The organism is Flagellimonas sp. HMM57, from assembly GCF_021390175.1.
Classification (GTDB): Bacteria; Bacteroidota; Bacteroidia; order Flavobacteriales; family Flavobacteriaceae; genus Flagellimonas.
This window is the reverse complement of sequence record NZ_CP090004.1, coordinates 1,557,134-1,614,804: the sequence shown is the minus strand read 5'-3', so window position 1 is coordinate 1,614,804 and position 57,671 is coordinate 1,557,134. Positions and strand designations below refer to the sequence as shown.

General features: G+C 39.1%; 58 protein-coding genes (1 of these 58 cut by a window edge). 34 read left to right on the top strand and 24 right to left on the bottom strand.

Annotated elements, in window-relative coordinates; translation table 11 throughout:
• The 7 genes from dut to LV716_RS07185 all read left to right on the top strand — a co-directional run.
• Positions 1–379: the 3' portion of a dUTP diphosphatase gene (dut, locus tag LV716_RS07215; RefSeq protein WP_163417076.1), read on the top strand. 56 nt of this gene lie to the left of the window's left edge; only the last 379 of its 435 coding nucleotides appear in the window; its start codon lies beyond the left edge, outside the window; it ends in the stop codon at positions 377–379.
• Positions 380–470: 91 nt separating this feature from the next.
• Positions 471–1,487, top strand: coding sequence for a sugar phosphate nucleotidyltransferase (locus LV716_RS07210; RefSeq protein ID WP_163417075.1), 1,017 nt, complete (start codon positions 471–473; stop codon positions 1,485–1,487).
• Positions 1,488–1,526: 39 nt separating this feature from the next.
• Entirely contained in the window at positions 1,527–1,946 is a 420-nt protein-coding gene (locus LV716_RS07205; protein WP_163417074.1) for a hypothetical protein, read from the top strand.
• Between the two features lie 14 nt (positions 1,947–1,960).
• On the top strand, positions 1,961–2,899 hold the full coding sequence (locus tag LV716_RS07200; protein WP_163417073.1) for a lipopolysaccharide assembly protein LapB: 939 nt from the start codon (positions 1,961–1,963) through the stop codon (positions 2,897–2,899).
• A complete protein-coding gene (locus tag LV716_RS07195; RefSeq protein ID WP_163417072.1) occupies positions 2,899–3,684 on the top strand; it encodes a DUF4292 domain-containing protein in 786 nt (261 codons plus the stop codon). Before LV716_RS07200 ends, LV716_RS07195 begins: the two co-directional genes overlap by 1 nt.
• Before the next feature lies 1 nt (position 3,685).
• Positions 3,686–4,909 carry a murein hydrolase activator EnvC gene (locus LV716_RS07190; RefSeq protein ID WP_163417071.1) on the top strand — a complete coding sequence of 408 codons (1,224 nt, stop codon included), beginning with the start codon at positions 3,686–3,688 and terminating at the stop codon, positions 4,907–4,909.
• A 3-nt stretch (positions 4,910–4,912) separates the two neighbouring features.
• Entirely contained in the window at positions 4,913–5,749 is an 837-nt protein-coding gene (locus LV716_RS07185; protein WP_163417070.1) for an aldo/keto reductase, read from the top strand.
• A 6-nt stretch (positions 5,750–5,755) separates the two neighbouring features.
• Here LV716_RS07185 and LV716_RS07180 read toward each other — a convergent pair whose 3' ends face one another.
• Positions 5,756–6,268, bottom strand: a complete 513-nt coding sequence (locus LV716_RS07180; protein ID WP_163417069.1) for an acyl-CoA thioesterase — start codon at positions 6,266–6,268, stop codon at positions 5,756–5,758.
• A gap of 57 nt (positions 6,269–6,325) precedes the next feature.
• Positions 6,326–7,270 (bottom strand): SPOR domain-containing protein, encoded by a 945-nt coding sequence (locus LV716_RS07175; RefSeq protein ID WP_163417068.1) that lies wholly within the window; start codon positions 7,268–7,270, stop codon positions 6,326–6,328.
• Positions 7,271–7,375: 105 nt separating this feature from the next.
• Between LV716_RS07175 and dprA the strand changes: the two genes are divergently transcribed.
• Complete coding sequence (gene dprA, locus LV716_RS07170; protein ID WP_163417067.1) at positions 7,376–8,476, top strand: DNA-processing protein DprA; 1,101 nt, start codon at positions 7,376–7,378, stop codon at positions 8,474–8,476.
• On the opposite strand, the gene trpS is transcribed toward dprA, so the two are convergent.
• A complete protein-coding gene (trpS, locus tag LV716_RS07165) occupies positions 8,473–9,441 on the bottom strand; it encodes a tryptophan--tRNA ligase (RefSeq protein ID WP_163417066.1) in 969 nt (322 codons plus the stop codon). The genes dprA and trpS overlap by 4 nt on opposite strands.
• 73 nt (positions 9,442–9,514) lie before the next feature.
• Here trpS and LV716_RS07160 point away from each other — a divergent pair, with 73 nt between their 5' ends.
• Positions 9,515–10,249 (top strand): 1-acyl-sn-glycerol-3-phosphate acyltransferase, encoded by a 735-nt coding sequence (locus LV716_RS07160; protein ID WP_163417065.1) that lies wholly within the window; start codon positions 9,515–9,517, stop codon positions 10,247–10,249.
• 76 nt (positions 10,250–10,325) lie between these two features.
• Here the strand turns inward: LV716_RS07160 and LV716_RS07155 are convergent, their stop codons facing one another.
• From LV716_RS07155 to recA, 5 genes are all read right to left on the bottom strand, one after another.
• Positions 10,326–11,492: a histidine kinase gene (locus tag LV716_RS07155; protein WP_163417064.1), complete on the bottom strand. Its 1,167-nt coding sequence runs from the start codon at positions 11,490–11,492 to the stop codon at positions 10,326–10,328.
• A 163-nt stretch (positions 11,493–11,655) separates the two neighbouring features.
• A complete protein-coding gene (locus LV716_RS07150) occupies positions 11,656–13,221 on the bottom strand; it encodes an outer membrane beta-barrel protein (protein ID WP_163417063.1) in 1,566 nt (521 codons plus the stop codon).
• An 11-nt stretch (positions 13,222–13,232) separates the two neighbouring features.
• Positions 13,233–13,763, bottom strand: a complete 531-nt coding sequence (locus tag LV716_RS07145) for an RNA polymerase sigma factor (RefSeq protein WP_163417062.1) — start codon at positions 13,761–13,763, stop codon at positions 13,233–13,235.
• Between the two features lie 28 nt (positions 13,764–13,791).
• Complete coding sequence (locus tag LV716_RS07140) at positions 13,792–14,229, bottom strand: hypothetical protein (protein WP_233759253.1); 438 nt, start codon at positions 14,227–14,229, stop codon at positions 13,792–13,794.
• A 96-nt stretch (positions 14,230–14,325) separates the two neighbouring features.
• On the bottom strand, positions 14,326–15,333 hold the full coding sequence (gene recA, locus LV716_RS07135; protein ID WP_163417061.1) for a recombinase RecA: 1,008 nt from the start codon (positions 15,331–15,333) through the stop codon (positions 14,326–14,328).
• 291 nt (positions 15,334–15,624) lie between these two features.
• On the opposite strand from recA, the gene LV716_RS07130 reads away from it, so the two are divergent.
• From LV716_RS07130 to LV716_RS07095, 8 genes are all read left to right on the top strand, one after another.
• The gene (locus tag LV716_RS07130) at positions 15,625–16,656 is read left to right on the top strand and encodes a rhodanese-related sulfurtransferase (protein ID WP_163417060.1); all 1,032 of its coding nucleotides are present in this window, start codon (positions 15,625–15,627) and stop codon (positions 16,654–16,656) included.
• Positions 16,657–16,756: 100 nt separating this feature from the next.
• Positions 16,757–17,914, top strand: a complete 1,158-nt coding sequence (locus LV716_RS07125; protein ID WP_163417059.1) for a regulatory iron-sulfur-containing complex subunit RicT — start codon at positions 16,757–16,759, stop codon at positions 17,912–17,914.
• Positions 17,904–18,392, top strand: coding sequence for a gliding motility lipoprotein GldH (locus LV716_RS07120; RefSeq protein WP_163417058.1), 489 nt, complete (start codon positions 17,904–17,906; stop codon positions 18,390–18,392). The genes LV716_RS07125 and LV716_RS07120 overlap by 11 nt, the downstream gene beginning before the upstream one ends.
• Before the next feature lie 2 nt (positions 18,393–18,394).
• Positions 18,395–20,719, top strand: coding sequence for a penicillin-binding protein 1A (locus LV716_RS07115; RefSeq protein WP_163417057.1), 2,325 nt, complete (start codon positions 18,395–18,397; stop codon positions 20,717–20,719).
• Between the two features lie 99 nt (positions 20,720–20,818).
• The gene (locus tag LV716_RS07110) at positions 20,819–21,517 is read left to right on the top strand and encodes a CoA transferase subunit A (protein WP_163417056.1); all 699 of its coding nucleotides are present in this window, start codon (positions 20,819–20,821) and stop codon (positions 21,515–21,517) included.
• Positions 21,518–21,597: 80 nt separating this feature from the next.
• Entirely contained in the window at positions 21,598–21,858 is a 261-nt protein-coding gene (locus tag LV716_RS07105) for a hypothetical protein (RefSeq protein WP_233759252.1), read from the top strand.
• 2 nt (positions 21,859–21,860) lie between these two features.
• Complete coding sequence (locus tag LV716_RS07100; protein ID WP_163417054.1) at positions 21,861–22,514, top strand: 3-oxoacid CoA-transferase subunit B; 654 nt, start codon at positions 21,861–21,863, stop codon at positions 22,512–22,514.
• A gap of 315 nt (positions 22,515–22,829) precedes the next feature.
• Positions 22,830–23,345 carry a GNAT family N-acetyltransferase gene (locus tag LV716_RS07095; RefSeq protein WP_163417053.1) on the top strand — a complete coding sequence of 172 codons (516 nt, stop codon included), beginning with the start codon at positions 22,830–22,832 and terminating at the stop codon, positions 23,343–23,345.
• On the opposite strand, the gene LV716_RS07090 is transcribed toward LV716_RS07095, so the two are convergent.
• Positions 23,334–23,645, bottom strand: a complete 312-nt coding sequence (locus LV716_RS07090; RefSeq protein WP_163417052.1) for a hypothetical protein — start codon at positions 23,643–23,645, stop codon at positions 23,334–23,336. The genes LV716_RS07095 and LV716_RS07090 overlap by 12 nt on opposite strands.
• 122 nt (positions 23,646–23,767) lie before the next feature.
• On the opposite strand from LV716_RS07090, the gene LV716_RS07085 reads away from it, so the two are divergent.
• Positions 23,768–24,508: a helix-turn-helix transcriptional regulator gene (locus LV716_RS07085; protein ID WP_317167633.1), complete on the top strand. Its 741-nt coding sequence runs from the start codon at positions 23,768–23,770 to the stop codon at positions 24,506–24,508.
• A gap of 3 nt (positions 24,509–24,511) precedes the next feature.
• Here LV716_RS07085 and LV716_RS07080 read toward each other — a convergent pair whose 3' ends face one another.
• The 9 genes from LV716_RS07080 to LV716_RS07040 all read right to left on the bottom strand — a co-directional run bounded on the left by LV716_RS07080 (position 24,512) and on the right by LV716_RS07040 (position 34,272).
• On the bottom strand, positions 24,512–25,660 hold the full coding sequence (locus LV716_RS07080) for a methionine aminotransferase (RefSeq protein ID WP_163417050.1): 1,149 nt from the start codon (positions 25,658–25,660) through the stop codon (positions 24,512–24,514).
• A gap of 1 nt (position 25,661) precedes the next feature.
• Complete coding sequence (locus LV716_RS07075; RefSeq protein ID WP_163417049.1) at positions 25,662–26,132, bottom strand: very short patch repair endonuclease; 471 nt, start codon at positions 26,130–26,132, stop codon at positions 25,662–25,664.
• A gap of 61 nt (positions 26,133–26,193) precedes the next feature.
• On the bottom strand, positions 26,194–27,954 hold the full coding sequence (locus LV716_RS07070; protein ID WP_163417048.1) for an ATP-binding protein: 1,761 nt from the start codon (positions 27,952–27,954) through the stop codon (positions 26,194–26,196).
• The gene (locus tag LV716_RS07065; RefSeq protein WP_205600107.1) at positions 27,951–29,069 is read right to left on the bottom strand and encodes an FIST signal transduction protein; all 1,119 of its coding nucleotides are present in this window, start codon (positions 29,067–29,069) and stop codon (positions 27,951–27,953) included. Before LV716_RS07065 ends, LV716_RS07070 begins: the two co-directional genes overlap by 4 nt.
• 200 nt (positions 29,070–29,269) lie before the next feature.
• A complete protein-coding gene (locus LV716_RS07060; RefSeq protein WP_163417046.1) occupies positions 29,270–30,016 on the bottom strand; it encodes a succinate dehydrogenase/fumarate reductase iron-sulfur subunit in 747 nt (248 codons plus the stop codon).
• An 8-nt stretch (positions 30,017–30,024) separates the two neighbouring features.
• Positions 30,025–32,028, bottom strand: coding sequence for a fumarate reductase/succinate dehydrogenase flavoprotein subunit (locus tag LV716_RS07055; protein WP_163417045.1), 2,004 nt, complete (start codon positions 32,026–32,028; stop codon positions 30,025–30,027).
• Positions 32,029–32,030: 2 nt separating this feature from the next.
• Positions 32,031–32,699 (bottom strand): succinate dehydrogenase cytochrome b subunit, encoded by a 669-nt coding sequence (locus LV716_RS07050; RefSeq protein WP_163417044.1) that lies wholly within the window; start codon positions 32,697–32,699, stop codon positions 32,031–32,033.
• Positions 32,700–32,953: 254 nt separating this feature from the next.
• A complete protein-coding gene (locus tag LV716_RS07045) occupies positions 32,954–33,568 on the bottom strand; it encodes a hypothetical protein (RefSeq protein WP_163417043.1) in 615 nt (204 codons plus the stop codon).
• Positions 33,569–33,648: 80 nt separating this feature from the next.
• Positions 33,649–34,272, bottom strand: coding sequence for a collagen-like protein (locus LV716_RS07040; protein ID WP_163417042.1), 624 nt, complete (start codon positions 34,270–34,272; stop codon positions 33,649–33,651).
• A gap of 250 nt (positions 34,273–34,522) precedes the next feature.
• Here LV716_RS07040 and LV716_RS07035 point away from each other — a divergent pair, with 250 nt between their 5' ends.
• The 4 genes from LV716_RS07035 to LV716_RS07020 all read left to right on the top strand — a co-directional run bounded on the left by LV716_RS07035 (position 34,523) and on the right by LV716_RS07020 (position 38,754).
• On the top strand, positions 34,523–35,263 hold the full coding sequence (locus LV716_RS07035; protein WP_163417041.1) for a LytTR family DNA-binding domain-containing protein: 741 nt from the start codon (positions 34,523–34,525) through the stop codon (positions 35,261–35,263).
• Between the two features lie 7 nt (positions 35,264–35,270).
• Entirely contained in the window at positions 35,271–36,812 is a 1,542-nt protein-coding gene (locus LV716_RS07030; RefSeq protein ID WP_163417040.1) for a sensor histidine kinase, read from the top strand.
• Positions 36,813–36,920: 108 nt separating this feature from the next.
• Entirely contained in the window at positions 36,921–37,811 is an 891-nt protein-coding gene (locus LV716_RS07025) for a RimK family alpha-L-glutamate ligase (protein WP_163417039.1), read from the top strand.
• Positions 37,789–38,754 carry a succinylglutamate desuccinylase/aspartoacylase family protein gene (locus LV716_RS07020; protein WP_163417038.1) on the top strand — a complete coding sequence of 322 codons (966 nt, stop codon included), beginning with the start codon at positions 37,789–37,791 and terminating at the stop codon, positions 38,752–38,754. The genes LV716_RS07025 and LV716_RS07020 overlap by 23 nt, the downstream gene beginning before the upstream one ends.
• Here LV716_RS07020 and LV716_RS07015 read toward each other — a convergent pair.
• The 3 genes from LV716_RS07015 to LV716_RS07005 all read right to left on the bottom strand — a co-directional run bounded on the left by LV716_RS07015 (position 38,722) and on the right by LV716_RS07005 (position 42,704).
• The gene (locus tag LV716_RS07015) at positions 38,722–39,180 is read right to left on the bottom strand and encodes a hypothetical protein (protein ID WP_163417037.1); all 459 of its coding nucleotides are present in this window, start codon (positions 39,178–39,180) and stop codon (positions 38,722–38,724) included. The genes LV716_RS07020 and LV716_RS07015 overlap by 33 nt on opposite strands.
• A gap of 172 nt (positions 39,181–39,352) precedes the next feature.
• Positions 39,353–39,742 (bottom strand): DUF2721 domain-containing protein, encoded by a 390-nt coding sequence (locus LV716_RS07010; RefSeq protein WP_163417036.1) that lies wholly within the window; start codon positions 39,740–39,742, stop codon positions 39,353–39,355.
• Between the two features lie 118 nt (positions 39,743–39,860).
• Positions 39,861–42,704, bottom strand: coding sequence for a sialidase family protein (locus LV716_RS07005; protein WP_163417035.1), 2,844 nt, complete (start codon positions 42,702–42,704; stop codon positions 39,861–39,863).
• Positions 42,705–42,792: 88 nt separating this feature from the next.
• Here LV716_RS07005 and LV716_RS07000 point away from each other — a divergent pair, with 88 nt between their 5' ends.
• From LV716_RS07000 to LV716_RS06990, 3 genes are all read left to right on the top strand, one after another.
• A complete protein-coding gene (locus LV716_RS07000) occupies positions 42,793–44,085 on the top strand; it encodes an aminopeptidase P family protein (protein WP_163417891.1) in 1,293 nt (430 codons plus the stop codon).
• Between the two features lie 48 nt (positions 44,086–44,133).
• Positions 44,134–44,310: a hypothetical protein gene (locus LV716_RS06995; RefSeq protein WP_163417034.1), complete on the top strand. Its 177-nt coding sequence runs from the start codon at positions 44,134–44,136 to the stop codon at positions 44,308–44,310.
• Positions 44,311–44,547: 237 nt separating this feature from the next.
• Entirely contained in the window at positions 44,548–45,510 is a 963-nt protein-coding gene (locus tag LV716_RS06990) for an L-threonylcarbamoyladenylate synthase (protein WP_163417033.1), read from the top strand.
• Positions 45,511–45,520: 10 nt separating this feature from the next.
• On the opposite strand, the gene brnQ is transcribed toward LV716_RS06990, so the two are convergent.
• The gene (gene brnQ, locus LV716_RS06985) at positions 45,521–46,792 is read right to left on the bottom strand and encodes a branched-chain amino acid transport system II carrier protein (protein WP_163417032.1); all 1,272 of its coding nucleotides are present in this window, start codon (positions 46,790–46,792) and stop codon (positions 45,521–45,523) included.
• A 654-nt stretch (positions 46,793–47,446) separates the two neighbouring features.
• On the bottom strand, positions 47,447–48,493 hold the full coding sequence (thiL, locus tag LV716_RS06975; RefSeq protein ID WP_163417031.1) for a thiamine-phosphate kinase: 1,047 nt from the start codon (positions 48,491–48,493) through the stop codon (positions 47,447–47,449).
• Positions 48,494–48,728: 235 nt separating this feature from the next.
• Between thiL and LV716_RS06970 the strand changes: the two genes are divergently transcribed.
• The 9 genes from LV716_RS06970 (at position 48,729) to LV716_RS06930 (ending at position 56,207) form a co-directional block, all read left to right on the top strand.
• Positions 48,729–49,058, top strand: a complete 330-nt coding sequence (locus LV716_RS06970) for an iron-sulfur cluster assembly accessory protein (RefSeq protein ID WP_163417030.1) — start codon at positions 48,729–48,731, stop codon at positions 49,056–49,058.
• A gap of 58 nt (positions 49,059–49,116) precedes the next feature.
• Positions 49,117–50,562 carry a Fe-S cluster assembly protein SufB gene (gene sufB, locus LV716_RS06965; RefSeq protein WP_163417029.1) on the top strand — a complete coding sequence of 482 codons (1,446 nt, stop codon included), beginning with the start codon at positions 49,117–49,119 and terminating at the stop codon, positions 50,560–50,562.
• 87 nt (positions 50,563–50,649) lie between these two features.
• A complete protein-coding gene (gene sufC, locus LV716_RS06960) occupies positions 50,650–51,402 on the top strand; it encodes a Fe-S cluster assembly ATPase SufC (RefSeq protein WP_163417028.1) in 753 nt (250 codons plus the stop codon).
• Between the two features lie 71 nt (positions 51,403–51,473).
• Positions 51,474–52,790, top strand: a complete 1,317-nt coding sequence (sufD, locus tag LV716_RS06955; RefSeq protein WP_163417027.1) for a Fe-S cluster assembly protein SufD — start codon at positions 51,474–51,476, stop codon at positions 52,788–52,790.
• 126 nt (positions 52,791–52,916) lie between these two features.
• Positions 52,917–53,501 (top strand): outer membrane beta-barrel protein, encoded by a 585-nt coding sequence (locus LV716_RS06950; protein ID WP_163417026.1) that lies wholly within the window; start codon positions 52,917–52,919, stop codon positions 53,499–53,501.
• A 91-nt stretch (positions 53,502–53,592) separates the two neighbouring features.
• Positions 53,593–54,807 (top strand): aminotransferase class V-fold PLP-dependent enzyme, encoded by a 1,215-nt coding sequence (locus LV716_RS06945; protein ID WP_163417025.1) that lies wholly within the window; start codon positions 53,593–53,595, stop codon positions 54,805–54,807.
• A 72-nt stretch (positions 54,808–54,879) separates the two neighbouring features.
• Positions 54,880–55,302 carry a SufE family protein gene (locus tag LV716_RS06940; RefSeq protein ID WP_163417024.1) on the top strand — a complete coding sequence of 141 codons (423 nt, stop codon included), beginning with the start codon at positions 54,880–54,882 and terminating at the stop codon, positions 55,300–55,302.
• Positions 55,303–55,309: 7 nt separating this feature from the next.
• The gene (locus LV716_RS06935) at positions 55,310–55,642 is read left to right on the top strand and encodes an iron-sulfur cluster assembly protein (protein ID WP_163417023.1); all 333 of its coding nucleotides are present in this window, start codon (positions 55,310–55,312) and stop codon (positions 55,640–55,642) included.
• A 58-nt stretch (positions 55,643–55,700) separates the two neighbouring features.
• A complete protein-coding gene (locus LV716_RS06930; RefSeq protein ID WP_163417022.1) occupies positions 55,701–56,207 on the top strand; it encodes a DUF2480 family protein in 507 nt (168 codons plus the stop codon).
• Between the two features lie 217 nt (positions 56,208–56,424).
• Here the strand turns inward: LV716_RS06930 and LV716_RS06925 are convergent, their stop codons facing one another.
• Entirely contained in the window at positions 56,425–57,648 is a 1,224-nt protein-coding gene (locus LV716_RS06925) for a BspA family leucine-rich repeat surface protein (RefSeq protein WP_163417021.1), read from the bottom strand.
• Positions 57,649–57,671: the final 23 nt, after the last annotated feature.

Here is a 57,671-nt window from a genome sequence, read left to right as displayed (position 1 = left end):
TGCATCTGCAGGTATGGATTTAAGGGCCAATTTACAAGAGCCCATTACACTAAAGTCATTGGAAAGAGCGATTATACCGACTGGAATTTTTATTGAATTACCCGTTGGGTATGAAGCACAAGTGAGACCTCGAAGCGGATTGGCGGCTAAAAAAGGAATTTCTGTCCTGAATGCGCCAGGTACTATTGATGCGGATTACCGTGGTGAGATTGGTGTCATTTTGGTCAATCTTTCTCATGAAGATTTTACGATTGAGGACGGAGAGCGCATTGCCCAAATGGTCATTGCCAAACATGAGCGTGCGGAATGGATAGCAGTTGAATCGCTTTCCGATACAGAACGTGGTGCTGGAGGATTTGGAAGCACAGGAAAAAAATGAAACTACGTGGATAAAGGAAGCACGTTGTTATTACAATAAAGCAAAAAGATAAAAGTTTAATTAAAAGACACCAGCTTTAACAAGCAACTATATGAAAATTATTGTACCCATGGCCGGTCGCGGCTCAAGATTACGCCCACACACATTAACCGTACCCAAACCCTTAATCCCGGTTGCTGGCAAACCTATTGTCCACAGATTGGTAACCGACATTGCCAAAGTCTTGGGGGAACAGATTGAAGAAGTAGCCTTTATCCTTGGGGACCCAGCTTTTTTTGGCGATGATGTAGTCGATAGTTTAATGCAATTGGCAAAAAACCTTGGCGCCAAAGGCTCTATCTATCGACAAGATGAACCCCTAGGTACGGGCCATGCCATTATGAGTGCCAAAGAATCGCTTAGCGGTCCAGCCGTAATTGCCTATGCCGATACCCTAATCCGTGCCGATTTTGATTTGGACAAATCTGCGGACAGTGTTATATGGGTAAAGCAGGTGGATAGACCGGAAGCATTTGGTGTGGTAAAACTTAGTAAACAAAACGAAATCGTGGAGCTGGTCGAAAAACCCCAAGAATTTGTCTCGGACCTGGCGGTCATTGGAATCTACTATTTTAAAGATGTGGCTGTGCTCAAAAATGAATTACAGTACGTTTTGGACAACGATATCATTAATGGAGGTGAGTATCAGATAAATGATGGTATTAAGCGAATGATGGAAAAAGGGATGAAGTTTGTTCCTGGAAAAGTAGACGAATGGATGGACTGTGGAAACAAAAATGTAACCGTGGAGACCAATCAGCGCATGCTCGGTTTTTTGGAAAAGGATGGTGAAGAGTTGATTTCCAAATCGGTCCAAAAAGAAAATGCGAACATTATCGAACCTTGTTTTATTGGTGAAAATGTAGTACTAAAAAATACCACTGTTGGACCTTATGTTTCCATTGGAGACAACACAACAGTTGAAAACTCAACCGTTAAAAATAGTTTAATCCAAACCAATACCAGTATCAAAAATGCTAACTTGGATAATGCCATGATCGGCAACCAAGTGGTTTTTGATGGTAATTTTGAAACGATAAGTATAGGAGATTACTCGGTTATGGAATAATTGTTGTTATCAAATCACGAGAGTTAAATTCGTGGTGTTATGGTTCAACTGAAGAGCATATTGAGTCTTGTCATTTGTTTTAATTTTTTGTTTTCAAAAGCGCAGTCAATTGAAAAAAATGAGTTAAAATTTATTCAGAAAAATTGGGTTGTATCTAATCTTGAATCTAATGAGAGCAAGTTAGTTTACAGAGATAAGAATCATTTTTTTGTTAACAGCAATTTACAGATCAATAGACCAAGAAGGAGATGTGGAAATGAATATTTCAGCAAAAAGAAAGAGGCTCTACCAAAGGTTATTTATAACATCGAATGGGAATTAATAAACATAGGTGAATTGCAGATTGTAAGAATCAAAAATCAAAGGGTTGATGAGTTTAAAGAAACAGTGCTTTTGAAAGAAGCGTTTTTTGAACTTGAAGAGCTCACAAAGCACAAAATGGTTTTAATCAGATTGTAGAAATCAAAATGAAGATGAACGAATTCTTAAGAAACATATCTTTTTTTGTCTTCGGATTACTATTCTCTACTACTTTTTACTCCCAAGAAGAAGAGAAAATCAATGTCGAGCAAAGTTCCGAAGTCTTTCTTGAAGAATATACCGATGAGTTTCAAGAAGCGTTTTTTGAAGCTTTAAAACAAAAGGGTATACAAAACTATGATAGGGCTATCGACTTGTTTCTGGAATGCAAACGCATAGAGCCAACAAATAGCGTAATCGATTATGAGTTGGCGAAGACCTATTTTTTGGATAAACAATACATTCAGGCGCAGCAATATTCAATTGAGGCATTGGTTGCCCAACCAACGGATTACTGGCACTTAGAAGTTCTTTTAAACATTTTGGAAAAACAGGGAAGCAATATTGATATTGTTCAATCAAATATTCCGTATACAAACAAAAAACTGCAGGAAAACCTTGCTGTTCTTTATTTTAAGAGAAAAAAGTACAACGCAGCTTTGAAAGTGTTGGAAAGCTTTGAAAATTCCCAGTTTGCAACAGATTTAGCACGTAGAATAAACGATTCTATACAAAAGAATACTATAACACGGACAACGACATTTTCTTATGAGGTAAAACCATCTGTGGAAGATGACCCTGTTGCCCAATACAAATCAACTATTGAAGCGTTATTGGAAAAAAGAGCTTATAAACAGATGGAAGAGGTGTCTCAAGAGGCATTGGACTCCTATCCGTTACAACCCTATTTTTATTATGCTTACGGAACTGCGCTAAATGGTGTTTCCAAGTCTTCAAAAGCTACGGAAGTTTTAGAGAGTGCTTTGGATTATTTGTTTGATGATACCGCTTTGGCCAATAAAATTTACAAAGAACTATCCAAAGCTTATATGGCAATTGGCAATACATCAAAGGCCAACGAATATGCCAATAAAATTAAACCTGGACTCTGATGGAATTAACTTTAGATAGGATAAAAGCACAATCGGCAGCATTACTTTTTTTAGTACTGATTTTTGGTGCCTGTAAATCCAAAAAAGCGGTTACTGGGGGCAATATTGATGAAGGAATCTCAACAAAACGGATTATAGCAAAACATTACACAAATCAACTTGATTTTAAAACATTGAGCGGGCGTGTAAAAATCGATTATTCCAATGGTGATGAAAGCCAAGGTGTAACGGTGAGCTTGCGCATGGAAAAGGATAAAGTCATCTGGATAAGCGCTCCCTTGGGCATGGTGAAAGCACATATTACCCCAGAACGGGTATCATTTTACAACAAGTTGCAAAATGAATATTTTGATGGTGATTTTAGTTATCTGAGTGGCCTCTTAGGAACTGACCTCGATTTTGATAAAGTTCAAAACTTATTGTTGGGCAATGCCATTTTGGACTTAAGGGAAGAAAAGTATACATCTACGGTAAACACAAAAAGTTATCAGTTGAAACCTAAAAAAGCCCGGGAACTTTTTAAAATTCTATTTGAACTAGAGCCCAAAAACTTTAAAATAGCGACACAGGAAATTTCCCAACCAGAGAAAGAAAGGCAGCTTTCCGCAAATTATACCTATCAAGATATTTCTGGAAGGGTCTTGCCCGACGAAATCAAAATTGAAGCTAGGGAAGAAGATGAAAACACGAATATAGATTTAAGCTTTAAGAGCTTGGAATTGAACAGGACATTGAATTTTCCATACAAAGTTCCAAAAGGATTTGATAAAATAGTATTAAAGTAATATGCTGGATAAGATTCCATATCGTACTCTATCACTGTTGATTACTTTTTTTATTTCAACAAATTGCTTTACACAGACCAGTGAACAAAAGGCGCTGGAAGCCAAGCGGGAGAGACTGCAAAATGAAATTAAGGAAATTAATAGATTGCTCTTCGCAGAAAAAAAAGAGAAGGGTACGGTATTGGATCAAATGGAGGCTTTAGACAAAAAAATAAATGTAAGCCAAGAACTTATAAGAGTCACCAACCAACAATCCAACTTGCTCAATAGGCAGATCAATGTAAACATAAGGAACATAAGTAAGCTAAGAGAAGACCTTAAAATTCTAAAGACCGATTACGCAGAGCTTATTCAAAAATCCTATCAGAATAAGTCGCAGAACAATCGCTTAATGTTTTTATTGTCTTCAGAAAACTTCTATCAAGCATTTAAAAGGCTTCAGTATATGGAACAATATGCTAAGCATAGAAAGAAGCAAGGGGAGGACATCATTAAAAAAACAGACGAGTTAGCTGTTTTAAACAGGGATCTGGTCGAACAGCGAAAGACCAAGGAACAACTTCTGGCAGAAAACAAAAGAGTTAAAAACAAACTTTCTGCAGAGATAGCCACGCAAAAGAATTTATTGCGAAGCATACAACAAAACGAGACCAAGTACACTGCTGCAATTGCCAAAAAACAAAAGGAAGCCCGCAAAATAGATAGAGAGATAGAAAGGCTCATAAAAAGTGCCATTGTAAAGACGAATAAGAAAGCTGGTAAGTCCAGTAGCACCAAGTTTGTACTTACCCCCGAAGCCAAATTGGTGGCTACCAACTTTTCTTCTAACAAGGGCAAACTGATTTGGCCAGTAGAAAAAGGGGTTAAAAGCCAGGGATATGGAGTTTATAGTGACAAACTGTACCCTGGTATAAAACACAGGAACAATGGGGTCACCATTGCAACGGATAAAGGCAGCAAGGCTAGAGCGATTTTTGAAGGTGAAGTAATAGCTATTCTATCTGTACCAGGGGGTAGTAGAGGAGTGCAGATAAAGCATGGAAATTATATAAGCACATATTATAACTTATCCAATGTGTATGTTAAAAAGGGCGATAAAGTCTCGGTAAAAGAGGCATTAGGAGATATTTATACCAATCGGTTTGATGGCACAACGAAGCTGAAATTTTATTTGTATCAGGATTCTAATCGACTTAATCCGGAAGATTGGATCTATCAATTATAACATATGGGAACAATAACAGATTTACAGGGGACATTTAAGCTTCATAATGGGGTACAGATGCCATATTTTGGCTTGGGGGTATACCTGTCCAAGGATGGTAACGAGGTCATTTCTGCGGTCAGAGAAGCGCTAAACCATGGCTATCGACATATTGATACAGCAGCAATCTATAAAAATGAACAAGGTGTAGGTACAGGACTACGGGAGAGTGAAGTAGATAGAAAAGATGTATTTGTAGTAAGTAAGGTCTGGAACGATGATCAGGGATATGATTCAACGCTCAAGGCTTTTGACGCAAGTTTGGAACGATTGGGCATGGACTATTTAGATCTTTATTTGATTCATTGGCCAAAAGGGGAATTATCCAAGGATACATGGAGAGCTATGGAACGCCTTTATCAAGAACAAAGGATTCGTTCCATAGGCGTAAGTAACTTTTTGCAACACCATTTGGAAGACTTGTTGACCGAGGCGGAAGTAGTACCCATGGTGAACCAAATGGAGTTTCATCCGTATTTAGTGCAACAAGATTTAATGGATTTCTGTATTCAAAACAAAATTCAATATGAGGCTTGGTCGCCTATGATGCAAGGGAAAATTTTTGATATGGACGAGTTCAAACAGTTGGGCGAAAAGTACAACAAGACAGCAGCACAGATCGTTTTACGATGGGATTTGCAGAAAGGCGTGGTTACCATTCCAAAATCCTCTAAAAAAGAGCGTATTATTGCAAACGCTGATGTCTTTGACTTTGAACTTTCGCCTGAAGATGTTCAATTGTTGGATAATCTGGATAAGGGACATCGATTTGGTCCCAACCCTGATAATTTTGATTTTTAGAAATGATTATCCCATAAACAATGCCTTCAGTTCTGTAGCATCTGTAGGTTTCATTTTCCCAGCCAAAACTAAGCTCAACTGCTTTCTTCTTAGAGCAGCCGCAAAACGTTCTTTTTCAAGTTCGGTTTCTGGTTCTAATGGTGGTACTTCGGTTGGTATTCCAGTCTCATCAACGGCAACGAATGTATAAATAGCTTCATTGGCCTTGGTACGCTCCCCTGTAAAACGGTCTTCCATCCAAACATCAATAAATATCTCCATGGATGTCCTAAAAGCTCTGGAGACCGATGCCTCAACGGTAACCACACTGCCCAATGGTACAGAACGATTGAATGCTACATGGTTAACAGATGCGGTTACGGTAATTCTTCGGCTATGGCGTCTTGCAGAAATACTGGCCGCTCTATCCATACGTGCTAACAGTTCGCCTCCAAAAAGGTTGTTCAATGGATTGGTTTCGCTGGGCAAAACCATGTCTGTCATTGTTGTTCTTGATTCTTTAGGAGTCTTTGCGCGCATGTATTCAAATTTTGCGCAAAGATATTGAAGTGTACGATGCTTTTAAAGAAACAAATCCTATTTCTCTGATAACAACCAAGCATCCGAAGAAACAGTTCGCTTGATTTTTCTTAGATAATTGAGAGCCTCATCGGGATTTTCAAAACTATCGTAGGCTACTTGGTGCAGCCCATACTTGTTTGTTCCTAGATAAAATGCATTGTATCCCTTTTGTTTGAGTAGGGCCACCTTTTTTTCAGCATTTTTTTCAATTCGAAAAGCACCTGCAATAATATGGTGTTTGCCAAGCTGTTTTTTGTTGACCTTGATGCTCAAAGCGGGGAGTTCCAATGGAGCACTGTCAAAAAAAGTTGCTTCTTGTATAAGCCTGGAAACCTGTTTTTGGGCATCTTGCTGAACAGCAACCTTTTTTTGTTGAACATCACCATATGTACGATATGAAGTTACGCCCACGGAAACGGCCAATAAAAAAATTGCAGCATACTTTAACCATGGCCGAAAAGAGGATTGCTCTCGTTTCTCTGGCGTTATGATAAAAGGAATCTTTTCTTCCAGTTCTTCAACTTCTTCCTTTAGAACCTCACGTTGTATGGGTGTTACCGTAAAAGCAGACAATCCAAATGAAGAACTGAGATAGTTGATTTTGTTTTCCGGTTGAAACTGTACTTTTTGTTCTTTGTTCAACCAAAGCTCTCCTATACCAAAAAGCTCTATGCGTTCTGCGCGCTCCAACTTTTTGTTCCATGCTTCAGATTCAAACATGACCTCTTGCAGGGCTGCTTCATACCCAAGATTTTTTGCCTTGGCAATATGGGATACTAAAAGACCATCGTTTTTTGATAATTGTGCATTAAAGGAAACCACTTTGGTAGGTGGAATCAATGTATTGGTTGCTGTGTCTAGCTCAGTAGATTTGCCATGCGCCAAAAAAGCCCCAAAATTGGGAACAACAACACAATTATAATCGTATAAGAGCTCTTGTATGTAGGTTTCGATACGCATTGGCACAAATATTATAAAAAAAGAAAGAGCACAAAATAGGCCACATCACTTTTTATTAACATTTGAAATTCTGTATTTTGTGAACAACTTAACCTATTCTTTTAAATGACTGATGATGAAATAATTGCCGTTCTGCGTCTGCAGACAGTTCCAAACATTGGCAATGTAACAGCAAAAAAATTGATTGCCCATTGTGGTAGCCCAACTGCGATTTTTGAAGATAAAATGCAGCATCTCTTAAAAATTGAGAGTGTTGGGCAAGCGACCATCAAAGGACTGTTTGATACAGTTCATCTTGAAGAAGCAGAGGCAGAGTACGATTATATCAAAAAAGAACATGTTGGTATATGCTATTTTATGGATAAGAACTATCCTGAATATCTTAAGCACTGCTTTGATGGCCCTATAGTTCTGTTCAAGAGGGGGAATATCGATCTAGAGCATCGAAAAATTATAAGTGTGGTCGGTACCCGAAACGTTACCAGCTACGGGACTGCATTTTGTGAGGAATTTATAGAAGAAATAGCACCTCTAAACCCTGTTATTGTAAGTGGATTTGCATATGGTGTGGATATAACGGTTCAAAAGGCGGCAATGGAAAAGGGATTGCAGACCATAGGATGTTTGGCACATGGGTTAAATCAAATCTATCCGAAAAAGCATAAAAATTATGTCTCTGGAATTGAGAAAAATGGAGGTTTCATTACCGAATTCTGGAGTACGAGCAATCCAGACCGAGAGAATTTTTTAAAGCGCAATAGGATTATAGCTGGAATGAGCGAAGCCACTATTGTCGTAGAATCTGCTGAAAAAGGAGGTAGCTTGGTGACCGCCGACTTGGCGAATGGGTATAATCGCGAAGTATTTGGAGTGCCTGGAAGATACAAGGATAAATTTAGTAAAGGCTGCAACGACTTGATCAAAAAGCAAAAAGCGCATATGCTTACTTCAGCGGCCGAGTTGATTTATCTATTAGGGTGGAAACTAGAGAAACAGCAACCTGTACTGCAAAAGCAGCTGTTTGTTGAGTTGGACGAAACAGAACAGAAAGTTTGTTCATATTTGCAGACCCATGGAAAACAACTTTTGGATACGATTGCCCTAGAGTGTGGTATACCGGTCCATAAAACATCTTCTATACTTTTCAATATGGAGATGAAAAGTGTTATACGGGCATTGCCGGGGAAATTATTTGAGGTGGTTTAATACCCCAACTTTTCTCTTACCCGATTCAAAACGCCATCTGCAATTTTTTTGGCTTTTTCGGCTCCTATTGACAAAGCTTCATCGACTTCGTTGAGGTGGTTCATGTAGTACTCAAACTTTTCACGAGGTTCTTCAAATTTGCTCAGGATTACTTCATATAAAGCTTGCTTTGCATGTCCATAGCCATAATTCCCTGCCAAATAATTTGCACTCATTTCTTCTACTTGTTCTGGGGTAGCTAAAATTTTATAAAGGGCAAAAACGTTATCATTGGTCGGGTCTTTTGGGTCTTCCATGGGAGTGCTGTCCGTAACAATGCCCATAAGTTGTTTGCGCAATTTTTTATCTGGCTGGAACAAATTGATAATATTCCCCTTGCTCTTGCTCATTTTTTCGCCATCCGTACCTGGTATGTACATGGTCTCTTCCTGTACTTTAGCTTTGGGCAGGACAAAAGTTTCTCCAAGTTGATGGTGAAATCTAGAAGCTACATCCCTTGTCATTTCCAAATGCTGTAATTGGTCTTTTCCAACAGGAACAATATCGGCATCGTACAACAAAATATCTGCTGCCATTAGCATTGGATATGTGAACAACCCAGAATTTACATCTTCAAGCCTATCCGCTTTATCCTTAAAGGAATGTGCCAACGTAAGTCGCTGGTACGGATAAAAACAGCTTAGATACCAAGAGAGTTCGGTCACTTGTGGGACATCACTTTGACGATAAAAAACGGTTTTTTCAATATCAAGACCAAAAGCAAGCCAAGTTGCAGCGGTAGCATAGGTGTTATTTCGTAGTTCTTCCCCGTTTTTTATTTGGGTAAGGGAATGCATATCCGCGATAAAAAGGAAAGACTCATTATTAGGATCTTGTGCCATTTGGATAGCTGGGATAATGGCTCCCAATATATTTCCTAAATGAGGAGTCCCCGTACTTTGAATGCCAGTAAGAATTCTTGCCATGGTGCTAATTTGTAAAAAAGGCAAAGGTAAAAGAATTCGAAAAATACAAGTGCAAATTCCTACTTTTGAAACCATGCTACTATTACTTCGGAATTTAGGGTACATTTTATACCGAATTTGGTTTTATATACTTGTAGCGCTTCCTATTCTTATTTTCTTTCCATTTCTATTGGCAACTACCCTTTCTGAAAGGACCTATCCACAATTTTTCTGGCTGGCACGCAATATTTGGGCCAGGACCATTCTCTATGGAATGGGATGTATTCCAAAGATTAAAAGAGAACAAAAATTGATAAAGGGCAAAAGCTACATGTTGGTAGCCAACCATACCAGCATGTTGGACATTATGTTGATGTTGGTGGTCAGTAAAAATCCGTTCGTATTTGTAGGTAAAAAAGAACTGGTTAAGATTCCGCTTTTTGGGTTTTTTTATAAACGGGTCTGTATTTTGGTGGATAGGGAAAGCATTAAAAGTAGGACCGGTGTGTACAGGCGAGCCCAAAGAAGATTAGATCATGGCTTGAGTATTTGTATTTTTCCTGAGGGAGGAGTGCCCGATGAGCGTGTTGTTTTAGATCAATTCAAAGATGGTGCTTTTAAGATGGCGATTGCCCATAAAATACCAGTTGTTCCCATTGCATTTTATGATAATAAGAAGCGATTTTCTTTTACATTTTTAAGTGGTGGCCCGGGAAGAGTGCGTGCCAAAGTGCATCAATTTTTTGAGACGGGGATTCTGGCCGAGGAGGATAAATCAACATTGAGGGAAGAAGTAAGGTGCGTAATTTTAAATGCACTGGAAGTATAAAATGGATAACTCGTCTGCTAACAGCTTTGCCCCAAGATTTAGTAATTCACACTTCATTTTTTGGGATTTAAGTAGGCTAAGACAAATCTGGTAGCTTTAGTGTTATTTCACCAAAATGCTTATTTCGTTCCGTATTTAAGCTGACCTCTTTTTCTATAGTGTAGTTTTTGACCGAATTCAAAAGCTTGATATGATCTTCCCATTGCACAACACGTTTACGGTATTCCGGTTCGTAAGCAATTACATCTTCAACCTCATAGTATTCATAATCAACTTTTAAAACTACCGTTTTATCCAAGATTTCAAAATTTATGTTCAATTTTTCGTTTTTATGCTGACTGAATATGGCATACTCGATTATATTTTCGAATAGTGTCTGGATAACTGAAGCAGGAATTACAGTATCAACTCTCTCTGATTTATCCTTGATGGAAATCGTGTATTCAAACTTATTGTTGTAGCGTAACTTTTGTAATTTTAAATACAGATTGAGCATTTTTATCTCTTCCTTCAAGCTTGCGGTATCACTATCGAGTCCCTTTAAATAAAATCGAATGAGCTTGCTAAAAACAGACATGTATTCCAACGCCGATTTTTTCTGCTCTGAGGTGATAAAATATTGAATGGCGTTGAGCGCATTAAAGACAAAATGAGGGTTTAGTTGTGAATTTAAAACCTTGAGCTTAAGCCCGACCATTTCTGCTTTCACCTTCAAAAGATTTTCTTGTTTTTCTAAAAGTGATTTATTGTCCCTTACATTTTTGATTTTTATAGCGCATATGGAAGCAACTGCCGATAGCATTCTTAAATGCTGATGGTTGAAGAAACCTTTTTCGGGATGCTCACAGTCTAAAACACCAAAAATTTGGCTCTCGTAAGCAATTGGGACACATATTTCTGAAAGTCTTGCTTCGTCATCTACAATATAGCGATCATCTTTTGAAGTATCGCTTATGATTTCTGCCACCCCGTTGAGCGCTACCATACCTGTTATGCCATTGCCAACTGCTATTTTAACAGGATTGTATAGTGTTTTTTCTTTAGGACTTTTTGGACCATATGCCGCTTTTTGAATTAAGAACTTGTTTTCCTGATCCTTTAAGTAGATTACACAATCCACAAAACCCAATTTCGATATACAGTTTTTTGCCAAGTCCCACAGAATATCTTCCTCATTTTCCTTTCCCATCATGGATTTTGAAAAATAAATCAAGATATCTTCAAACCGATTGTCTTTTAACATGGAGCATAAAGTATTGGCTTAAATTAAAGGATTTTTTATATAATGACGATAAATGTTAAAAAAGACCTTCAAATACCTTAAACAAAAAAACACCCTGCTATCAAACAGGGCGCTTAATTGATTGCCTAAAGGGGCAACCTTCCTAACCAACTTCTTAGTACACTTAAAACCTAAAACTTACGCCACTATATACACCAACAGAAAAAGGGTTGAATGTACCAGCGGTTTCCGAGAACGTATTTAATTGATATTTGAATACGGGCTCTATATTCAGCTGGACTTTAGGTGAGAATTCATAATTAAGACCTATCCCTATATTGGTGCTAAAGTTCAAAGAATTCGCATTATTGGCCTCTCCTACTTCGGTAACCAGATTTTCAGCCTCCAAAACGATGGAATTATCGCCCTCGATAAGAAACAGCGAACTGATTCCACCAATAAGGTTAAGTCCAAACTTTTTATCGACCAAGGCATAACTTAGTTCTAGTGGAACCTCTATATAACCTAATTGCTGCACTAGGTTACCATCCACTCCCGGAGTTTCATTTGCAGAGATTTCTAAAAAAGGGACGTCTCCAAAAGTATCGGCATCAGAAGCATCTGGGATGGTAGTTTTACTTTGCAAGACCAGATTTCTGGAAGTCTGGTTATACGATATATTGTCGATTAGATCGTTCGTGGAGCCATCCAAAGAAGAAGATGCAGAAATACCGTTGGTGTCATACCCAAAATTAACTTTGTGGACGCCAGAACGCACTTTTAATCGTTTTCCAACATCGTAGGCTACAGTTACGCCATAGCTCAGATTAACACTCCCAGATTTTGAATTTGAAGCAAAGTTCGAATGTATGGGAGAGCCCTCTCCCGTAGAACCAAAATACACAGGGGCGACAGAAGGGCCTACGGACCATCTACCATTATTGCTATTTTCTACAACTGTCTCTTCTTCCTGTTGTGCAATAGCATCAAAAATAGATTGTTTTTTATTTTCTGCAATGCCTTCATTTTCCTTCTCGTTTTGAAGTATCCCCTCTTTTTTCAAGACTTCTTTAGTTGTATTGGGCGGGGAGACGGTGTTCTTATCCTGATCTTTAACAACAGCTATCGCATCCGTTTGATTTTTAGTTGGAAAACCTAAAACATCCGCTGCATTATTTTCGTTTACAGGTTTCTTCTTTTCAATACTATCATCTGAAGCAACACCTTGTGCATCCTGTTTGGTTTTTTCAACATCTATCCCATGCGATAAGTTGTTTTTTGGATTGTTTTTGTTTTCAGGGAGGCCTTCATCTTCAAATACATCTGTTGCAGCATACTCCTGAGCGTTTTTTATGCTTTGGTTTTTGTTTAGAGAACCGTCCGTGTCTTCGTAATTTTCTGTTGAGGTATCTTTTGGGTTGTTTGTGGCATCCTCATTTGAAGAGTTGGTCAATTCCTGTACATTGGAATGCTTTGAAACACTATCATTTTGATGTACTTCTTCTTTGTTTTCAATATCGGTAATTAGTATTTGGGAATCGTTTCCTGTATTATCGAATGGATTTATCACATAAAACAGTATCGCCAACAATGCGGCAACACCGCCCATTCGCCACCAAAATGGTACTATCCTTTTTTTGTCCTTTTTGTCCAAAGAAGCTTCAATGGATTCCCAAACCCTTTCGTCTGGAACTTCATGAAACCCTGTAAATGTCTCTTTGAACAGTTGCTCTAAATTCTTTTTCCCCATTATGAGATCATTTAAGCAATGTTTATATTTTCTTTTTCAATTTTTTCCCTCAAAATCATTTTAGCCCTAGCTAAATTTGATTTTGAAGTCCCAGTGGATGTCCCTAGCATCTCACTTATTTCTTTATGGCTGTAACCATCCAAAACATAGAGGTTAAAAGTTAACCTGTATTTATTTGGCAGCTGTTGAATATGTCCCAGCAAAGCAGAAAGACTAATATCTGCTTGTTCGGTATCAACCTCTATTTCTTCACTAATATTTTCAGAAACAACATTTAAGTGTTGTTCTTTTCTGTACTTCTGAAGCACCGTGTTCACGGTAATCCGTTTTATCCACCCTTCAAAGGAACCATTGTGGTTGAACTGATCTATTTTGTTGAAAATGGTCATAAAACTGTCGTGCAGATTATCTTCTGCTTCAGTCTTATTCTTGGAATATTTTAAGCACATCCCAAAAAGAACCCCGGAATATTTCCTATATAGTTCAGCCTGTGCCTTTCTTTTCCCTTTCTTACAATTATGTATCAGTTCTTCAAGATCCAAATGTTGGTTAATTTTGGATTATTGACAATCAGTTCGTTGATTCTGCATCCACTGGAATAATATACTCCAGATAGACTGCCTCGTCATTATCATTGGTGCCTGCGTAAAACCTAAACGTGTACTCTCCTGTAAAGATTACATTAAATCTAAAAATGGCTTCCACTTCCTCAACAGCTTGCGCACAAGCTGTTTCATCGGTCAAAACTGTGCCGATCATAGCAATGTTACGTTCGGTCTGAGCCGTTTTTACAACATCATAACCTTCAAAAAATGTACAGGAATCCGGCCTTAAATACGTAACTTCAATATCGTATGTTCGGTTTAGTTCAAAAGACTCCGGAACATTGGCTTCCAACACTGTCAGAGTCGTAAAATGAAAGTTTGGTGTGTCATCATCCAAATCGCACGAAATGAAGAAAGTAAAAACCCCTAGCAGAAGAAATAATACAATTCCCTTTTTCATCATTAAAAATTCTTTTTTAATCTTTAGATGAATAGTGGCGCCAAGGGTTGCGTAGGATTTTCACAACCTATGGTTAAAAGGGTAAAAGTATATTACAGTTTAAGCGTTTACCGCGGCAATGGCTTCTTTAATTTTACCCTCAAGTTCTTCTGCAAGTTCTGGATTATCTGCCAACAGCGACTTAACGGCATCCCTACCTTGTCCAAGCTTGGTATCCCCATAGCTAAACCAAGAACCACTTTTCTTTACAATTTCGTAGGCTACCCCTAAATCAAGAATCTCTCCTATTTTGGAAATTCCTTCCCCATACATAATATCAAACTCAGCAGTTTTAAAAGGAGGAGCAACTTTGTTTTTTACAACTTTAACCCTTGTTTTGTTCCCCAACACATTTCCTTCCGTATTTTTTATTTGTGTTGATCGCCTAATATCCAATCGAACAGAAGCGTAAAACTTAAGTGCATTACCACCTGTAGTGGTCTCGGGATTCCCAAACATGACCCCAATTTTTTCGCGCAATTGGTTAATAAAGACCACGGTGCAATTTGTTTTGCTTATGGTGGAGGTAAGTTTTCGTAACGCTTGTGACATTAAACGTGCATGCAACCCCATTTTGGAATCTCCCATTTCCCCTTCAATTTCACTTTTTGGGGTAAGGGCTGCCACAGAATCAACAATAACAATATCAATGGCACCAGAACGGATTAGATTATCGGCAATTTCCAAAGCTTGTTCACCATGATCAGGTTGGGAGATAATAAGATTGTCGATATCTACACCTAATTTTTTGGCATAGAAACGATCAAAAGCATGTTCAGCATCAATAAACGCTGCAATACCGCCATTTTTTTGTGCTTCGGCAATAGCATGTAGCGTCAATGTAGTTTTACCAGAAGATTCAGGTCCATAAATTTCTATGACCCTACCTCTGGGATAACCACTTACGCCCAAAGCAATATCAAGTCCTAACGATCCAGAAGGGATTACTTCAATATCTTCAACGACACTATCTCCCATTTTCATGACAGCACCTTTACCGTAGGTTTTGTCCAGTTTATCCAATGTAAGTTTTAGTGCTTTTAGTTTTGCTTCTTTTTCGTTGCTCATCGTTCTTTTATTAGGATGGCTAAATTACCATTTCTTTCTTCATGCTACAAAAAGGCAAGCAACCTTTTTGAATGGACAGTATCTTATTAACACTAACTCATGCGAGCAAAGAACAGGTTTGTTTTTTTCCATTTCAATAAACCCGTACCACATGCAAAAGGGAAATTTGCGCTATGAAAAGAGCTTGGGTAGTGTAAAAGGGTTCCTTAAAACTAGGAGCCCTATTCTTTTTTACTGAATTGGAATTTTTACCTTTGCCACCATCTTTTAACTTAAAACTATTGGTATAGCATGCAACTGTACAATACACTAAGTGCAAAAGAAAGGGAAAAACTTATCGAAGATGCCGGCAAAGACCGGTTGACCATCTCTTTCTATAAATATGCACAGATACGAAATCTAGAAATCTTTAGGAACCATTTATTCATTCATTGGGACGAACTGGAAGTTCTAGGTAGAATTTATGTGGCCCACGAAGGTATAAACGCGCAACTTTCGGTCCCTGCGGATAACTTTGAATTGTTTAAAAAACATCTGGACAGTATTGTTTTTCTAGAAAAAGTCCGATTAAATATTGCTATTGAGCAGGATAACAAATCGTTCTTGAAACTCAAGGTAAAGATTCGTGAAAAAATAGTTGCGGATGGATTGAACGATGCTTCTTTTGATGTTACAAACAAGGGAATACATGTGGGAGCGGAACAGTTCAACGAACTTATTGAAGACCCGGATACCGTTCTGGTGGACATGCGCAATCACTATGAAAGCGAAATAGGACATTTTAAAAATGCCGTAACACCAGATGTGGATACCTTTAGGGATTCGCTGGACATCATTGAAAAAGACCTTGCAGAACATAAGGATGATAAAAAATTGGTGATGTACTGTACAGGGGGTATACGGTGCGAAAAAGCCAGTGCCTACTACAAGCACAAAGGCTTCAAAAATGTATACCAATTGGAAGGAGGGATTATTGAATACACTAGACAAGTCAAGGCTCAAAGTTTAGAGAATAAGTTTTTGGGCAAAAATTTTGTTTTCGACCATAGAAGAGGGGAACGTATTTCGAGCGATGTTATTTCTAATTGCCATCAATGTGGGGAACCCTGTGATGAACATGTAAACTGTGCAAATGAAGCTTGCCACCTACTGTTTATACAATGTGAAAAATGTGCAGAAGCCATGGGTGATTGCTGCTCCTCGGAATGTAAAGAAGTACACCAACTACCTTTTGAGGAGCAAAAACGTTTGCGCAAAGGCAAAAAAGCAAGCAACAAAATTTTTAAGAAAGGACGGTCAGAAGTCCTGCGCTACAAAAAGTAGTATTTCGCTTCTGAAACAAATTATACTATCTTTACGTTTAGTTATTTATAAACCCTTTTTAAAGAAATAGTAGTCATTTCTTTAAATCAAGATATAAAATATGGGATGTAGCAGTTGTTCAACCGGCAAGGATGGACAACCGCGTGGTTGCAAGAACAATGGTACTTGTGGCACTGATGGTTGTAATAAGCTAACGGTTTTTGATTGGCTTTCCAATATGTCGCTACCTAACGGTCAAAAGCCTTTTGATTGTGTTGAGGTACGGTTCAAGAACAGTAGAAAAGAATTTTTTAGGAATACAGATAACCTACCGTTGGTCATAGGCGATGTAGTGGCAACTCAGGCGAAGTCTGGTCATGACATAGGGATAGTTACGCTTACCGGGGAGTTGGTAAAAGTGCAAATGAAAAAAAAGAAGGTTGCACATGATGAGACAATTCCCAAAATCTACAGAAAAGCTTCACAACGCGATATAGACATTTGGCAAAAATGCCGAAACAAAGAACCTGAAATTCAAAAACGTTCGAGAGAAATCGCTATTTCTTTAAAGCTTCAAATGAAGCTTAGCGATGTTGAATTTCAGGGAGATGGATCAAAAGCAACTTTTTATTATACTGCGGAGGACCGTGTAGATTTTAGACAGCTCATTAAAGATATGGCCAAGGCTTTTAGCATTCGTATAGAAATGCGACAAATAGGCTATCGCCAAGAAGCACAACGCTTGGGCGGAATAGGTTCTTGTGGTAGAGAACTCTGTTGTTCCACGTGGCTAACCGATTTTAGGTCGGTAAGTACAGCGTCGGCCAGGTACCAACAATTGGCATTGAATCCACAAAAATTGGCAGGACAATGCGGAAAGCTAAAATGTTGCCTCAACTATGAGCTGGACATGTACTTGGAAGCACTTAAAGACTTTCCAACACAAGACAGCCGTCTTCTTACAAAAAAAGGTATTGCCTTTTGTCAAAAAACGGATATTTTCAAGCAAACACTTTGGTTTTCATACAAGGATGACCCCGCTACATGGCATGCGTTAGATAAAGACCATGTACTTGAGATTTTGGAAATGAACAAAAGGAATGAAAAGATAGCCAGCTTGGAAGAATACGCACAAGACAATGTTAGTGAAGAAAAATTGGCTTTTGAAAATGTAGTGGGCCAAGATAGCCTTACCCGATTCGATAGACCCAAGAAAAAGAAACGAAATAATAAAAAGAGAAGAAAAAATAAACCAAAAGCATCCTCCAATGCACAATAAATTCTTCATTGTATTGGTTTTAGTCTTGAGCTTGGCATCCTGTAACAATGCGCTCATTTTCTCTGATTATAAGGCTGTGGAGAATGGGGCATGGAATATGGATAACCCGATAAGCTTCGAATTTTCAAAATTGGATTCCTTACAATCGCATAACATGTTCATAAGCATTAGGAACGATAACACATTTCAGTTTAATAATCTTTTCTTGATTACAGAAATGGAATATCCTAGTGGGAATGTAGTTAAAGACACTTTGGAATATAAAATGGCCAAACCTACTGGGGAGTGGTTGGGCAAGGGTATTGGAAGTGTTAAGGAAAACAAGCTTTGGTATCAGGAAAAAATCGTTTTTCCAGATTCGGGCGTATATAGGGTACGTATTTCACATGCCATGCGGAAGAATGGGGACGTGGATGGTCTTTACTCGCTGGATGGTATAACCGATGTTGGTTTGGAAATTGAAAAAAGCACGCAATAAAAATGGCAAAAGCGAAGCAAAAAAAGCAAAAGAGCTTTTTTCCTTACATTAAATGGTTTTGGATTCTCTTTGGATCGGGAGTCTTATTGGTTCTATTGGTTTTCTTACTGGCCTCATGGGGTGCTTTTGGTACCATGCCCACATTTGAACGTTTGGAAAATCCCGAAACAAATTTGGCTACAGAATTTATTTCATCTGATGGCGAAACGTTGGGGAAACTCTATTTAAATGATAATAGAACTCCGATAGCATACCAAAATTTACCGGAAAACTTAGTGAATGCATTGGTAGCTACCGAAGATGCCAGATACTATGACCATTCTGGTATTGATGCAAGGGGAACAGTAAGAGCTGTAGCCTTTTTAGGTTCAAGAGGAGGTGCCAGTACCATCTCCCAACAATTAGCAAAACAGTTGTTTACCGGACAAGCTGCAAGAGGGTGGCAACGCTATACCCAAAAGATAAAGGAGTGGGTCATTGCTGCCCGGTTGGAACGTAATTATACCAAAGAAGAAATCATAGCTATGTACCTCAACATCTATGATTTTGGATATGCAGCTGACGGAATACGATCTGCAGCAAGAATTTATTTTGGAAAGGAACCTTCAGAATTAAAGATAGAGGAATCTGCTGTCTTGGTGGGCATGTTGAAGAATTCGTCCCTTTATAATCCTATCAGAAGGGAAGAATTGGTACTTAACCGAAGGAATACCGTATTGGGACAGATGGCCAAGTACGATTACATCACGGAAAAAGAGAAAGATTCGCTTCAGCAGTTGAAGATGGATATCAATTTTAATCCAGAATCGCATAAAGAGGGGTTGGCTACATATTTTAGAATGTACTTGCAGCAATATTTGAAAGTTTGGGTCGATAAAAACCCCAAGCCAGATGGTGAAAAGTACAATATCTATCTAGATGGATTGAAGGTCTACACCACTGTTGACTCAAGAATGCAGAATAATGCGGAGGATGCCGTAGAGGCCCACATGAAAAATTTACAAGCAGAATTTTTCAATCAGAACACATCGGACAGAAATAAAACAGCTCCTTTTCTAGATCTTTCTAAAACAGAGATTGACGGAATCATGGAGCGAGGCATGAAAAATTCCCCCAGATGGAAGTCTATGAAACGGGAAGGAGTTTCCGAGAAAGAAATAAGGGCTTCATTCCAGAAAAAAACCGAAATGACCGTTTTTGACTGGAACAGTAATTCCTATGAGAAGGATACCATTATGACCCCGATGGATTCAATACGATATTACAAGACATTTCTTAGAACCGCTATGATGTCCATGGAGCCACAAACAGGTCATGTAAAAGCGTGGGTCGGAGGCGTAGATTACAAGCATTTTCAATACGATAATGTGTACCAAGGATCAAGGCAGGCAGGCTCAACGTTTAAACCTTTTGTGTATGCAGCGGCCATTGACCAGTTGCGGTATTCGCCTTGTGATAAATTACCAGATAATCAGTACTGTATTGAACCCGAAAAACATGGAAACCCGGATGCTTGGTGTCCCAAAAACTCCGATGGAAAATATTCTGGGGAAGATATTACCCTAAAAAGTGCGTTGGCGAATTCGGTAAATACGGTTACGGCCCAGTTGATAGATAAGGTAGGACCTGGGTCCGTTGCTTCCATCGCCAAAAACATGGGGCTTACCAAAGAGATTCCAGAAGTACCTTCCATTGCACTTGGAACACCAGATTTAAATGTATATGAAATGGTAGGGGCTTATGGTACTTTTGCCAATCAGGGAGTTTACGTAAAACCGGTAATGGTTACACGAATAGAAGATAAGAACGGTACTGTACTATATGAATATACCCCAAAGACAAAAGATGTGTTAAGCAAAGATGTGGCCTATGCCATGGTCAATCTAATGGAGGGTGTAACCCAATATGGCTCTGGTGGGCGATTAAGGCATTCGTTCGCTAAAAACCAAACCGTTTACAAAGAGATTATCACAGGATATCCGTATGAACTCACAAACCCTATTGCCGGTAAAACGGGAACTACACAGAACCAAAGTGATGGCTGGTTTATGGGCATGGTACCTAATTTAGTTACAGGAGTCTGGGTAGGTGGAGAAGACAGGGCCGTTCATTTTAAGAGACTTCTATATGGGCAGGGAGCATCTATGGCATTGCCTATTTGGGCCATGTACATGAAGAAGAATTACGAGAACGAAGAGCTAGGTGTTTCCAAAGGAGCTTTTGAAGTACCGGATGACTTGTCCATTAATGTAGACTGTACAAAAATACTCCAAGACCTAAAGGATGATTTGGATACTGAGGACGATTTAGAGGATGTAGGATTTTAATCAGAGTCTCTCACAAAAAATTTTGCCCCAAGATGTGCCAATATCTTGGGGCTTTTTTATTTAAATCGTAATTTCAGACAATAAGAAAAAATCGTATAGATGATTAAAAAAACGGTTCCAGATGTAAGAGCGGCAGTAGCAGGTGTTGCGGATGGAATGACATTTATGTTGGGTGGCTTCGGGCTCTGTGGAATTCCAGAAAATGCAATTTCAGAATTGGTACGGTTGGGAATTAAAGATATTACCTGCATTTCCAATAATGCCGGAGTAGATGATTTTGGACTGGGTCTTCTTTTACAAAAACATCAAATAAAGAAAATGATTTCCTCATATGTAGGTGAAAATGATGAGTTTGAACGCCAGATGTTAAGTGGGGAACTTGAAGTAGAGCTTACTCCCCAGGGTACCTTGGCTGAAAAGTGTAGGGCCGCACAGGCTGGATTTCCGGCATTTTATACGCCTGCGGGATACGGAACCGAAGTAGCAGAGGGAAAAGAAACAAGGGAGTTTGATGGAAAGATGCATGTGCTGGAACCTGCCTACAAAGCGGATTTTTCATTCGTAAAAGCATGGAAAGGTGACGAAGCGGGCAATCTTATTTTTAAGGGCACAGCGCGTAATTTTAATCCGTGTATGTGCGGAGCGGCAAAAATTACCGTAGCGGAAGTTGAGGAATTGCTTCCTGCCGGAAGTCTTGACCCCAATGAAATTCATGTGCCGGGCATATTCGTACAACGAATCTTTCAAGGGGAAGATTATGAGAAACGAATTGAACAAAGAACAGTAAGAATTAAATAATGAGACTCAGTTACATATGTTCATCTTGTAAAAATCAAAATTTTTTGAAGGAAAGGTCGGAGACTAGACCTGATTTGCAAATGAAAATAGGAAAGGATGAGATCCAGGTGAATTGTAACTATTGTGGAAAAATGGATAAAAAACATATTAATAATATCAATGCTGTTGTTGATACTAGGATTATTGTAGTAGGTATATTTCTAGGTTTGGTTGCTACGGTAGTTTTATGGAACTACTTTGGAGCCATAGCTTCAATCAGTTTTGTAATACCTATGCTATTCTGGATTTCAGAAAACAAAATGTTAACCGGGTTTAATAAATATACAATCAGAAGAAAATAAGTATGCTTGATAAAAACGGAATAGCAAAACGAATTGCGCAAGAGGTGAAAGACGGTTACTATGTAAACCTAGGAATAGGAATTCCTACCTTGGTCGCTAATTTTGTGCGGGAAGATATAAGCGTGGAATTTCAAAGTGAAAACGGCGTTTTGGGCATGGGTCCCTTTCCGTTCGAAGGTGAAGAGGATGCTGATATCATTAATGCAGGAAAACAGACGATAACCACATTGCCAGGAGCTTCTTTCTTCGACTCTGCTACAAGCTTTGGGATGATCAGGGGGCAACATGTAGACCTTACCATTTTAGGAGCTATGGAAGTTGCGGAAAACGGAGATATTGCTAACTGGAAAATTCCTGGGAAAATGGTCAAGGGAATGGGTGGCGCCATGGATCTGGTAGCCTCTGCAGAGAATATTATTGTGGCCATGATGCATACAAACAAAGCGGGCGTATCAAAATTGCTCAAAGAATGTACGCTTCCGCTAACGGGAGTAGGCTGTGTAAAAAAAATCGTTACCAATCTCGCTGTGCTGGAAGTTACTACAAAAGGGTTTAAACTTTTGGAAAGGGCACCAGGTGTTTCGGTAGAAGAAATAGCTAATGCAACAGCTGGAAATATGATTGTTGAAGGGACTATTCCCGAAATGAATATATAGCAGATACCGATAAGTTTGTTCACCACAAAAAAGTACCGTTACACAACAAATTTTTTCGATGAAAGTTTCATTCGAGTATATTTGGTTATGTGATTTTTTTTACCCAAATTAATACCTTAAAACATTATACCATGGCAAACCAAACTAAATTGGATGAAAATATCCAAGTTTACCGAAATGACTTCTTCACTGGATTTATGCTGTTGATAAAAAAGCTATTTATGCTTTAAGAGTAAAGACACGAAAGAATTTAAGAGCCAACAATTTGTTAGGCTCTTTTTTTTTTGAATATTTTAGGGCAGAAAACGACTTGCAATGAACTTGAATTTGCGTAGGTGCACAGAAGCGGATTTAGAAACATTGATAACCATTTCCAAAGAAACTTTTGCAAATACTTTCAAAGAGGGAAACAAAACGGAAGATTTAGAGGATTATATAACTAGGGCGTTCGATAGATCTAAAATCCTCTCCGAGATAAAAAACATAAACTCACGTTTTTATTTTGTCTATGATGATGGGGTTTTGGTGGGCTACTTCAAACTAAATGAAAAAGGGGCTCAAACAGATATTAACGATGCAGCATCCATAGAGGTAGAACGAATTTATGTGGTCAATACGCACCAGGGCAAGAGCATTGGAACATGGATGATGCATAGCATTATAGAACTGGCAAAGAATGAGCGTAAAAACTATATTTGGTTGGGTGTCTGGGAGCACAATACAAAAGCCATTGAATTCTATGAAAAACATGGATTTGTAAAATTTGGAACCCACTCCTTTATCATTGGAACAGATAAGCAAACAGATTGGCTGTTACGACTAGACTTTTAAAAGGGTATCCAAAAAAAGAATGTCCCCCTCTGCCTGAAGCTTGTAAGCAATGGAGTTTTCATAAGCAGCATGAATTAACAACGATATTGCCTTTGCATTGGATTTGGTGAGACTATTTGTCCTGTATACCACATCTCGTATGGTAGAAAAACTAACATTGCTTCGTATGGCAATATTGGCAAAATCATCTTTAGATGCGTTTCTGCGCAGAATTATTGCAAGTTTTTCATCAATTGGTTTTCCGTAATCTTCCTCCAAAAAAATATTTTCGCTATTTATCACAAGACCAAAGTTTTTCATAGAACCCATATTCAATAATTTGTACGTTTCTTAATTATTTTACTGGGGTCAAATCCTATTTTCTATATTTGATTTGTAATTCAATTACAGAAAATGTGGTTCATTGCTGCGCACACTTTTATATGCGTAATAATACTACACAATATAGTAATAATATGTACGCAATAAAGCATTTGAGGAGCAAAAAAAATATGAGCCAATCAGATTTGGCCAAAGAGATTGGCGTAAGCCTAAGAACGATACAGCTTTATGAAAAGAAGAACGCGAACATTCCTATAAAGAATCTTACAAAAATCGCTACTTTTTTCGATTTAAGCATAGCTGAATTGTATCTACAAGAGGTTAATGAAAGCGAGGCAACTTATACCAAAAGAAAACCTTTTACCAAAAAAGGGAGTATTTTTTACCCTTTAGATCACGGCAAGCATCTTGTCATGGTACCGTTGGTCTTGACAGAATATCAAAAAGCTTTTTTAGACGATTTAGCAGAAAATGCTCACGACAAAGATACGTTTCAGACAGGCTTTATTCTTGATTTTTTGCCCGATGAAAGTCTCAGAGCCTTTGAAATTACCGGAGATTCCATGAATAACGGCAGTATCGAGGCAATTCCAAATAAAGCAGTGGTCCTAGGTTTAAAATTACAGGACAAAGCCCTCATGGATAAAGACGAAACCTTATGGAACAAAGCTTATGTGCTTGTTTGTAAGGATAGAATTATCTGTAAATGGGTTACAGATATAGATAGTGAAAAGAAAACGATGTACTGTCAGAATCTAAATAAATCGCCGGAATATCAAGATTTCGAGTTGCCCTTAAACGATATTTTGCAAGCATATACCGTTATTAAGAAGGAACTTTAGTACCTATTTAATTTGATTTAATATTCTGGCAGCTTGGTCAAGAACGGCATCTGTCTTTGCAAAACAAAAACGAAGCTGTTTGTCATCTTTTCCATCCAAGTTAAAGACAGATACGGGAATACTTGCCAATTGACGTTCTTTGATGAGCCGCTCAGCAAAATCTGTATCAGCTTCCATAGTGATATCAGAATAATCCAATAATTGAAAATAAGTCCCAGAAGTAGGTATTACCTTAAATTTTGAATCTTTAATGGCAGATAGGAAATAATCTCGCTTTGCTTGATAAAAAGAATTCAGACCAAGATAATGCGCTGGTGTTTTTAGGTAGTTGGTCAATGCTTTCTGCATGGGATGGTTGATACAGAATACATTAAACTGATGTACTTTTTGAAATTCTTGCATTAATGCTTTTGGAGCCACACAATAACCTACTTTCCAGCCAGTAATGTGAAAAGTTTTTCCAAAAGAGGAGCAAATGATACTTCTTGAAGCCAAACCTGGAAACTTAGCCGCACTCTGATGCTTTTCGCCATCAAAAACAATATGCTCATAAACCTCATCGCTCAGTAAAATAATATTGGTATCCTTTAAAATCTCTTGAAGCCGGAGCATATCACTCTCAGACCAAATCGTACCCGTTGGGTTGTGCGGTGTATTGATAACGACCATTTTTGTTTTTGGACCAATAACAGATTTAAAAGTATCCCAGTTCAATTTAAAATCAGGACCTTCTAATTGGATAGGAACCATCTTGCCACCAAAAAGTTCAACAACAGGTTCGTAGCAATCATAAGCAGGTTTTAAGATAATTACTTCATCATCTTGTTGAACAAAAGTAGAAATTGAAGTAAAAATTGCTTGCGTAGCGCCAGCTGTAATTGTTATTTCAGACTCTGGATGATATATTTTTCCATATAGTTTTTCAATTTTCTCCGAAATGGTTTCACGAAGGGTAAAAGTACCCTGCATTGGTGCATATTGGTTGTACCCATTTTTTAATGCATTGTCCGCAAGCTGTAATAGTTTTGGGTCTGGGCTAAAATCTGGGAACCCTTGTGATAAATTCACGGCATTATGTTCATTGGCCAACCTGCCAATATAGGTAAATATATTGGTGCCCACATTGGGTAATTTAGAATTGGTATGTATCATGCTATTGATGATTTTCTATATGTAGGATTACTTCTTGTAAACACGTTTCAAGGTTTTTTTTGACCTCGCTTTCCCAAAATCGAAATACGGTATATCCCAAACGCTTCAATTCTTGGTTTACTTCCTTGTCCCTTTGAATATTCCGTTCAATTTTTGGAATCCAAAACTCACGGTTGGTCTTTATCTTGGTTTTTCGTTCTTCCCAATTATGGCCATGCCAATATTCACCATCGATAAAAATGGCAGTTTTGTATTTATTCAAAACAATATCTGGCTTTCCTATTAGTTTTTTATAGTCAATTCGGTATCGATAACCAGCGGCCCATAACGCTTTTCTAAAGGCAAGTTCAGGTTTTGTGTTCTTGCCTCTGATCTTACTCATGATCTTGGAACGCTGGGGAGTGGTATAAAACCCGGCTTCTTCATTAAAACGGGGAACTTTTATGCGTTCTTCGGAATAGTTTTTGGGCATAGTCCAAGATAGCAAAAACAGAAGTGCAATTCTAATGTCCTTATAAAAGAAAACTAGGGTACTACAATATTTTGGATGATAGCGATTTTATGCGTTTTAAGGTTTGATGAAGCTCTATGGGGTCAAAAGGTTTACTGATATGACCATCCATTCCGTATTTGCGGATATCATTTTCCACATCGGCAGGAGGTGATGCTGAAAGGGCTATAATCGGAATATCTATATTATGCGGATTTGTGGATTGGCGTATTTTTCTTGAAGCTTCATAGCCGTTCATAACGGGCATTTGCAAATCCATTAGAATAAAATCATAATTTTTCTGGCTTGCTTTTTTAACGGCAATACTTCCGTTTTCAGCGATATCAAAATTGACTTTCCATTTAGAAAGAAATTTTTTGATGACCAGAATGTTCAATGTATTGTCTTCGGCAACCAAGACCGAAATACCATCTAGTGCGGTAAGGTTGGAGAGCTCGGGTTTAGAACCGTTCTTTTTAGTGTTGGAACCATTATGTATTTCGAGGTCAAGGGTAAACGAAAAAGTAGTACCCTCTCCATAAGCACTTTGAAGCCTTAAATCGGTATCCATAATCTGGAGCAGTTTTTTACAAATGGCCAAACCAAGACCAGAACCTCCAAATTTTCTTGTGGTGTTCGAATTGGCCTGAACAAAGGCATCAAAAATGCTATCTTGTTTTTCCGCTGCTATCCCGATTCCGGTATCGATAACGTCGAATTTAATTTTAATCTCTTTTGAATCTCTATGGAGCTCTTCCAATTTTAAGATTACAGAGCCCTTTTCGGTAAACTTTATTGCATTGCCGACCAGGTTTGTTATAATCTGTGAAATACGGACAGAATCGCCTATAAGGCAACTCGGCAAAGGGCTGTCTTGTTCAATTCGAAATTTGATGTTTTTTTCCCTCGCCATGCTTCCAAAGGTGCTTTCTGCTGCCTTTAGAATATTTTCAAGACTGAATATGGACTTTTCCAATACAATATTGCCGCTTTCTATTTTATTGAAATCGAGGATATCGTTTACAAGACCTACCAAGTGCTCAGATGAATAGTTGAGCGCTGTAAGGTTCTCTATTTGGGATTCTTTAGGATTTTCCAAAAGAAGCAAATGACTAATACCGATGACGGCATTCAACGGCGTTCGTATTTCATGGGAAATAGTGGACAAAAATTCATCCTTGGCCTTATTTGCTTTCATTTCTTTGTCCTTGGCCTCTATTAGGGCCAACTGTATGTTTTTTTGCTCCGTTATGTCAACAATACTGCCAATATATCCTGTGGGATTGTCTTCTTTGTCATGAACGAGCTTTATGGAAACATCTAACCATTTTTTTTCACCATCACTTGTGCGTGCCGTAACAATCTCGTTGAGCTCTTTTATGAGACCTTGGCTCAGTTTATTTAAAGTAGCCCTATCTTTTTCGTCAAGGTTTTCAATGAAATTGGAAAAAGGGTGTCCCAGACAATCACGTACTTTAAACCCCGTTAATTTTTCCCATGCTGGGTTAAGATATTGCCAATTGCCTATAAGGTCCGTCTCAAAAATGACTTCCTGTATATTATTGGCAACATTTTCAAGTTTACCGGTAATTTTCTCTACATGGTTTTTTAGTTTTTTATTGGTCGAATAGAGTTCTTGTGAACTCATTTCAAGAATATTCTCAAGGTGCGAATAATCGGCATTGAATTCATGATAGGCTTGGTCCACAAGTGCTAAAAAACCATCAAGTTTTGGATTATCTTCTTTATCCAGTCCAGCTTTTTTTAACTGCCTTCTAAGTAGTCTATGGTAATTTTGTTTCATTCTGAAAATGTGGTAATGGTCATGGTTTGATTATGTAATGTACATGGTGTCGACTTTTTAAAAGGAGCTATTTCACCATAAGAATAGAAGCCAGTGGTATATACTTGTTTTCCAAGAACATTGTTTACTGCTTCAATTTCATCTTCTACCATTTGTTTTAGTACAAGTCTCCTGCCTACACAGCTAATTAAAAATGCAAGTTGGCAATCTCCATCAATACTATTTTTGGTCACTTCTGCCGATTTTTCGGCCCCATCTATCAAACGATCTACATTGGCTTTCATTAACCGTACATATGACCCTTGGTTGATATCACCCGCAAAAGTGAGGCTTTGTTCTTTTTCATCAATGCCCAGAATGGTTCTCACCACGGGAGTTTTGTTATCATCTCCACGCATGCTCAATGGAAATAACAAACCAGAACTTGGTAATTGTTTCGCTTTATCGCCGAGAAAAGATTTGTAGAGCTTTAGGGCAGGTTCTCCGTCCAATTCATAAAGAATGTTGTTTTTGGAACGGGTTACCAAACGTTCCAGGCCAAAACTGTCCCATCCACCTTTGGACCCAAATCCAATTTTGAGATTATCACCATAGAAGCCAAGGCCAATGACCCTTTTTGATTTGATATATTTGCTACAGATCAAAAAAGTTTCTTTGAAGTCCGCAGCATCACCGGCCAGTCCACCGGTTATGGTAACCGTATCGGGAGAGTTTTCCTGTAACCCCTTTACCAATTCGGCTCCGTTTACATGTAAACCATCGCTTAGCACCATAATATGTCTAAGGTTGTCTGCTTCAAGTTGTTTATAAAGCTCGTGCCCTACTTGATAGCTATCTTGGTCAAAATCGTTCAGATGGATTTCTGCTATGTTCAGAGAAGTTTTTTCAAAGTGTACGGCCGTAAGTGAAACTGTGCCATCAAACACATGGTTTCCTAATATTTCACCTGAGGTAGAGCATCCAAATTTTATGGCATGTGGAAACTTCCCATTCAAGATTTCAATAAAACCTGCCTTATTTTTGAATGAGGGCGACATAAATAGAAAAATAACACTTGGAGTAAAATCAAGTGTAAAGGATTCCAACTCGGCGATTGTAGCCAAGTTTCTTTGCATGACTTTCATGATATGTGCTAAGGAACTGTTCTAATAACTACTAAACAAGACAGTTTATTATGTATTTTCCTTCAAAAATTCAAAAAAACCTACTTTTTTGAAAGATAGAAGAGTTGTTGTTATCCACTGTTTATCAGTATGGTAAATAAAAAAGCCTGAACTTTAGTAAAGTCCAGGCCTAAATTCTTGGGTTTTATATCTTATCCCTTCACGCTTGCAAAAAGATATTCGCGGTTCATCCGTGCAATATTCTCTAAAGAAATTCCTTTAGGACATTCAATTTCGCAAGCTCCAGTATTGGTACAATTTCCAAAGCCCTCCAAATCCATTTGGCGAACCATGTTCTCAACACGTTCAACAGCTTCTACCTGACCTTGTGGTAGCAGCGCAAATTGTGAAACTTTAGCTGAGGTAAACAACATGGCACTTGCATTTTTACAGGCGGCAACACAGGCACCACAACCAATACAAGTGGCTGCGTTGAACGACTTATCGGCCATATCCTTTTCAATGGGAATGGCATTGGCATCTACAGGTCGTCCAGACGTATTTACAGAAATATAACCTCCTGCTTGTTGAATTCTATCGAAAGCGGTTCTATCTACAATAAGATCTTTGACTACAGGGAACGCTTTTGCCCTCCATGGCTCGATTACGATTTCATCACCGTCATTGAAACTGCGCATATGCAACTGGCATACGGTAATTCTGGAATCGGGTCCATGCGGGCGACCATTGATCATTAACGAGCATGTACCACAGATACCTTCACGACAATCATGGTCAAATTCCACGGGTTCTTCCCCCTTAGAGATAAGTTCTTCATTGAGGATATCCAACATTTCTAAAAAAGACATATCGCTTTCCACACCATTCAGGGTATAATCTACCATCTGACCTTTGGTGGAAGCGTTCTTTTGTCTCCAAATCTTCAAATATAATTTCATAGCTATTTTTATTTGTAAGAACGTGTTTTCACTTTAATGTTTTCGTAGACCAAATCTTCTTTATGCAGTTTTGCATCGCTTGGTTCTCCCATATATTCCCATGCAGATACAAATTTGAAGTTTTCGTCGTCACGTAACGCTTCTCCTTCGGGAGTTTGGTATTCTTCCCTAAAGTGTCCTCCACAGGATTCGTTGCGTTCTAAAGCATCTTTTGCAAAGAGTTCTCCCAGTTCCAAGAAATCGGCTACTCTTCCCGCTTTTTCAAGTTCTTGGTTCTTTCCATCTGGACTGCCTGGAATTTTTACGTTCTCCCAAAAGTCCTTCCGCAACTCGGCAATCTCTTTGATGGCTTCTTTTAATTCTTTTGCATTACGGGACATTCCACATTTGTTCCACATGATCTTACCTAATTTCTTGTGGTAATAATCAACGGAATGTATTCCTGTGCCCGACATGAGTTTTTGAAGTCTGTCCGTAACATTTTTTTCAGCGGCATCAAACTCAGGAGAGTCCGTAGGAATTGGTCCTGTTCTAATATCATCGGATAAATAATCTCCAATAGTGTAAGGCAATACAAAATAGCCATCTGCCAGACCTTGCATCAATGCGGAGGCACCAAGGCGGTTGGCACCATGATCGCTGAAATTGGCTTCTCCAGCTGCATAGCAACCGGGTATAGTGGTTTGCAGATTGTAATCTACCCAAAGACCGCCCATGGTATAATGAACCGCGGGATAAATCATCATTGGGGTTTTGTATGGATTTTCATCCACTATTTTTTCATACATCTGGAAGAGGTTACCGTATTTGGCCTCTACGATTTTTTCACCTAGTTCGCGAATGGTATTGTCATCAACATCTTTCATTCCTGATGTTAGTGCCTTTTCTCTTCCATAGCGCATGATTGCTGCAGAGAAATCCAAGTAAACGGCCTCACCGGTTTTGTTAACTCCAAAACCTGCGTCACAACGCTCTTTTGCCGCTCTTGAAGCAACATCTCTGGGCACTAAATTTCCGAATGCGGGATAACGTCTTTCCAAATAGTAATCACGTTCTTCTTCGCCCAATTGGGTCGGTTTCAATTTGCCTTCACGAATGGCTTGGGCATCTTCCAAACGTTTTGGAACCCAAATACGGCCATCATTACGTAAAGATTCTGACATTAAGGTCAGTTTGGACTGATGGTCTCCCGAAACAGGAATACATGTTGGATGAATCTGTGTAAAACATGGATTGGCAAAGAAAGCCCCTTTTTTGTGTGCCTTCCAGGCCGCCATTACATTGGCTCCCATACAATAGGTTGATAGGAAGAATAGATTTCCGTATCCTCCTGTAGCCAATACCACTGCATGAGCAGAATGTCTTTCAATTTCTCCATTCACCAAATCCCTTGCAATGATTCCTCTAGCCTTTCCATCGACCAAGACCAAATCCAACATCTCATGTCTGGTATAGGATTTTATTTTTCCTCTTTGAATCTGTCGGTTCATTGCAGCGTAAGCACCCAACAACAATTGTTGTCCTGTTTGTCCTTTGGCATAGAATGTTCTTGACACCAAAACTCCACCAAACGATCGGTTGTCCAATAGACCACCATACTCACGTGCAAAAGGAACACCTTGGGCAACGCATTGGTCAATAATATTGGTAGAAACTTCTGCCAAACGATACACATTGGATTCACGGGAACGATAATCCCCACCTTTTACGGTATCGTAGAACAGACGATAAACACTATCCCCATCACCTTGATAGTTCTTGGCGGCATTTACACCACCTTGCGCAGCAATGGAATGGGCCCTTCTTGGTGAATCTTGGTAACAGAATGTTTTTACGTTGTATCCTAATTCGGCCAAGGTTGCTGCAGCCGAACCTCCTGCCAAACCAGTACCAACCACGATGATATCAATATTACGTTTGTTGGCAGGGTTAACCAGGTCTATTTCGTTTTTATGCTTTGTCCATTTATTGGCCAATGGTCCTTGTGGCTCTTTAGAATCCAATACTCCCATAATTAGTGTGTTATTGGGTTAAGGTGGTGGTACAATGCTATAAAAGCAAAAGTTAGAGGTACGACCACTGCGAATAATTTTGTAAAAGTTTTGATGGCTGGAGTGTACTTGTTGTTGACACCCATACTCTGGAACGATGATGCGAACCCGTGCCATAAATGAAGGCTTAGCAATACAAAAGAGACTACGTAAATAATAGTTCGCCAAAAAGGAGCAAATTTTTCTACGGTCTCGGCATAATAACGTGTTGGATCTTCAGGGTTGGCCTGAATGTATTTATAGGTCATTTCATGAATCCAAAAGTCATAGAAGTGCAACCCTAAAAACGCAAGCACCACCAAACCTGAGTAAATCATATTTCTGGATACCCAAGGGGCATTTGCGCTACCTTTATATTTAACATAGCCAACACCTCGGGCATTTCTATTTTGAATTTCAAGTACAAAGCCCATTACAAAGTGCACTATTACACCAATAATAAGAATTGGTTGCATAAGATATTGCACCAAAGGGTTATACCCCATAAAATGGGAAGCTTCGTTAAAAAACTCTGGAGCTATTACAGAGGCAAAATTGATGGTAACGTGTAAAACAAGAAAAATTACTAGAAAAAGACCCGAGAGTGCCATCACTACTTTACGGGCAATCGAAGATTTTATCAATCCACTCATTAGTGCTGGTTTTACCTACAAATTTACGGCACAGGTAAGTTTTTAACAAGCTTTCAACAAGACAAGGGGCCTTATTTAGATTGATTATAAGGTGGGATTGTATTTGTTGAATTTGTATTGGGTTTGAGATATAAAAAGAAGTATAACCTTCAACAAAAAAAGAGCCCTTTTTAAAAGGGCTGGTATTATAGGTTAAACAACTTTACAAGCTTATGCTGAAGAGAAAAATTTAAAAGGTTACATTGTATACTGTTTTAATCGTCCTTCAAAGCAAATGTCACCATTATTTCATATTGATAATGACCAATAGGTTTGTCATAATATAGCCCTCTAGGGATTTCTTCATTCAAATAATTTCTGCTGTCCTCTATGCAGATTACTTTCCCTAAATCCGATTCAATATTTTTGACCATCGCTGCTGCTTTCTCCTTTGCGTTTTCAAAGGCCTTTTTGGAAAGCGATGCAATTTCTTCCGCATCAAGGGTAATGTTCTGGTCAAATTGTAGCCGTTGTACCCCAAAGGATTTGGATTTCATGAATTTTCGAAACTCTTCCAACAAAGGTGTTTCAAATTCATAGATAGTACCTTCTTTATCATACCCTAATGCTTCGTAAGCAAATTTGTCTTCTTTCAACTGTGCTAACGAAAGTCCGTTGTCTTTCAGTACGGCATCATATTTTTCTCTCATTTGTATCAATGTAATCGCTTCGGAAGGAAGGCTTGAGTATGCTGCGCTCAAAGTAACCGAACCTTTAAAAAGAGGTGTTTTATCAATATGAACAGCTCTACCTATTACTCGAATGGACGGTGAGTTTTGACCGAAACTGAAGTACGATACCAGCACTAAAAGAAATACTATTTTTTTCATGATTTTCATTTTTTGAACTTTTTTTGGGAGCTATTTCAACTAAAGAAAGGCTCTCAGAGATATCTGGGAGCCTAGTTTATTTATTCTTCTATACCGAAAAGTTCGATAACTTCTTCATAAGACATCTTTGAATAATCCAAAGAACCATTTTTGGTGGTTATGCCTCCCGGACCAGAAGTGTCCACGGGAATCTCTCCAGGAATTATGATGTATCTGTAATCATCGAATATATCAAAATCATTGTTTTCCCCACTGGGAGCTATACCGGCCAATCTGATTTCACCTCCATTAATAGTATAGGTATATCGGATTCCAGATCCAGTGACATATGGGAGTGGGAATACTTCGACGCCGTTAAAAATTAAAACATCGCCTCTACCATATACCAAAACGGTGCTCGTCTCTAAGTCGACACCCAAACTAGTTATCTCTTCAGCACTTGCAAGCGTACTTAACTTTTGTAGTATTCCACCACCCGGCGTAAAACCATTGGGAATCCAATCTGAATAAATTACATTGGCCGTACCTGTCTCTCCCTGTTCGCCCTGAGCTCCGTCTGCGCCATCGGCGCCAGCTGGTCCTTGTTCACCTTGTGGGCCAGCAGGACCTGCAGGTCCAGTTTCACCATCTTCGGCAGAACATGATGCTATCAATAGCCCCACTATGACTAAATGAATTAAACTTTTGATTCTTCTCGTTTTCATAATGAATATTTATAGTTGAGGTTTCGAAAGTAGAATGCACGCTTACAAAGCTTTTGACGATGATGATACTATGTGCCAACCAATTTATTTGTGCGTACTTTTAGTGTATAACTGGAATATTTAACGAGTTAAAACCTCATTTTGCAGCTGATACGGTCCTGCTACCATTTGTACATCAATATGGGTCATTGGTAATAATATCTGACTTATTGTTGCTTGCAGCATGTATTTTGAATCAAAACTTGACGTTATGATGAGAGCAATCGTAGTAGATGACGAAATGGCTGCCATAAACAGCCTGACTTGGGAACTGCAAAAATTTTCGGATGTAATTACAGTAGTAGAAACATTTACCTCCGCTAGAGAAGCACTTTCTGGAATCAATTACCTAAAGCCAGATTGTGTTTTTTTGGATATAGAAATGCCCGAAATGAATGGGTTTACCTTATTACAGAAATTGGATTATCGAAATTTTGCTGTCATTATTACAACGGCGTATAACCAATATGCCATTCAGGCCATAAAAGAAAGTGCTCTGGATTATTTGTTAAAGCCAATTGATGGGGATGAGATAAAGGAGGTTATTGAAAAACTAAAAAAAACAAACGACACGGATAGCTTTCACCTTCACTTTAAGGAAACCATAGACGCGCTTTCCAAAGCAAGTACACCACAAATGCTCCAGATTCCCGTAAATGGGAAAATACTGTTTATTCGTACCAACGAGATAGTCTATTGTGAATCTGATGGTAATTATTCTAAAATCTATCTGGAATCTTCAGAAAGTCTTTATGTTTCCAAAAAACTAAAAGAATTGGAAGATATGTTGACCGATTCCACTTTTTTTAGGGTACACAATTCTTATATTATACATACCTTAAAAGTGACAGAATATCTGCGGGCAGAAAACTATGTGGTGCTATCCAACAAGAAAAAAATCCCAGTATCCCGACTTAAAAAAGAAGCATTTTTAAACAAAATGGCCCTTTAAAAATAGTATGGCAGAGCAAGAGGGTATCATAGGTTTTCTAGAGAACAGCAATGAAAACGGTTTTGGCTTTTTAGTTGTTACAGTCCTGTTTTACTTGTGCGTCTTTTTTCTCATTCAATATTTTCAACATAAAAAAAGGTTTTACCTGCTATATAGTTTGTACACATTTATCAATGGTATCACGCTTCTTAAATATATTGATGGCGTATTCTTTTCGGATTTTTTTGATACCGTAGCTGGTAAAAGTTTTGTTCAATGGTCACATTATCCATCTCAACTATTTGGAACCATTTTGTTCACCTATTTTATTTTGGAGATTATGCAGCTAAAAAGCAGCTACCCCAAAGCCATTAAAATCATTAATTATTATTATTTGGTATTGGGTGTTGTATACTTAATTCTATGGAGTTTGTACATAGTTGACACAGGTTCATTTTTGATAGACTATTTTCATGCATTTGTTTTCATACCTGTAGGGTATTTGGTCTTTTTCTGGGTGCTCTATTTGGTATACAAACAAAAGATGGCCATTAAATGGTATATACTGAGCGGTATGCTTGTTTTGGCGACTACGTACTTTATAATTTTTCTCTATTCATTTCAAAACTTAGTTGCGAATAGCCAGACACTGTATATTTTTTACATAGGTATTTTAATAGAAAGCCTTTTGTTTGCCCTTGCTATTGGGTTGGAACAGAAAATTGTTTATGATGAAAAGGCGGTAGTACAGGAGAAGTATATAAAACAATTAGAAGAAAATCAAACGATAAAGGAAAGCATAAATAGAACCCTATCTGAAGAATTGAGTCAAACCCGATTTGAGATTGAAGATATTACCGCCGAGGCACAACGGGAGCGTACGGAAAAATTGACCATGAAGTTTGAGAACAAATTTTCACAACTTCGGCTCAATGCAATACGAAGCCAAATGAGCCCTCATTTTATATTCAATGCGCTCAACTCCATTAAATCGTACTTTATAGAGAACAATAGGGAAAAAGCCATTTTTTACTTGACCAAGTTCTCCAAACTGATACGAAGTATTTTAGAGAGTTCTAGAAAGGAACAGATTTCACTAAAAGAAGAGCTGGATATTCTGAAGATGTATGTTGAAATAGAAAGTGATCGATTTAAAAATGATATTGATTTTTCTATTGATGTGGAGGACGAGATTGCTTTGGATGAGGTGCAGGTACCTGCGCTTATTTTACAACCTTTTGTAGAAAATGCCATATGGCATGGGCTTTCTACTAAAAAAGGAAAGAAATTATTGAGCCTACATATTGAAAGAGGCAAAACTATGGGAACCTTAGCGATAAAAATAAAGGACAATGGAGTCGGTAGAAAGGTCACCCAAGCACGAAACGCTGAAAACTCTTTTAAAAAACAATCTTTGGGGCTTACTTTGGTTAGGGACAGGTTGGAATTGTTTTCAAAAAAAGTAGGTAGGTCTTATCAATATACCATTCAAGATTTAGTGGATAAATCTTCAAACGAATCCTTGGGGACCCTGATCGAGATTACGCTTCCCGAAATTGGATTAGCCTAACGCCTATAGCAGCAAGTCCACTATTCTATTTTATCAATAATGTAAATCAGCCATATTATAAATTTTACCGATATTGAAGGCAAGTTTAAAACTACTGAAGTAAATCCTGTGGACATTGCCATTTTATCCGTTAGCCTTAATGTACACTCTACTAGAAGAATAGTTGAAGAAGCACAAAATGCAGGGCATTATGTAGAACTGATAGACCACACCAAATGCTCGGTAAAGTTAGGGGATGACAAGCCCAGAATCTATTTGGACGATGAAGATGTAACAGGCGAGTTTGATGCTATCATTCCCCGAATTGGGGCCAAGGTGACCCGTCATGGTGCAGCGATTGTAAAACAGTTTGAAATGAACAATGTTTTCAGTACTGCTCGTTCCTTGGGTATAACACGTGCCAGAAACAAAGTGCGGACTCTTCAGATTATGGCAAGAAAGGGTATTCCCATTCCAGAGACCGTGTTTTCCATCAACCCGGATAATATTGATAAGCAGATAAAACTGTTGGGAGGACCGCCTGTAATTATAAAATTGCAAGAAGGCACTCAAGGACTGGGAGTTATTTTGGCAGAAAGTAAAAAGTCGGCAAAGTCAATAATAGACACTTTTTACAAAATGGATACAAGTATTCTCTTGCAACAATATATTGAGGAAGCCAACGGCGAGGATATTCGCATCATTGTTGTGGGCAACAAAGTTGTTGCAAGCATGAAACGGACCAGCGATTTTGACGATTTTAGGTCCAATGTACATAGGGGAGCGGATGCAGTGGCCATAAAACCAACTGCTAAAGAACAGTTTATTGCCTTGAACGCGACCAAGCATTTGGGCCTGGGTGTAGCAGGGGTAGATCTTATGAGGTCTAAAAAAGGCCCCGTTCTTTTAGAAGTGAACGCTTCGCCAGGCCTAAAGGGAATAGAGGCCGCTACAGGAGTAAATGTTGCAAAGCAGATTATTCAATTTGTAGAGAAAAATGGATATAGAAGAAGAAAGTAAGGACATTCATATAAACGGAACCACCATTTCGGCAGGGCAGAACAAACTTGTCCATATTACTATTGCCCGTTTGCCCACAGGCACACTGATAGATATTCCGGTACATGTTTTTAACAGCAAAAAAGAAGGCCCTACCGTATTGGTACAAGCGGGGTTGCATGGCGATGAAATCAATGGTGTTGAAACGCTTCGCAGGATGTTGCAGGATGGGCAATTCAAGATTAAAAAAGGAGCTGTGATTGTTGTTCCCATTTTAAATGTATTCGGATTTATACACTTTTCAAGAGATGTGCCGGACGGCAAAGATGTTAACCGTAGTTTTCCGGGAAGTCGTAACGGCTCTCTGGCCAGTAGGATTGCGTATCATTACACCAACGAAATTTTACCTCAAATCGATTTTGGTATCGATTTGCACACTGGTGGAGGATTTAAGCACAATTTCCCTCAAGTGAGGTATACCCAAGAAGACGAAAAAAGTAAGGATTTGGCAGAAATGTTCAATGCACCCTTTTGTTTCCCATCAAGGTTGATAGCGGGCTCTTTTAGAAAAACTGCATTTAAAATGAACAAACCAATACTGGTTTACGAAGGTGGGGAAAGTATGCGTTTTGATGAAAAATCAATAGAAGTAAGTGTTCAGGGAATAAAAAATATCTTGGTCAGGATGAAGATGATTTCTGGAAAAGCTCCAAAAAATAAATCAGTTCATTTTGATGCAACGCGATGGATTCGTGCTTCAAAAGCAGGTATGTTCATTCCAGAAGTTGAAAATGGAAGCAGCGTTTTAAAAGGTCAGGTTTTGGGAATGATTACAGATACCTATGCTAAAAAGCCAAAAAAAATAAAAGCACCTTTTGATGGACATGTTTTCTGCGTAAACCATCAAGCTGTGGTAAATCAAGGGGACGCATTATTCCATTTGGGAAGAAATATTGGTAATTAGTGAAGCCGTTTCCTTTTGTTTAGAAATTTTGTCGAGGCTCCAAGCAATGGCTTCCTCCAAATCGGAAAATTGCCGTATGGAATTTTGAAAGAACATACGCTCAAGTAGAAGGCTTGTAAAACTACCCTTAGTGTTTCCTACAACAGAATAAAAATTGAGTTGGTGTCTATTTTTATAAAATTTTGCCCAATCTCCCGGAACTACAAAATAATCATTGACCCTGTTGGAAATGTAAGCAACGGAAATGTCTTTCCCATAAAATTCATGAGCGGCATCCACTACCTTTTTGGCCATGTTCCAATTAAAAGTTACCCCATTGTTTATTTCTGATATGACCAGACTGTCGAAGAAATAGAACATACCAAATTCATATTCCCTTATCTGCCTTATCTTCTTAAAAAAAGCAATGTCCCTTACACGTTTCATAGCAAAAACTGTATTTAAAAAGTGATAGTAAAGATATTAATATCGTGAAATTTTGTGTGAAAGGATTAGATTGCCGTCTTGGGTAAAGTTTCTGACTTTTTGTTAAAGAAAACTTAAATAATCTTGATGCTCAATATTTCGAATAAAGATAATTTAACGATTATACCTAACGTTATTTCTCCATAGTGTTCAACTGAATACCCAAAGCCTTTGTAGATAACTGTACTTCAATCAGTGATAAAAGCAATGAAATCATCAGCGCTATTAAACTGGCTCCAAAAACAATGTTGGCCCAAATAGTGAGTTCCACATAAATCAGGGACATGGTGATTACTGCCAGCAAGAAGCTTATGATGGCCATGGCCTGCATATTTTTAATGATTCCCAATCTTTTGCGTAATTGTGAAATCTGTTTTTTTAAGGGTGATGTAGCATCCTCGGAATATTGCTTGTGCAACTGTCTAATTAAAGCTGCTATCGCCAAATAGCGGGCATTATAGGCCAACATGGTCAGGGAAATTGCCGGAAAAAGAAGCGCTGGAATACTTAAGGTAAGGTGCATTTAGTCTAAATTTCTTTTGATTGTATATAGTTGGATGCGAATGCTGAGCGGAGTCGAAGCATAGATCAGTTCCTTGAGCGGAGTCGAAGGCAACACAGAAACATTCAATTTAAGGTGGTTATTCAATTTTGAATTCAATCTTTTCCGTTTGCCCATCTCCAGAAACCTCAATAAAATAATCCCCTTTGGGAAGATAGGTCTTTCCGTTCTTAGCTTCCGTCAACTTCATTTTGTTTTTCTTCAGAAAATTGCTTTTTCCTTTTTTGGTAAAGGCCAAATCGTAAGAAAGTAGGTTCAGTCCTTTACTGGCTTCCATTTCAGTATAGCTTACTTCGGTACCTTTGGCAGTGCTCACCTTTGCAATATAGCTTCCTTCCTTCGCACTATAAAAGGTAACATCCAATCCGGGCGTATTTGGTTTCCTCCAAGAACTCCAAGAATTTCCCCAATTTTTGGAATGCTTTATATTTTCAACATCGAAGACCATTAAGGCTTTGGAAAGTACTTCTGCAGTAACTTGCTGGAGTGCTTTTATATCAACCTTATATATACTTCGACCATGTGTCCCTACCAAGAGATGTTTGGCTTCTGGTTGTATGACCAAGTCGTGTACAGCTACATTGGGGATTCCATTTTGGAACAATTCCCAAGATTCCCCACGATCAAAACTTACATATAACCCATTATCGGTACCAACAAATAATAAATCTTCATTCTCTGGGTCTTCCACCAAAGCATTTACTGGAGAAGTTGGGATGTTATTTGAAATGCCCTTCCAACTTTTACCATAATCATCACTCATAAAAACATACGTTGTAAAATCATCGGAACGGTATCCGTTAAGTGTTGCATAAACCCGTTCCTTTTTATGTTTGGATGCAGCCACTTCGGTCACCCATAAATTTTTTGGAAAGCTAGAGGAGATATTTTCCCAACTTCCGCCTCCATTTTTGGATATATGCACCAATCCGTCATCACTGCCCGTGTATAAAAGACCAAACTTAAATGGAGACTCTGAAACGGTAGTTAAGGTTCCATAAGCCACATTTCCCTTTTTTCCGCCTTGGGTCAAATCATCGGAAATTGCTTCCCAATCATCACCTTGATTTAAGGAGCGGTGCAATTTGTTTCCGCCCAAATACACAATATCCTGATTGTGTTTTGACAATAAAATGGGTGTCTGCCAATTAAATCGGTAGGGAGATTCGCCTAACTCGTGTTTGGGTTGAATGTATTTTCTGGCACCAGTTTCCAAATTCAAGCGATAGTAATTTCCAAATTGAAAACCAGTATAGACCACATCGGAATCCCTATCGTCTATCTGAACTTGCATGCCATCACCACCCATGATCATTTCCCAAGGATTCTTTCCCGTCTGGTGCCAAAGTCTATTGTCGTCATTGTTATGTGCACCCTTCCAGACCCCATTGTCTTGCAGCCCACCATAGACATTATAAGGTTTCTCGTTATCTACGTTGATGGCATAGAATTGACCCACTTTAGGCGAGTTGTTTTTCATCCAAGTTTCACCATCATCATACGTGATATTTACGCCGCCATCGTTCCCATTGATGAGGTGTTCGGGCATTTTTGGATTTATCCATAGCGCATGATGGTCGGCATGTACGTTTTCTTTTCCAATCGATGTGTAGGTGTTTCCACCATCTTCAGACTTGATCAAAGGAACACCTGCTAAATAAATATGCTCCTTATTACTTGGATTTACCCGTATCTGGGCAAAATAATAACCGTAGCTATAGAAAAGGTCGTCGATGTAGTTTTCGTTCATTTTCTTCCATGTCGTCCCAGAATCATCACTTCGATATACTTCGGCACCTACCACAGGAGTATCAAATAATAGCGAGTTGGCGTTTTCCAAGTATCTTGCAAGGTCAACTGGCTGTACCGTTCCGCTGCGTACCATTTGCTTCACGTTTTCTGCCCGATACTTTTCTTGAAATCCATTGGTTTTTAAGTAGTCATTCAGTTTTTTGTTGTCCAGGGCGAGGAACGCTTCTTTGCTTATTGATTTAAAATCATCCTTGGTGAGCTCATCTTTTTTCTCGACAGCTTTTTTTTCGCGTCTAAACTGACTGTCATGAACGGCATAAACCGTAGTGTCATCAAAAACGGCCAAGCCAATTCTACCAACACCATCACCTGTGGGAAATCCACTTTCTTGTGTTGTGACCAAAGTCCAACTACTTCCGCCATCGATACTTTTATAAATTCCCGAAGAAGAACCGTTTCCTGTAAAGTTCCAGGCTTTTCTATCCTTTTCCCAAGCAGCGGCATACTGAATATTGAAATTGTTAGGGGCATATGCTACATCGATAATTCCGGTTTTATCATCTACGAAAAGGGTTTTTTGCCATGTAAGGCCACCATCTGCGGTTTTATAAACACCCCGTTCTTGGTTTGGCGTATACAAATGTCCTGTCGCGCCAATTACAACTTCATCAGGGTTTGCAGGATTGATTAAAATCCGACCAATATGGTGGGAATCGGGCAGCCCCATATTTTGCCATGTCTTTCCCTTATCGGTTGATTTGAGAATGCCAATCCCTGCGTAGGAAGAACGTGAAGCATTGTTTTCGCCCGTACCTACCCAAAGTGTTCCACCTGCCCAATCCACCGCAATATCTCCAATATTTTGGGTGTTGGATTCATCCATTACGGGAGTAAAGGAGATACCATTCGTATTGGTGTGCCAAAGTCCGCCAGAAGCATAAGCTACGTAGAATTCCGTTGGGTTGTCTGGGTTGACTTCCAAGTCGACTACACGACCGCTCATTACCGAAGGCCCAATATTTTTGAGCGGAATGTTTTTAACCAAAGAGGTTTCGGCCATTTTGGTTTTTTGCGCTAAAGCCTGTAGAACTTTATCAGCAGAAGTAGTTGCTTCTTGACCAATTACAAGTTGAAAAAATAGAATAAAAGAGGGAAGTAAAAACCGTTTCATTTAGTCAGGGATTAATTTTGATACGGAAGGTATGAATTTGTCTTCGGTATCGCAATTAACTACTTTTGAAGAAATCGATTTTAGCCTTATGAAATACCACCAAATAGATAGTAAACTCTTTATACAGAACCGTAAAAAATTCATGGCACAAATGAAGCCAAAAAGTATTGCGGTATTCAACTCCAACGATGTTTATCCCATTAGCGCGGACAGTACCATGCCTTTTGAGCAGCACAGGGATATTTTTTATTTAAGCGGAGCTGACCAAGAAGAGACCATTCTGTTGCTTTTCCCGGATGCTATGGATAAAAAGCATAGAGAAGTACTATTTGTTCGTGAGACCAATGCACATATTGCTGTTTGGGAAGGTGAAAAATTGACGAAGGAAAAAGCTACAGAAGTATCTGGAATCGAAACGATTTATTGGGTATCGGATTTTGATAAAATCTTTTTTGATTTGATGACCGAAGCGGAAATCATATACTTCAACACCAACGAACATTATAGGCAAGCCGTGGAGACCCAAACACGGGAGGATCGCTTTATAGCAAAATGCAAAAAAGACTTTCCAGCGCACTTATGGGCGAAGAGCAACCCCATTCTACAAGAAATACGAGGTGTAAAAGAACCCGAGGAGATTTCGCTTTTGCAGCAAGCCTGTGATATCACCGAAAAAGGATTTCGTAGGATTTTGCAATTTACCGAACCTGGAGTTTGGGAATATGAAATGGAAGCAGAGTACCTGCACGAGTTTATCCGTAACCGCTCCAAAGGATTTGCCTATACTCCAATTATCGCTTCTGGCAATAATGCCAATGTGCTCCACTATATAGAGAACAATCAGCAGGTAAAGGACGGGGATTTAATTTTGATGGATGTTGGTGCGGAATACGCTAATTATTCTAGCGACATGACAAGAACCATTCCTGCAAACGGAAAATTCACGAATCGCCAAAAAGACGTATACAATGCTGTGCTTCGGGTAAAGAATGAAGCGACCAAACTTTTAGTGCCGGGAACCTTATGGGCAGAGTACCATAAAGAGGTCGGTAAAATAATGACTTCCGAACTTTTGGGATTGGGACTATTGGACAAATCCGATGTCCAGAACGAGGATAAAAATTGGCCTGCTTATAAAAAGTACTTTATGCATGGCACAAGCCACCATATTGGTTTGAACACCCATGACTATGGCGAATTGAAAACACCGATGAAACCCAATATGGTATTCACTGTAGAGCCGGGGATTTATATTCCTAAAGAGCAAATGGGGATTAGAATTGAAGATGATGTGGTAATTCAAGAAACGGGAGAGCCGATTAATCTGATGAAAAATATTCCTATTGAGGTTGAAGAGATTGAAGACTTGATGAATGAATGATTGTTTTTGTTAAGCTCTAAGTTTTCAAGTGTAAAATGTAATCAAAGTATGAAGCCTATTTTCCTTTTAATAGCACAGCAGCCCAATATTGAAGAAAAAATAAAAGAAGCTCCGGACAGCGCTTATGAGATAGGTGTGACCATTGGCAGTTATTTGCCCTTTGTAGTTTTGGCTGGGATAGCGTATGCCATTTATCATTATAATAAGAAGAATAGGGGGTCTTGAGGATTGTCAGTTTTCAGTTATCAGAAGCCAGATGTCAGTAGAAAGTTTTGGTCGATAGATTAAGGATAAAAGGTATTGGGTTAAAGGGTAAAGAGTGTTGGTGCAAAATTGATTTTTTCTTTAGAAAAACACACTTTTGAACAACGAGCAACGCCCGTGCTGAGCGGAGCCGAAGCACCCTTGCAAAATCATTGAAAATAGCCCACCTTTGCCCGTCCAAAAAAGTAAATACAAAGGATGACCAGAATAGCCAAGGACATATCAAAAGCTATTGAAGTTTTGAATGCAGAAGACGTGGTTGCTATCCCCACAGAGACGGTTTATGGACTTGCTGGAAACATTTACAGTGAAAAAGCCATAAAAAAGATTTTTGACTTAAAGCGGCGGCCTTTGTTCAATCCCTTAATTGTACATCTAGATTCCATAGAGCACATGGAAGAAATTGTAAGCCATGTTCCCGATAAAGCAAAACGGCTGGCCAAGGCTTTTTGGCCCGGTTCCCTGACCTTGATTTTACCAAAAAAGGATACGGTTCCTGATTTAGTCACGGCAGGAAAAGATACCGTCGCGGTGAGAATTCCTAAGCATCCAGTTACGTTGGAATTATTGCAACGTCTAGATTTTCCTCTGGCAGCGCCCAGTGCAAATCCGTTTGGTTCCATTAGCCCTACCAGTCCGCTTCATGTAGAGTACTATTTTGGAGACAAACTTTCCATGGTTTTGGATGGGGGAGATTGTGAGAATGGGATAGAGTCCACGATTATAGGATTCGAAAACGGAAAACCAGTTTTGTACAGATTAGGTTCCATAGCCATGGAGGATATCATAAATGTTATTGGAGAAATCGAAGTAAAAAATAAAAAAGAAAATGCGCCCAATGCGCCCGGCATGTTATCACGACACTATGCTCCCAATACAACAACGTTTTTAGTGGATGATGTTGAAGCTTTCATAGACAACAAACTTGATAAAAAAATTGGGGCTTTGCTTTTCCATAAGAAAGTGGATAACCCAAACCTTGCGCATCAAGAAGTTTTATCAAGTTCAGGAAGTCTTAAGGAAGCCACTTCCAAATTATATGCAACCTTGCACAAAATGGATAAATTGGACTTGGATATGATCGTTGCTGAACGATTTCCTGATACGGGATTGGGAAAATCCATTAATGATCGGTTGGAAAGGGCAACAAAAAAAGCATAGTTCGGTAAACCTATTCAAGCTTTTTTGGAAATAAATTCACCAAAATAAAAACAACCAATGCAGGAAGTACCCAACCCATATGAAATTGACTAAGTGGCACCCATTGGGTTATTTCTATAATAGATTCTCCCCAACCAACACTTCCCAGAAAATCGGGAATGCTGAATACTATAGTGGTTAGGACAACTGCTTTAAAAACCCTTGGGGGAGCATATTGTTCTGGCACTACATTTAACACGATTAGAACAATAGTAATAGGGTAAATAAACATAAGCGCCGGTAAGGCTACGGCAATAATGTAACCCACATTGAACTGACCCATTAAGATTCCAAGGACACACCCAATAATTGCCGTAATACCATAGGCCTGCCTAGAATCATTGAAACGTCCTCTAATAAAGTCGGCCGTTCCCGTTACAATACCAACAGCCGTAGTAAAACAAGCCAAGCTCACTAAAATACTTAATAAAAGGTTTGCGGTGCTACCTAGCATGTTTAAACTTATGCCGCTCAAAAGCCCCGTTCTAGAAATCTCAGCATCAAAGGAATCATGGAATAGTGCTCCTGTAATGATAAGTCCTGTGTAGATTAAAAAAAGACCAAGTCCGGCTAACCACCCTGCTTTTCTTATGATGTTTTTCTTGGCTTCGTACGTGGCAGAACGATCTTTTAAATTGATAGAGATGATGATAACCCCACCTACGACCACTGCACCAATGGCATCAAACGTTTGGTAACCCTCTAACACTCCATGGGTAAATGGACTGGCAAATGTTACGGCCCCAAAATCCAAATCCAAGGTAAAAATTGAAGCGCCGATTATCAATAATAAGATGATAAGTATTGCCGGAGTAAGAAACTTGCCCACTACGTCTAAAATTTTGGAACGATTTACCACAAAAACATAGACCAAAGCAAAATAAACAATACTTGTTGTAAGGGAAGAAGAGTTCCAAATAGGTTGAATGGCCATTTCATGCGTTACGGATGCTGTTCTTGGTGAGGGTAACGATATGGAAATAGCATATACAATATAACAATAGACAAGGCTGAATGTTGGGGATACCTTTTTGGCAAAGTCGAACATGGTACCCTGTAATTTGGCATGGGCCAAGATCCCCAATATAGGAATCAGTACCGCAGAAAGACAGAACCCTAAAGCCACTAACCACCATAAGTCACCAGATTTAAATCCTAGTTGTGGAGGAAGAATGAGATTACCTGCGCCAAAAAATAAAGAGAAAAGTGCAAATGCGGTTATTGCAATTGATTTCTTAACCATATGTTGTTAATAATTTCTTTGTTAAAGTAAATCAAAAAACTATCTTTAAGCAGTGTATTTGAACGCTCGAATATAACGTTTTGTCGGCAAGTGTGTATTTCGTCGAAAAAAAGCTCTTACAAATAAGTTCATAAAATAAAAAGTTATTAACAGTCGTTCCTTAAGTATCGTCCAATTAAAAATTGACACATATAATATAAAATTACAGTAAAACATTATTGCATGTATCGATTCCCAAATCGAACCAATGCTTTCCCAAACAAAACCAGCTTATGAATACTTCTACTATCCACCATGGCAACAAATTATCCGCTTTCTTTTGCAGTCTCTTCGGACATCATTATGTAGTTTCTAGAAAAGTAACAGGACACATTAAAGAGTATAAGTGCTTGCACTGTCAAAAACAGGTAACTACTGACGTGAGTGGCAAACTCTCTGCACTGACTCCTCAAATGCAGGAGATCAATAGTACTTTAGAAGATATGTACCGTAAAAGACACAACAGGCAGCAAGTTTCTCAAGTAGCTTAAAACAAAACATTTCTCTTTTAGAAAGATTTCAAGGGCTGTTCCCGGAAATCAAGAAAGCGCTTTGTCTATTCAGTCGCGTGCCCCAAGACCGTTTAGCGAGAAATGCCTTGGTTTTCGGGATTTTTTATTCTGAAAATGAATTCCAACCCTGCGCAGATATTGGCACTTTTGTATCTCCTCTTGTTATTAAATGTGCCCCCTCGTTACTGGAAGTCATGTGCCCGATAACCGTTAAATTAGGATTGCCCTTTATTTTTTCGAAATCATTTTGGTCAATAGTGAATAATAACTCATAATCTTCCCCCCCACTCAATGCAATTGTTGTGGAATCCATTTTAAATTCTTCAGAAGCGGATATCACTGTTGGATCCAAAGGAATTTTATCTTCAAAAAGATTACAGCCCACATTGCTTTGTTCACATAAATGCAAAATTTCTGAGGACAAACCATCACTAATATCGATCATGGCTGTTGGTTTTACCTTAAGTTTTTCTAACAAATCAATAATATCTTTTCTAGCTTCAGGTTTCAACTGTCGCTCTACGATGTAAGAGTAAGGCTCCAAATCGGGTTGATTATTTGGATTGACCTTAAAGACCTCTTTCTCACGTTCCAGTACTTGAAGCCCAAGGTATGCTCCGCCAAGATCGCCGCTTACTACCAAAAGGTCGTTTGGTTTTGCTCCATTCCGATATACAAGCTCAGTTTCTTCAGCTAGACCCACAGCGGTAATACTTATGAGCATTCCTCTGGTCGATGAAGTTGTGTCGCCTCCTACCAGATCAACATTGTAAAGTTGACAGGCCATGGCCACTCCAGCATAAAATTCTTCGAGCGCCTCTAATGGGAATCGGTTGGAGACTGCTATGGAAACCGTTATTTGGGTGGCCAGAGCGTTCATTGCATATACATCCGATAGGTTAACGATAACAGACTTGTAGCCTAAATGCTTCAAGGGCATGTAACTTAAATCAAAATGCACCCCTTCTACAAGCATGTCCGTGGTAAGCACTGTTTTTTTTCCGTTGAGGTCCAAAACGGCTGCATCGTCACCAATGCCTACTACCGAGGAATCATGGTTCAAATTAAAATCTTTGGTGAGGTGTTTTATCAAACCAAATTCACCCAAATTTTCCAAAGCTGTTCTTTGCTGATTTTTGTCTTCTAACATTTTGCAAAAGTAAACAGGATAATTAGAATTTAGCGCTTGAACGAACAAGATGCTTTAATGGCTGTAAAACCTATTTTCGAACGAAAACGATCAGGTTGGGCAGTTTGAGTATCTTAAACATGGTTTTTCCATAGAGAACTCTTATTGAATCATACGTTATAATAATGTTAGGATGCGCGGAAAAAACCTACTTATAAAGTATATTTGTTAACTTTTCTATTAAATCCAAATAAGAATGATTAAAGTTTCTGAAACCGCTAGACAAAAAGTGATGATGATGATGAACGAGGAAGGCTTTAACGCTTCTACAGACTTTGTTCGCGTAGGTGTAAAAAGTGGAGGATGCAGTGGATTGTCATACGAATTGAAATTTGATACAGCTTCAACAGATTCCGATAAGGTTTTTGAAGATAACGCAGTCCGTATTATTGTTGATAAAAAAAGCTTTTTATACTTGGTAGGCACCACTTTGGAATACTCTGGTGGACTGAATGGGAAAGGCTTTGTTTTTAATAATCCAAATGCCCAGCGCACATGTGGTTGTGGAGAAAGTTTCTCCTTATAGATTTTTTAAGTAATCAACCAATTGACTCATAGTCTTAATATTGGTAAATGGAACACTTATGGCATACACAGAAGAAGAATTAAAAAAAGAATTGGAAACCAAAGAGTACGAGTATGGTTTCTACACAGATATTGAATCGGATACCTTTCCAAAAGGATTGAACGCAGAAATCGTTCGCGCGATTTCCAAGAAAAAAAATGAACCCGAATGGATGACTGAATGGCGTTTGGAAGCATTTCGCATTTGGGAAAAAATGGAAGAGCCGGAATGGGCAAATGTCCGTTATGAAAAACCGGACTTTCAGGCAATCTCGTATTACTCGGCACCCAAAAAAGCGGATCCTAACAAATCGTTGGACGATGTAGACCCAGAGTTGTTGGAAATGTACCGAAAATTGGGGATTTCCGTGGACGAACAAAAAAGATTGCAAAATGTGGCCGTTGATATCGTTGTGGATTCTGTTTCTGTTGCAACAACATTTAAAAAGACGTTGGCGGAAAAGGGAATCATCTTTATGCCAATTTCCGAGGCAATACAAGAACACCCTGAATTGGTGAAAAAATATATGGGTACCGTTGTTCCAAAAACGGATAACTTCTATGCAGCGCTAAATTCGGCAGTATTTACCGATGGATCGTTCTGTTATATTCCAAAAGGTGTAAAATGTCCAATGGAACTGTCAACATATTTTAGGATAAATGAAGGAGGTACTGGTCAGTTTGAGCGTACTTTAGTAATAGCGGACGAAAGTAGTTACGTAAGTTATCTTGAAGGATGTACTGCACCATCACGAGATGAAAATCAATTGCACGCAGCGGTTGTTGAGCTCATAGCGTTGGACGATGCCGAAATCAAATATTCTACCGTTCAAAACTGGTTTCCCGGAAACAAAGAAGGTGAAGGTGGAGTTTATAATTTTGTAACCAAGAGAGGGATATGCGAAAAGAATGCGAAGATTTCTTGGACACAAGTGGAAACAGGTTCAGCAGTAACTTGGAAATATCCTTCTTGTATCTTAAAAGGAAATAATTCCGTGGGAGAGTTCTATTCTATTGCGGTAACCAATAATTTTCAGCAAGCGGATACAGGTACCAAAATGGTACACTTGGGAAAGAACACCAAGAGTACCATTATTTCCAAAGGAATCTCGGCAGGCCAATCCCAGAACAGCTACAGGGGATTGGTACAGGTAAATAGCAGGGCAGAAAATGCAAGGAATTTTTCACAATGCGATTCGTTGCTGATGGGAAATCGCTGTGGTGCACATACGTTTCCATATATTGAGGCCAAAAATAAGTCTGCCCAAATAGAACACGAAGCCACTACCAGTAAAATTGGCGAGGACCAAATTTTTTATTGTAACCAAAGAGGAATCGATACCGAAAAGGCTATCGCCCTAATCGTCAACGGATTCAGTAAAGAGGTTCTGAACAAACTACCTATGGAGTTTGCCGTGGAGGCTCAAAAACTATTGGAGATAAGTCTTGAAGGTTCGGTAGGGTAGCTTCGACTTCGCTCTGCCACCAAATTTACAGGTGATTGAGCGTAGCCGAAATCATAAAATTCAAACCAAGAATACAATTTTTTGAAAATGTTAGAAATTAAGGATTTACACGCAAGCATAGAAGATAAGAAAATCTTGAAGGGAATTAACCTAGAGGTAAATGCAGGAGAAGTTCACGCTATAATGGGACCGAACGGTTCAGGTAAAAGTACTTTGGCATCCGTTATTGCGGGGAAGGAAGAATTTGAAATCAAAAAAGGCAGCATAGCCTTGGAAGGTGAAGATCTGGAAGATTTAGCCCCAGAAGAAAGAGCTCATAAAGGAATATTCCTTTCGTTTCAGTACCCTGTGGAAATCCCTGGGGTTTCTGTTACGAACTTTATGAAAACAGCAATCAACGAATCAAGAAAAGCAAGAGGTCTGGAGGATATGCCCGCCAACCAAATGTTGAAACTGATTCGTGAGAAATCTGAAATGTTGGAAATCGATAGAAAATTTTTGTCACGTTCGTTAAACGAAGGATTTTCAGGCGGTGAGAAAAAGCGAAATGAAATATTTCAATTAGCTATGCTAGAACCAAAATTGGCTATTTTGGATGAGACCGATTCGGGTTTGGATATTGATGCATTGCGTATCGTTGCCGATGGGGTGAACAAGCTCAGGGGAAAAGAAAATGCCATCATCGTGATTACCCATTACCAAAGATTGTTGGAGTATATAGTGCCCGATTATGTGCATGTGCTTCACGATGGTAAAATTGTAAAATCCGGTAACAAGGATTTGGCATTGGAATTGGAAGAGAAAGGTTACGACTGGATCAAACAAGAAGCAATTGTTTAATTTCAGAATGCGGTGGTCCGTAAGCAGTACTCTACTGTTAACTTTCAACCGTCAACTGTCAACTGAATACTATGGATTTAAAAGATAAATTACTTTCTTCATTTATAGCTTTTGAGAACAACATTGACCTAGACCACCCGGTACATGAAGTTCGCTCCGAAGCAATTAAGAATTTTGAGGCTAAAGGCTTTCCCTCCAAAAAAGAGGAAGCTTGGAAATATACTTCTTTGAACGCTATCCAAAAGGTGGATTTCAGTATTTTTCCAAGGCAGGAGAACACATTGGAGTACAAGGACATCAAACAGTATTTTCTTCATGAGATAGACACCTATAAGATAGTTTTTATAGATGGGGTGTACAGTTCCTATTTGTCCGAAACCACGCATGATGGCGTAGATGTATGCTTAATGAGTGCGGCGCTGACAAAGCCACAGTACAAAGCGGTCATAGATGTATATTTCAACAAAGTAGCCTCAAAAGATGAGTCTTTAACGACCTTGAACACTGCATTTAGCAAAGAAGGAGCTTATATCTATATCCCTAAGAGCAAAGCACCAAAAAAGCCCATTCAGATTATTCATCTGGCAACAGGTAACGAAGCAGCTTTAATGCTTCAACCAAGGAATTTGGTGATTGTAGAGGAAAATGCCGAAGTTCAGATTATAGAACGTCATCAAAGTCTAACAGGTAACGAGGTCTTTACCAATTCTGTTACGGAAATATTTGCGGCTAAAGACGCTATTGTGGATTACTACAAAGTGCAGAACGATGAAAACACAGCGTCATTAGTAGACAATACGTACATCTCCCAAAAAGATAATAGCGTGGTTCGCGTACATACGTTTTCCTTTGGCGGAAAACTAACACGTAACAATCTCAATTTTTATCAAAATGGGGAACGTATGGATTCTGTCTTAAAGGGCGTAACCATATTAGGAGAAAAGCAGCATGTGGATCACCATACCTTGGTGCACCATGCACAGCCCAATTGTGAAAGTCATCAAGATTACAAGGGTATTTTTGGAGAAAATTCTACGGGTGTTTTTAACGGGAAGATCATTGTGGACAAGATTGCCCAAAAAACAAATGCTTTTCAACAGAACAACAATATCTTGATCAGTGATAGGGCAACGATAAATACAAAACCACAATTAGAAATATTTGCGGATGATGTAAAGTGTTCTCACGGTTGTACCATTGGCCAGTTGGATGAAGATGCATTATTCTATTTACAGTCTCGTGGAATTCCCAAAAAAGAGGCCACGGCATTGTTAATGTATGCTTTTGCCAATAACGTTTTAGAAAGTGTTCGTATCCCCGAGCTGAAAACTAGAATCAATAAACTGATTGCCAATAAACTAGGGGTTCGTGTAGGTTTTGAATTGTAATTATTCGTAGATTTTATAGTTACAATCTTTAACAAGATATAAGGAACCATTAACAAAATAGTTAGAATTTAAGGGAATTTTTTGAAGTAGTTTAGCTTGAATAACATCAATTTAAACAATCAAAAAATGACAAGAAAAATTTTATTTTCATTAGTGCTCCTTGCCACAATTTCATTGACCGCACAAGAGAAAAAATGGAGTGTTGAAGCCAATTATCCTACTTCTATTGGCGATGACTTGGGCAATGACAATCCGGCAATTATTGACCTAGGGCTAAAATACAGATTTCTGGAAATCGGTTTTGCTCGACTTGGAGCAGGTATAAATGCAGGGGTTTTTCGTGATGATTTACGCACATTCGCTGATGGTGAAACTTTTGATTTTGATGAAACAAATTGGGTGATTCAACCTAAGGTTTTTATGGAGTTCAAGATTCCTGCCTTGGAAAAGCTCAGACCGTCCATTGGATTGGGTTATACCGCAATAACATCCAAGTTTGACGGTGACTTTCCTGGATTGGAAGAGGGAAGTTCAGAAACATCTACGGATGGAGGAATAAATATCAACTTAGGACTATCATACGATATTACAAAGCGCTTTTTCATACAGGCACAGTATGATTATATTCAGTATAACATCGAGAACCCCGGCTTATCTGATATCGAGCAAGACTTAGGGTTTTTAAAGTTCGGCGCAGGCTTCCGTTTCTAGTATATTTCAATCAACTGGCCCGGGGAATTACCTTGGGCCTTATAACAGTATTCCCCTATTGTAAGTATCTTTGCAATCTATTTTGATTGCTATGCTCGACATAAAAAAAGTAAGAGAAGATTTCCCTATCCTGAATAGAGAAGTCAACGGGAAACCCTTAGTGTATTTGGACAATGCAGCAACATCGCAAACACCACAACAGGTGATTGATGTTATTGTGGAATATTATCAAAAGTACAATGCCAATATTCACAGAGGAGTACACTCGCTTTCCCAAGAAGCCACGGATGCCTATGAAGCGGCACGACTCAAAATCCAAGAGCATTTTAATATTGCCAAATCGCACGAGGTAATATTGACCTCGGGAACGACACATAGTATTAATCTGGTTGCGAACGGATTTACTTCATTTATAATGGCAGGTGACGAGGTCTTGGTCTCCGCAATGGAGCACCATTCCAATATAGTTCCGTGGCAAATGCTCTGTGAACGTACGGGAGGAGTTTTAAAAGTGATTCCGATGAACCAAAACGGTGAATTGGTCATGGAAGAATTTCATATGTTACTTTCAAATAAGACCAAACTTGTTTTCTGTAATCATATTTCCAATGCGTTGGGAACCATTAACCCAATAACGGAAATTATTAGTGCGGCCCACAATGTTGGAGCAGCGGTTTTGATAGATGGAGCTCAGGCCGCTCCTCACATAAAAGCGGACGTGCAGGCTTTGGATGTGGACTTTTATACGGTGTCCGCGCACAAAGTTTGTGGCCCTACAGGCGTTGGAATGCTTTATGGAAAAGAAGAATGGCTTAAAAAGTTACCACCATACCAAGGAGGAGGGGAAATGATTGCCGAGGTAACTTTTGAAAAAACTACGTATGCCGATTTACCTCATAAATTTGAAGCAGGAACTCCCAATATATGCGGAGGAATAGCCTTTGGTGCTGCTTTGGACTACATGAATGGTATTGGATTCAATGCCATTGCTGCCTATGAGGAAGAATTGCTTCAGTATGCTACGGAGCAATTGCTGACCATTGAAGGCCTAAAAATCTATGGAACATCAGAAAATAAGACATCTGTCATTTCCTTTAATATCGAAGGAATACATCCGTATGACATAGGCACTATTTTAGATAAATTGGGGATTGCCGTTCGTACCGGACACCACTGCGCCCAGCCCATTATGGATTTTTATCAGATTCCAGGAACGGTGAGGGCAAGTTTTAGTTTTTACAATACCAAAGAAGAAGTTGATGTTCTGGTGGAAGGCGTAAAGCGAGCTAGAAACATGTTGCTGTAATCCAATAGTTATCTTTATCTTAAAGGCTTGATTAGCAACACTCCTAATTGTACTTTTGAACAAAACCGATACATGACCATAGAAAAAATACAAGAAGATATCATAGACGAGTTTAGCATGTTCGATGATTGGATGCAACGCTATGAATATATGATCGAATTGGGGAAATCATTGCCGTTGATAGACGAACAATATAAAACCGATGATAACATCATAAAAGGATGCCAGAGCAAAGTATGGGTGCATGCCGAACTGGAAGAAGATAAATTGGTCTTTACCGCCGATAGCGATGCAATCATCACCAAAGGAATCATTGCGATTTTAATACGTGCCTTTAGCAATCAAAAACCTCAGGAAATTATTGATGCCAGCACACAGTTTATAGATGAAATAGGGCTTAAGGAACATTTGTCCCCCACTAGGGCAAATGGATTGGTAAGTATGATAAAACAGTTGAAACTATACGCAGTGGCGTATCAAACACAATTGAATTAAGACAAAAATGAGTGAAGAAATTACAACAATAGATACCGCCGAATTGGGCGAAAAGATAGTTAGGGTCCTAAAAACCATCTATGACCCTGAGATACCCGTTGATATTTATGAGTTGGGGCTGATATACGATGTGTTTATCAACGAAGAGTACGATGCAAAAATATTGATGACGCTTACCTCACCAAACTGCCCCGTGGCCGAAACATTACCGGTCGAAGTGGAAGAAAAGGTAAAGTCATTGGATGCTTTGAAAGATGTTGAGGTAGAGATCACCTTTGATCCCCCTTGGACCCAAGAACTGATGAGCGAAGAGGCCAAATTGGAGCTGGGGATGTTGTAAAATAGATGTTAGAACTTAGTATTGAGTACTTAGTCTCAATACTCAAATCTCAAATCTTATGTCTGAAATAGTAAACAGAGTAGCACAGAGCAAACTGATCACCTTCGACCTTGAAGAACTCTATCCTGAAGGGAAGCGTACCGTTCTTGATATTAAGGATTGGCTGTACGAAGGTTTTATTCTTAGGGAAAAAGAGTTTAGAAGCTATTTGGAAGCAGTCGACTGGGCCGTGTACCAAGACAATTATATGGCGTTGACCTGTTCTTCGGATGCCATTGTGCCCGGTTGGGCCTTTATGTTGGTGACCGCAAAATTAAACCCCTTCGCCAAAAAAGTAATGGTCGGTGATCTGGAAACTTTAGAGACATCCCTTTACCAGGAAAAATTGGAAAAACTGGATGTGAGTTCTTTTGCAGATAAGCCCGTTATCATTAAAGGGTGTTCCAACAAACCTGTTCCCCAAAACGCTTATCTAATGGCCATCACCAAAATACAGCAAGTGGCCAAGAGCGTCATGTACGGGGAGGCCTGTTCTTCGGTGCCGTTGTACAAGAAAAAAAAATAACCGCTCTTGTCCTTTTTGGTCTAGGTCCTTCACTTCGAATTTTATTTTTCAGACATCAGACATCAGACATCAGACATCAGACATCGGACATCGGACATCGGACATCGGACATCGGACATCGGACATCGGACATCGGACATCTGATCACTGACTCCAAACCAAAAGACCACCAAAAAACGTAAAGTTCCCCGGTGGCCCATTGTATTAAAAACTAAGTTTAATTACAGGGAACGATATTCCTATAAGTAATAATCCAGTGTGGATTAGCTGAAAGGGCTGTATAAGCGTTGAACCCGTCACCTTCGCAGAGATCTACTCCATCTGCACCCAATGTTACATCTGGCTGTACCCCATCTAGTTCGGACCACCCAATAAGCGTATTGGAAAAGTTAGGGGCGGACATCCCGGAGTCACTGAACATGTCTTCCATGCCTACAACATTACCTATGTCCCAACCTCCCAGATCTTGATCGAACGCCGTGGCCTCATAGAACATTGCGGACATATTTTGAACCTTGCTTACATCCCAACCGCTTATATCCTGATTGAACGTGGTATTGTAAGCAAAGGTGCCATACATGTTGGTTACCTTGCTTACATCCCAATCGTTGATATCCTGTTTGAAATCTGCATTGACAAAAGCGCCTAGCATGGATGTACATTGGGCAAGATCGGGTTTATCCTTCGCATTTACAGTTATAATAACATTAAGATTATCCAGATAAAGCATATAATCCATGCTTTTCCAGGTCGTATTTCCCCATTGCTCCACAGTCTGCAAAGATTCCTGTCCTCCAAAGATCAATCGGTCCATTTGTCCCTTTAAGGCCACGGTGTAAGTGCCCGGATCTTGGTATTGATGGATAAGGCCCACTTCCCCTTCGCCGATTTTATGTTCCTGTCCCTGTCCGTTACCCCAATCAATTTGGAAATCGACATCCTCTCCGAATGTTGTTATGCTGAAGACCTCGTCGGCGACAGTGGTCTTCAAAGTAAAGACAAAAGATTCCAGATCCTCAAGCAGTTCAATAACGTTCTGCACGGTTATCTGTATGCTGATCTGGTCCGTGCCACCATTGCCGTCGGAGACGGTCACGGTGATGCTGTGCTCGGAGACGGTCTCAAAGTCAAGGTATTTGCCATCTACCAAGGTGATCAGGCCATTCTCATTTATGTTGAATAGCCCTTGGCCGTTTCCGCCCGTGATTTCAAAGGTAAGGGTATCTTCCGCATCGGCATCGGTTGCGATCACGGTAAAGATAGTAAGGGTAGTGTTGGCATCTTCGTCCACTTCTGCCGTTGTGGTCTGGTTGGTGATCACGGGAGCGGAATTGGTCTTGTCGTCGGGCGTGGTCGTGGTTCCATTGTCATCACTGGAACAGGAGAGTGCGAACATTCCAACGGATAGTATCGTCAGAATTGAAAAGCGTATTTTTTTCATGGGTTTATTGTTTTGCGTTATTG

Bases quoted from the DNA above. Each gene is read 5' to 3' on its own strand.
- LV716_RS07120 (WP_163417058.1), top strand. From the start codon at position 17,904: ATGCACAATAAATTCTTCATTGTATTGGTTTTAGTCTTGAGCTTGGCA.
- LV716_RS07175 (WP_163417068.1), bottom strand. From the start codon at position 7,270: ATGCGTATCGAAACCTACATACAAGAGCTCTTATACGATTATAATTGT.
- LV716_RS07105 (WP_233759252.1), top strand. From the start codon at position 21,598: ATGAAAATAGGAAAGGATGAGATCCAGGTGAATTGTAACTATTGTGGA.
- LV716_RS07015 (WP_163417037.1), bottom strand. From the start codon at position 39,180: ATGAAACGTGTAAGGGACATTGCTTTTTTTAAGAAGATAAGGCAGATA.
- LV716_RS06945 (WP_163417025.1), top strand. From the start codon at position 53,593: ATGCTCGACATAAAAAAAGTAAGAGAAGATTTCCCTATCCTGAATAGA.
- LV716_RS07070 (WP_163417048.1), bottom strand. From the start codon at position 27,954: ATGAAACAAAATTACCATAGACTACTTAGAAGGCAGTTAAAAAAAGCT.
- LV716_RS07075 (WP_163417049.1), bottom strand. From the start codon at position 26,132: ATGCCCAAAAACTATTCCGAAGAACGCATAAAAGTTCCCCGTTTTAAT.
- LV716_RS07095 (WP_163417053.1), top strand. From the start codon at position 22,830: ATGAACTTGAATTTGCGTAGGTGCACAGAAGCGGATTTAGAAACATTG.
- LV716_RS07035 (WP_163417041.1), top strand. From the start codon at position 34,523: ATGATGAGAGCAATCGTAGTAGATGACGAAATGGCTGCCATAAACAGC.
- LV716_RS07050 (WP_163417044.1), bottom strand. From the start codon at position 32,699: ATGAGTGGATTGATAAAATCTTCGATTGCCCGTAAAGTAGTGATGGCA.
- LV716_RS07090 (WP_163417052.1), bottom strand. From the start codon at position 23,645: ATGAAAAACTTTGGTCTTGTGATAAATAGCGAAAATATTTTTTTGGAG.
- LV716_RS07055 (WP_163417045.1), bottom strand. From the start codon at position 32,028: ATGGGAGTATTGGATTCTAAAGAGCCACAAGGACCATTGGCCAATAAA.
- LV716_RS07185 (WP_163417070.1), top strand. From the start codon at position 4,913: ATGGGAACAATAACAGATTTACAGGGGACATTTAAGCTTCATAATGGG.
- sufB (WP_163417029.1), top strand. From the start codon at position 49,117: ATGGCATACACAGAAGAAGAATTAAAAAAAGAATTGGAAACCAAAGAG.
- LV716_RS07125 (WP_163417059.1), top strand. From the start codon at position 16,757: ATGGGATGTAGCAGTTGTTCAACCGGCAAGGATGGACAACCGCGTGGT.
- LV716_RS06970 (WP_163417030.1), top strand. From the start codon at position 48,729: ATGATTAAAGTTTCTGAAACCGCTAGACAAAAAGTGATGATGATGATG.
- LV716_RS07060 (WP_163417046.1), bottom strand. From the start codon at position 30,016: ATGAAATTATATTTGAAGATTTGGAGACAAAAGAACGCTTCCACCAAA.
- LV716_RS06935 (WP_163417023.1), top strand. From the start codon at position 55,310: ATGAGTGAAGAAATTACAACAATAGATACCGCCGAATTGGGCGAAAAG.
- LV716_RS07110 (WP_163417056.1), top strand. From the start codon at position 20,819: ATGATTAAAAAAACGGTTCCAGATGTAAGAGCGGCAGTAGCAGGTGTT.
- LV716_RS07115 (WP_163417057.1), top strand. From the start codon at position 18,395: ATGGCAAAAGCGAAGCAAAAAAAGCAAAAGAGCTTTTTTCCTTACATT.
- LV716_RS07195 (WP_163417072.1), top strand. From the start codon at position 2,899: ATGGAATTAACTTTAGATAGGATAAAAGCACAATCGGCAGCATTACTT.
- LV716_RS07020 (WP_163417038.1), top strand. From the start codon at position 37,789: ATGGATATAGAAGAAGAAAGTAAGGACATTCATATAAACGGAACCACC.
- LV716_RS07205 (WP_163417074.1), top strand. From the start codon at position 1,527: ATGGTTCAACTGAAGAGCATATTGAGTCTTGTCATTTGTTTTAATTTT.
- LV716_RS07010 (WP_163417036.1), bottom strand. From the start codon at position 39,742: ATGCACCTTACCTTAAGTATTCCAGCGCTTCTTTTTCCGGCAATTTCC.
- LV716_RS07045 (WP_163417043.1), bottom strand. From the start codon at position 33,568: ATGAAAAAAATAGTATTTCTTTTAGTGCTGGTATCGTACTTCAGTTTC.
- LV716_RS07190 (WP_163417071.1), top strand. From the start codon at position 3,686: ATGCTGGATAAGATTCCATATCGTACTCTATCACTGTTGATTACTTTT.
- LV716_RS07160 (WP_163417065.1), top strand. From the start codon at position 9,515: ATGCTACTATTACTTCGGAATTTAGGGTACATTTTATACCGAATTTGG.
- LV716_RS07040 (WP_163417042.1), bottom strand. From the start codon at position 34,272: ATGAAAACGAGAAGAATCAAAAGTTTAATTCATTTAGTCATAGTGGGG.
- LV716_RS07130 (WP_163417060.1), top strand. From the start codon at position 15,625: ATGCAACTGTACAATACACTAAGTGCAAAAGAAAGGGAAAAACTTATC.
- LV716_RS07005 (WP_163417035.1), bottom strand. From the start codon at position 42,704: ATGAAACGGTTTTTACTTCCCTCTTTTATTCTATTTTTTCAACTTGTA.
- LV716_RS06925 (WP_163417021.1), bottom strand. From the start codon at position 57,648: ATGAAAAAAATACGCTTTTCAATTCTGACGATACTATCCGTTGGAATG.
- LV716_RS07000 (WP_163417891.1), top strand. From the start codon at position 42,793: ATGAAATACCACCAAATAGATAGTAAACTCTTTATACAGAACCGTAAA.
- LV716_RS06990 (WP_163417033.1), top strand. From the start codon at position 44,548: ATGACCAGAATAGCCAAGGACATATCAAAAGCTATTGAAGTTTTGAAT.
- sufC (WP_163417028.1), top strand. From the start codon at position 50,650: ATGTTAGAAATTAAGGATTTACACGCAAGCATAGAAGATAAGAAAATC.
- LV716_RS07100 (WP_163417054.1), top strand. From the start codon at position 21,861: ATGCTTGATAAAAACGGAATAGCAAAACGAATTGCGCAAGAGGTGAAA.
- dprA (WP_163417067.1), top strand. From the start codon at position 7,376: ATGACTGATGATGAAATAATTGCCGTTCTGCGTCTGCAGACAGTTCCA.
- thiL (WP_163417031.1), bottom strand. From the start codon at position 48,493: ATGTTAGAAGACAAAAATCAGCAAAGAACAGCTTTGGAAAATTTGGGT.
- LV716_RS07140 (WP_233759253.1), bottom strand. From the start codon at position 14,229: ATGATGAAAAAGGGAATTGTATTATTTCTTCTGCTAGGGGTTTTTACT.
- LV716_RS06995 (WP_163417034.1), top strand. From the start codon at position 44,134: ATGAAGCCTATTTTCCTTTTAATAGCACAGCAGCCCAATATTGAAGAA.
- LV716_RS07155 (WP_163417064.1), bottom strand. From the start codon at position 11,492: ATGTTAAAAGACAATCGGTTTGAAGATATCTTGATTTATTTTTCAAAA.
- LV716_RS07150 (WP_163417063.1), bottom strand. From the start codon at position 13,221: ATGGGGAAAAAGAATTTAGAGCAACTGTTCAAAGAGACATTTACAGGG.
- LV716_RS07030 (WP_163417040.1), top strand. From the start codon at position 35,271: ATGGCAGAGCAAGAGGGTATCATAGGTTTTCTAGAGAACAGCAATGAA.
- LV716_RS06950 (WP_163417026.1), top strand. From the start codon at position 52,917: ATGACAAGAAAAATTTTATTTTCATTAGTGCTCCTTGCCACAATTTCA.
- recA (WP_163417061.1), bottom strand. From the start codon at position 15,333: ATGAGCAACGAAAAAGAAGCAAAACTAAAAGCACTAAAACTTACATTG.
- LV716_RS07065 (WP_205600107.1), bottom strand. From the start codon at position 29,069: ATGCAAAGAAACTTGGCTACAATCGCCGAGTTGGAATCCTTTACACTT.
- LV716_RS07085 (WP_317167633.1), top strand. From the start codon at position 23,768: ATGCGTAATAATACTACACAATATAGTAATAATATGTACGCAATAAAG.
- LV716_RS06940 (WP_163417024.1), top strand. From the start codon at position 54,880: ATGACCATAGAAAAAATACAAGAAGATATCATAGACGAGTTTAGCATG.
- LV716_RS07200 (WP_163417073.1), top strand. From the start codon at position 1,961: ATGAACGAATTCTTAAGAAACATATCTTTTTTTGTCTTCGGATTACTA.
- LV716_RS07210 (WP_163417075.1), top strand. From the start codon at position 471: ATGAAAATTATTGTACCCATGGCCGGTCGCGGCTCAAGATTACGCCCA.
- trpS (WP_163417066.1), bottom strand. From the start codon at position 9,441: ATGGCAAGAATTCTTACTGGCATTCAAAGTACGGGGACTCCTCATTTA.
- brnQ (WP_163417032.1), bottom strand. From the start codon at position 46,792: ATGGTTAAGAAATCAATTGCAATAACCGCATTTGCACTTTTCTCTTTA.
- LV716_RS06930 (WP_163417022.1), top strand. From the start codon at position 55,701: ATGTCTGAAATAGTAAACAGAGTAGCACAGAGCAAACTGATCACCTTC.
- LV716_RS07180 (WP_163417069.1), bottom strand. From the start codon at position 6,268: ATGCGCGCAAAGACTCCTAAAGAATCAAGAACAACAATGACAGACATG.
- LV716_RS07080 (WP_163417050.1), bottom strand. From the start codon at position 25,660: ATGATACATACCAATTCTAAATTACCCAATGTGGGCACCAATATATTT.
- sufD (WP_163417027.1), top strand. From the start codon at position 51,474: ATGGATTTAAAAGATAAATTACTTTCTTCATTTATAGCTTTTGAGAAC.